The sequence below is a fragment of the Streptomyces sp. SAS_270 genome, from assembly GCF_052543295.1.
Genome location: NZ_JBMNDS010000021.1, coordinates 56,878 through 113,289, shown reverse-complemented (window position 1 = coordinate 113,289; position 56,412 = coordinate 56,878). Strand labels below are relative to the sequence as shown.

The following is a 56,412-nucleotide window of genomic DNA, read 5'->3' as shown; positions in this document are numbered from 1 at the left end:
TTCTTTGGGACCCCGATGTGCGGGGGCCCCGGCGCGCTTTGTACGGTCCCGGGATGCGCGATTCCTCTCCGCTTTCCCGCCGTGCTGCCCTGGGCCTCGCGGCGGCCGTGCCGCTGGCGGCCGCCACTGCCGCCGCCGTCCCCGCGTCCGCCGCGACCGCCGCAACCGTCGTCGGTGGTGAGCGACTCGGCCGTCCCGGCGTCCAGGTGAGCGGTGCCTCGGGCCTGCCCAGGAAGCTCACGGCGCGCTCCTGGCTCGTCGCGGACCACGAGAGCGGCGAGATCCTCGCCTCGTACGACGCGCACACGCGTCTGGCGCCCGCCTCCACGCTGAAGATGCTGTTCGCGGACACGGTGCTGAAGAAGTTCGACCGCGCCGAGCGGTACACGGTGACCGACGCCGACCTGGCCGACATCCCCGCGGGCTCCAGCCTCGTCGGCGTCAAGCCCGGACTCACGTACACCGTCGAGCAGTTGTGGCTCGGTGTCTTCCTGCGCTCGGGCAACGACGCGGTGCACGTGCTCAGTCACATGTACGGCGGCGTCGCCGAGACGGTGGCCGCGATGCAGGCCAAGGCGGGCGACCTCCAGGCGCTGGACACCCATGTGGTCAGCCCCGACGGCTTCGACCACAAGGGGCAGTTGTCCTCGGCGTACGACCTGACCCTCTTCGCCCGGCACGGCCTCGGCGACGCCGACTTCCGCTCCTACTGCGCGACGAAGACCGCCGACTTCCCGGCGGGCGGCAAGAAGACCTTCCAGATCCAGAACACCGACCGCCTGCTGACGGGCGCGTGGGGCGTGCGGACGTACGACGGTCTGATCGGCGTGAAGAACGGCTACACCAGCCACGCGGGCAACACCTTCACCGGCGCGGCGACCCGCGGCGGCCGCACACTCCTCGTCACCGTCATGCATCCCAGGAGTGGCGGCAGCGGTGTCTACGAGGAGACGGCCGTGCTGCTCGACTGGGGGTTCAAGTGGGCCGGGCGCGCCAAGTCCGTGGGCACGCTGGTCGATCCGGTCAGCGAGGGCGGCGCCGCCGCGACGCCGACGCGGAAGGCGGTCAAGGGTGCCGCAGGTGCTCCGGCCCCGGCCGGTCAGGCGCACTCGGCGTGGGGCATGGTCGGCGGGGCGGGCGGAGCCGTCGCGCTGCTCGCGGGCGGGGCTTTCGCGCTGCGCCGGCGGCGGCGCGCGGTGGCGGACGACGACTCCGACGCGTCCGGCCGGCACCGGGCCTGAGGGCTTGCGGGTCGCAGGCCCGAAGGTCTGCGGGCCGAAGAGGCCAAGTGTGGTGGCAGCCGTTCCGCGGTCCGGTGCTTACCTCGCGGTTTCCCGCGAGGTCCGCCCCCTGCCGGGCCGTGGAACGGCTGCCGCCTCCCCCCTAGGAGTGGTCCTTGGGCGTACCGAAGCCTTGTGCTCCAAGTGTGAAGCTTTGATGGAGGAGTGTTGAGCATATGCCTGTTACCGGGCGGAACGGTACGGAGGTTCAGCTTCCGTTTGTGTAGGTTGAGCCGTTGACCACCTCTTGGTCCGGCGTTGATCCCACGTTGATGTCGCATACGACCCCGAACGGGTCGCGCCGGCGGCCGGGCTCAGCCGCGGCCCACGTAGGGCATCGCCGTCGCCAGCACCGTCGCGAACTGCACGTTCGCCTCCAGAGGCAGCTCCGCCATGTGCCGCACCGTGCGCGCCACGTCCGCGACGTCCATCACGGGTTCCGGCACCATCTCGCCGTTGGCCTGCAGGGCGCCGGTCTCCATGCGCCGGGTCATGTCGGTCGCCGCGTTGCCGATGTCGATCTGACCGCAGGCGATCCGGTACGGACGCCCGTCCAGGGACAGCGACTTGGTCAGGCCCGTCAGCGCGTGCTTGGTCGCCGTGTACGCGATCGAGTGCGGGCGGGGCGTGTGGGCCGAGATGGAGCCGTTGTTGATGATCCGGCCGCCCTGCGGGTCCTGCTCCTTCATCTGCCGGTACGCGGCCTGCGCGCACAGGAACGCGCCGTTCAGGTTGGTGTTCACCACGTGCTGCCAGGCGTCGTACGGCAGCTCCTCGACCGGCACGCCGCCGGGCCCGAACGTGCCCGCGTTGTTGAAGAGCAGGTCGAGCCGCCCGAAGCGCTCGCGAACGGCGGCGAACAGGGCCGCCACGTCTTCGGGACGGGACACGTCGGTGCGTACGGCGAGGGCGGCGCCCGCGGGCGCCTCAAGGGTCCCGGGTGCCTCAAGGGCCTCGGGTGCCTCAAGCGCGAGGGCGGCCGTCTCCTCCAGGGTCTCGGTCCGGCGGCCCGCGAGCGCCACCGACCAGCCGGTGCGCAGGAGTTCCACGGCCACCGCACGGCCGATACCGGAGCCCGCCCCGGTCACCACGGCGATCTTCGTCTGCATGGCATTCATGGGCCAGCAGCGTACGGCGGGACTCCGTCATGCGGAACTGGTTGTCCACCATACGGAGTCCTGCCGGATGGGTCAGTCGACCTCGCCGGGGTAGCGGACGCCGATCCGGTCCCGTACGGCGTCGAGGGTGCGCATCACGGCGAGGGTGCCGTCGAGCGGGACGAGGGGGGACTCGGTCTCGCCGGCGCGCAGGGCCCGCATGACCTCGGCGGCCTCGTGCTTGAGGCTGGTGCGGGGGCCGTGGGCCGGGTCGGCGAGGACCTTCTCGGGCTCGTGGCCGTCGCGGTGCAGCACGAAGTGGTCCGGGTGGAAGAAGCCGAACGGGATGTCGATGCGGCCCGCGGAGCCGGTGACCGAGGCGGAGGTGGCGGTGCCGCCGGTCAGGGAGCAGTGCACCGAAGCGAGAGCGCCGCTCTCCCAGGAGAGCAGTGCTCCGGTCTGGAGATCGACACCCTCCTCCGAGAGCACCGCTCTCGCGACGACGTCCGACGGCTCCCCGAGCAACAGTTGTGCGAACGACACCGGATAGACACCGAGATCGAGCAGCGCACCGCCACCCTGCGCGGGATCACGCAGCCGGTGGGAGGGCGGGAAGGGCCCCGCAAGCCCGAAGTCGGCCTGGACGGTGCGCACCTCGCCGATCACACCGTCGTCGATCATCGCCTTCAGCCGCAGGATCAGCGGATTGCAGTACATCCACATGGCCTCCATCAGGAAGCGACCGTTGCTGCGAGCGAGCCCGACCAGCTCCTGCGCCTCGCCCACGTTCAGCGTGAACGCCTTCTCGCACAGCACATGGCGCCCCGCCTCCAGGCACATCCCGGCCGCGGCCCGGTGTGCCGCGTGCGGAGTGGCGACGTACACCACGTCGACGTCCGCGTCCTCGGCCAGCGACGCCCAGTCCCCGTACGCCCGCGATATCCCGAACCGCTCGGCGAACGCCTTCGCCGACGCCTGGGTCCGCGAGGCCACCGCCACCACCTCGGCGTCCGGCAGGTCCACCAGATCCGCCGTGAACGCCGCGGCGATCCCGCCCGTCGCCAGAATGCCCCACCGCACGCGTCCGTCGCCCGTCATCCCGGCCCCTCGTCGCTCTCTGACCCCTGCGAGTCCTGTGAGTCCTGTGGTCTGTGACCCCGACCACCCCTAAACGGGTGTTCGAGCTGAGAGCATAGGTCGCGGAACGAAGGAAGAGGGAGGGGCACATGCCCGAGCGTGGCCGTACCACGCGGGACGAGAGCGGCCCGGGGGGACACATACCGAACGCGACCGTCGCCGACACACGCGCGACGATCGCCGATCCGGCACCGGACCCGGGCGCCCTGCGCCGCACCGGACTCCTCGTCACCCTCGTCCTCGGCGGACTCGCCGCCACGCCTCCGCTGGCCATCGACATGTACCTCCCGTCACTGCCGGAGGTCACCAGGTCCCTGCACGCCCCGGCCGCGACCGTGCAGCTCACGCTCACCGCGTGCCTCGCGGGCATGGCGCTGGGGCAGCTCGTCGTCGGCCCGATGAGCGACCGGTGGGGCCGCAAGCGCCCGCTGATGGCGGGCCTGCTCGTCTACATCCTCGCCACCGCCCTGTGCGCGCTCGCGCCCACCGTCGAACTCCTCGTCGCCTTCCGGCTCGCCCAGGGACTCGCGGGCGCCGCCGGGATCGTGATCGCGCGGGCCGTCGTACGCGATCTCTACGACGGCATCGCGATGGCCCGGTTCTTCTCCACCCTCATGCTGATCTCCGGGGTCGCCCCCATCGTCGCGCCTCTCATCGGCGGCCAGATCCTGCGCGTCACCGACTGGCGGGGCGTCTTCGTCGTCCTCACCGTGGTCGGCATCGCGCTCACCGCCGTCGTCTGGACGAAGCTCCCCGAGACCCTCCCGCCCGGCGAACGGCACAGCGGGGGCGTCGGCGAGGCGCTGCGCGCCATGCGCGGACTGCTCGCCGACCGCGTCTTCGCCGGCTACATGCTCGCGGGCGGCTTCACCTTCGCCGCGCTGTTCGCGTACATCTCCGCGTCGCCGTTCGTGATCCAGGAGATCTACGGCGCCTCCCCGCAGACCTTCAGCCTGCTCTTCGGCGTCAACTCCGTCGGCCTGGTCATCGCCGGCCAGGTCAACGGCAAGCTCCTGGTCGGCCGCGTCAGCCTGGAAAGGGTCCTGGCCGTCGGCATCGCGGCGGTCACCCTCGCCGCGACCGCGCTGCTCCTGATGGCCACCGGCGCCCTCGGCGACGTCGGCCTCGCCCCCGTCGCCGCCGCCCTGTTCGTGCTGATGTCCGCGATGGGTCTCGCCCTGCCCAACACCCAGGCCCTCGCCCTGATGCGCGTACGGCACGCCGCCGGATCCGCCTCCGCCCTGCTCGGCACGTCCTCCTTCCTCATCGGCGCGATCGCCTCGCCGCTGGTCGGCGTCGCCGGGGAGCACACCGCAGTACCGATGGCCGTCGTCCAACTGGCCGCGGTACTGGTGGCAGCGGCCTGCTTCGTGGGACTGTGCCGTCCCTGGCGGAGCGGAGGCACGCCGGAGGCACCGGAAGGAAAGGCGGCGGACAGCTGAGCGCACCGCGACTGCGCATCGACACCCCGGAGAGGGCCGGGCTCGACGCGGAGGAACTGCACCATCTCGTACGCGATGTCCGCGGCCTCACCCTGGGAGCGGACCCCTGGGCGCCCGGTGTCGTACTCGTCGCCGGACGCGGTCCGGTGATCGCCGCCGAGCAGGCCGCCGGGTGGGCGGTGCGCTACGCGTCCTACGACGAGAAGACCGACTCCGGCCTCGAACTGCCGCCTGAGGCCCGCGTGCCGATGAGCGTGCACACGCCCTTCGACCTGGCCTCCCTCACCAAGCTGTTCACCGCGGTCGCGGCCATGCAGCAGCTGGAGCGCGGCACCCTCGGCGTCGACGCGCGCGTGGGGGCGTATCTGCCGGAGTTCCGCGGCGCCCGCGAACACGGCATCACCGTACGGCAGCTGCTCACGCACACCTCCGGGCTGCGCCCCGAACTCCCGCTGTACGACTGCCCGGACGCCGCCGCCCGGCTCACGCTGCTGCGCGCCGAGGCACCGTCCTCGCCGCCGGGCCAGTACCTCTACTCCGACCTCAACCTGCTCCTCCTCCAGTTCGTCCTGGAGCGCATCACCGGGCGCGGCCTCGACGTGCTCGTGCGCGACGGGATCACCCGGCCGCTCGGGATGACCGCGACCTGCTTCGGGCCGTGCCCGGGCGCGGCCGCCACCGAGGACCAGCGGCGGCCGTGGGCGAAGGCCGAGCGGGGCATGCTGCGCGGGGTCGTCCACGACGAGAACGCGTGGGCGCTCGGGGGAGTGGCCGGGCACGCGGGGCTCTTCTCCACGGCGCGCGACCTCGCCGTCTTCTGCCGCACGCTCCTGGCGGGCGGTTCCTACGGGCCCGCCCGCATCCTCGGCCCCGACTTCGTCGAGTTGATGCTCACCCCGCCGGGGCTGGGCTTCGCCCTCGACCAGCCGTGGTTCATGGGCGCGCTCGGCCACCGGGGTGCCGCCGGGCACACCGGGTTCACCGGTACGTCCCTCGTTCTCGACCCCGCGACGGACACGTTTCTGGTGCTGCTGGCGAACACCGTTCATCCCCGGCGCCGGCCTGCGGACAACGTGCCGCGGGCGGCGGCCGCCGACCGCTTGGCGCGGGCGGTGCGGGCGAGTCCGTCGGGGGTGTGAGGGTTTCGCCCCCTCCGCCCCTTCCCTGCCCGTTGTTCTGGGGGCTGCGCCCCCTTTCCCCCTGCTGTCGCGCTTCGCGCTCGTCCTCAAACGCCGGACGGGCCAAGACCCCCGCCCCTCGCCCGTAGAATCACCGGGTGAACGTCGCCTCTCCCGCCGAGACCCTCCGTGCCGCCCTCGCCGGGCTCCTCGACGGCCTTCCGCCGAAGGCGGCGACGCAGGCGGTCGACCGGCTGATCGCGAGCTACCGGGGGACCACCCCGACCCACACTCCCGTCCTGCGTGACCGCTCCGACGTGGTGGCGTACGCGGCCTACCGGATGCCGGCGACCTTCGAGGCGGTCCGCGCGGCGCTGGACGCGTTCGCGGACACGGTGCCGCAGTGGACGCCGGCGAGCCACGTGGACGTCGGCGGCGGCACCGGCTCGGCAACCTGGGCGGTGAACGCGACCTGGGACGGCACGCGCCCGGTGACCGTGCTGGACTGGGCGGAACCGGCGCTCGCGCTGGGCCGCGAGATCGCCGCGGCGAACCCGGAGCTGACGACCGCCGAGTGGCACCGCTCTCGTATCGGAGCGGCGCTCACCATCGAGAGCACTGATCTCGTCACCATCTCCTACGTCCTCGGTGAGCTGACCGTCGCGGACCGCGCCGCGGCCGTCGCCGCCGCCGCGAGTGCCGCCCAGGCCGTCGTGGTCATCGAGCCCGGTACCCCCGACGGCTACGCCCGGGTGATCGAGGCCCGCGACCGGCTGATCGGCGCTGGGTTCCACATCGCGGCCCCCTGCCCGCACAGCGCCGCCTGCCCCATCGTCCCCGGCGAGGACTGGTGCCACTTCTCCGCCCGGGTCAGCCGCTCCTCCCTGCACCGGAAGGTCAAGGGCGGCTCCCTGGCGTACGAGGACGAGAAGTTCAGCTATGTCGCCGCCACCCGCTTCCCGGTGACCCCGGCCCCCTCCCGCGTCGTCCGCAGGCCGCAGATCCGCAAGGGTCAGGTGCTCCTGGACCTGTGCGGCCCGGACGAGTCGCTCCACCGTGCCACGGTGACCAAGCGTCAGGGCCCGCTGTACAAGGCGGCCCGCGACGCCGACTGGGGCGACGCCTGGCCGCCGGAGGCATAGCCGGCCCGAGCCCTACTCCGTCCGCAGCGCCGTCGCCGTCCGGGTGCGGGCCGCCCACCCCGCCGGCAGCAGCGCGCCGGCCACCGCGATCAGCGGTCCGCCGCAGCCGAGCAGGACGAGTTCCGGGACGCCGTAGACATCGAGGGCCGAGGCGGGCAGTTCGAGGCCCGCGCTGTGTCCCATGGCGGGCACCACCAGGTCGTGCAGGGCGAGGCCGACGGGCACCCCGACCGCGCCGCCGAGCACCCCGACCCCCAGTACCGAGGCGATGACCATCGCGATCGTCTGCCGCGGTGTCATGCCGAGCGCCTTGTGGATGCCCAGGTCGCGGACGCGTTCGCGGGTGTCCAGGACCACCGAGTTGAGGACACCGAGGCCGGCGACCGCGACGAGCATCAGGGTGAGGATCGAGGTCAGCGCGTTCAGGATGACGATCACGCTGCTCCGGTCGTCCGAACCGCCGGCGACCGCGCTCGCGCCCGTCGCCTTCAACGCGGTGTTCAGCGCGCGGGCGTAGGCCTGCGCGTCCGTGCCCGGCCGTACGTCGATGTGGTACTCGACGGGCCGCAGCCCCGGGTCGGCAGCCTTGAGCGTGGCCGCGTCGGTGAGCAGGGTCCGGCCCTGTTGTTCGGTGCTGAAGACCTCCCCGACGATCCGGACCCGGACTGTCCGGCCATGGTCGCGCAGGGCGACGCTGTCCCCGATCCGGGTGCCGGTGGCGGTCAGGAAGGGCGTCGGTACGACGGCCTCGCCCGCGCCCTCGAACCAGCGCCCGGAGATCATCCGGTAGCCGCCCCAGGAGGCGTCGCCGGTGAAGGCGGAGACCTCGAAGGAGCCGGATGTCCCGGTGACCGCCACATCGGCGGTGCCGACGCCGAAGTACCTGCGGGTGCCGGCCCGGTCGTCGATCGCCTTCGTCACGGCGGCCGGGTCGGCCACCTCGTCCGGCCGGGAGGCCACGCCTCCGCGGATACGCCCCGGCCCCTCCTGCACCGCCTGCACGGTGACGTCGGAGGTGTCGTGGTCGCGGGCGGCCTGCACCTCGGTCAGCGAGGAGGCCAGGCCCACGGCGAAGGTCACGGCGACCGCGCCGAACGTGACCGCCGCGGCCGTCGCCGCAGCCCGGGCCGGCCGGGCGAACGGCCTGGCCAGGCCGAGGCCGACCGGGCGGGGGAGCGGCAGCCGCGCGGCGAGACGCGCTGCCCGGAGTCCGCGGCCCGGGCGCGCGGCGCGGCCGACGGCGAGCGCGTCGACCGCCCGCAGCCGCCCGGCCCGCAGGGCGCCCGCCCACGCGGTCACCGCCACCAGGCCCAGCATCCCGGAGGCCACGACCGCGTCGATCCACGGGGCCACGGCCGAACTCGTCGAGCCGTACGCCGTCGCCGTCTCCTCCAGCACCGGCACGGCGAGGAGGTTGCCGCCGACGACACCCAGGGCCGTACCGGCCGCCGCGGGGATCAGCGCCTGGCCGACGTAGGCCCGGACGACCTGGCCCGGAGTGAACCCGAGCGACTTGAGGACGCCGATCCGGCGCGTCCCGGCGCCGACCGCCCCGGCGACCACGTTGCCGACGACCAGGACCGCCATGGCCAGGCCCAGCACGCCGAACGTGGCGAGGAACGGCACGAACAGCGACGACTCGCGGTCGGCCTCTTTCTTGGTGGCGAGCCACGAACGCGCCCCGGCCACCGCCCCCTTGGGCATGCCCGCCGTCACCGCGGCCCGGTCCGCGGCGACCTGCGCAGCGGTCCCGGCGGCGCGGAAGCGGTACAGCATCTGGTAGCCGTCGGGCCTGCTCAGCTGCGCGGGGACCACCCAGGCGTCGGCGCTGCGGCTCACCGAGCGGGCCGTGCCGACCACGGTCAGCGTCGGCGCACCCGGCAGATCGGTGAACCGGACCCGTGTGCCCTGCGGCGCGGAGAGACCGTCGTCGGCGGACAGCACGATCTCGCCGGGGCGCGCGGCCCACCGTCCCGCGGTCAGCGTGACGGTGTCGACGGGGCCGCCGTGCCCGGTCCGTCCGACGAGCGTGAGCGGCCGAAGGTCCTGGCCGTCCAGGCGCGGTGTGGCCGACGCCGTCGGGAAGGGTCCGGCCGCCGCGGTGACACCGGCGGCGTCGGCGGAGGCCGCGAGCTGGGCGGTGGTGGCCCTCGCGGCGGCGTACTGCACGCTCAGGTGCGCGCCGTGCTGTCGGCGGAACGCCTTGTCGAAGGGCGCGCTGGAGGCCTCCAGCAGTGCTGCGCCCATGACGGACGCGGTCACCGCCATCATCGTGGCCAGCACGATCACGACGGTCTGCACCCGGCGCCGGCCCACCCCCGAACGCACCACCCGGCCCAGCGCGCTCATCGGGCCACCCCCGCGGAGGTGTCCGCGGTGATCCGGCCGTCGACGAGCTCGACCGTGCGGGTCGTGCAGGACCGGGCCAGGGCGAGGTCGTGGGTGACCAGGACGATGGTCTGGCCGTCGGCGTTCAGCTCCGCGAGCAGCGCGCGGACGGAGTCGCCGGAGGCTGTGTCGAGCGCGCCGGTCGGCTCGTCGGCCAGCAGCAGCGCCGGACGGTTCATCAACGCCCTGGCCACGGCGACGCGTTGACGCTCACCGCCGGAGAGCCGCCCCGGGTAGGCGCGGGCGTGCCGGTGGATGCCGAGGACTTCGAGCAGCTCCGCCGTCCGCCGGTTGGCTTCGGCGCGCGGGGTGCCGGACAGCTGCGCGGGCAGGGCGACGTTGTCGGCGACGGTCAGGTCGTCGAGCAGGTTGAAGAACTGGAAGACCATGCCGATCCTGGCCCGCCGGTAGCGCGCGGAGGCCGCCTCGCCGAGTGCGTCGACGCGTACGCCGTCCACGGTGACCGTTCCCGCGTCCGGGCGGTCGAGGCCCGCGATCAGGTTGAGCAGGGTGGACTTGCCGCTGCCGGACGGGCCGAGGACCGCGACGGCCTCCCCGGCCCGCACGGTCAGTGACGCGTTGGCGAGCGCGGGCGTCCCCTCGGCCTGGCCGTCGTACCTGCGGCTCACCGCGCGCAGCTCGATCAAGGGCGTGGTCATGGCGCCTCCGTGAGGTTCTGGGTTCCGGCCGGCCGACGGGCCGGATGTCCGGTGCCCTGGACGCTAGGGAGAGCGGCGGTGCCGGCGCGTCGCTCGGCGGGGCCAACTCCCGTACCCCACGCGGATGAAGGCCCGCGAGGTCATACCTGAGATGTACGTGCCGGGTGTACGCCGACGGTCTGCGCGGAGGATGTCGCGGTGCCGGTCCGGTGGGGAGAATGGGCCGGTGACGAACGCGCTCGCGAGGGACCGGATACGGGGCTGGGCCCGGCCCCTGCTGCGTACGACAGGACCGCTGCCCCGACCCACCCGGGGCGAGTTGGTCTTCGATGCGGCCCTGGCACTGGTCATCGCGGTCGGTTCCGCCCAGTACGCCCTGGACGACGCGAGCGTCAAGGTGCCCTTGGGCGTACCGATGCCGCCGGACCCGCCCGGCGTGGCGGACCCGACCCATGTGCAGACCGGGGGAGGCGGCTGGACCTTCCTCGTCCTCACCCTCGTGATCGTCACCACCGGGTCCCTGATGGTCCGCCGCCGCTACCCCCTCACCGTGCTGTGGATCGTGACCGCCGCGATCCTCCTGACACCGAACGACGTTCCCCGGCTCACGTTCTACGCGTCGATGGTCGCCGGATACAGCGCCGCGGCCTACGGCCCGTACCGGGTGCCCACGCTGGTGAGCCTGCCGGTCGCAGTGCTCCTGATCACCGGCGCGCGGGACTCCTCGCTGCCCACGGTCCCCACCCAGTACACCCCGCTCCTGATCCTCGTCCCGCTCGTGTTCGCCGCGAGCGGGCTGCGCACCTGGAAGCTCAGGACCGCCGAGGGCCGCGCCCGGCTGGCCGCGCTCGAACACGGGCGTGCCGACGAGTTGCGCCGCGCCGTGGAGTACGAACGGGCCAGGATCGCCCGGGAGTTGCACGACGTGGTGACCCACAATGTCAGCGTGATGGTCATCCAGGCGGGGGCAGCCCGCAAAGTGATGACGGTGGATCAGGAACAGGCCCACGAAGCCCTGTTGGCGGTCGAGTCCGGTGGCCGGGCCGCCCTGGCCGAACTGCGCCATGTCATGGGGCTGTTGACGATGGATGCCGAGGATGACGGCGGTACGCAGGACGCGGAGCCGGCCGCCGCGGACCTGACTCCGCAGCCCGGGCTCGACCGGCTGGCGGCCCTGGTGGCGCGGATCAGGGAGACGGGCATGGCGATCGAGTTCACGGTGACGGGGCAGCCGCGCCCGCTGCCCGCCGGGATCGAACTGGCCGCGTACCGGGTGGTCCAGGAGGCGCTGACCAACGCCGTCAAGCACGCGGGCGGCGCGTCCACCGCGGTGACCGTCGCCTACACCGCCGACCGGCTCGACGTGGAGGTCGCCGACACCGGCGGCAGCCCGGACCCGGCCGCCGTCCCCGGCAGCGGACGCGGGCTGATCGGCCTGCGCGAACGGCTCGCGGTCTACGACGGCACGCTGCACACCGGTCACCGCCCCACCGGCGGCTGGCGGGTCAGAGCCCTGATTCCCCTGGAGAGGACACCATGACGTTGCCGCCGGCCGCCGCGACCGGGCCCCTGCGTGTGGTCGTCGCCGACGATCAGGCCCTCGTCCGCACCGGCTTCCGGATGATCCTCGCCGCCGACGGCATCGACGTGGTCGCCGAGGTCGCCAACGGCTTCGAAGCCATCGACGCCGTACGGCGCACGCGTCCGGACGTGGTCCTGATGGACATCCGGATGCCGGAGCTGGACGGCCTGGAGGCCACGCGGCGGATCCTCGGAACGCCGGGGGTGGGCAGGGCAACGGGGGACCGGGCACCAGAGGCCGGGCCGCGCGACAGCGCCCCGCGCATCATCATCCTCACCACCTTCGACCTCGACCGCTTCGTCTACGCCGCGCTGTCCGCCGGGGCCGGCGGATTCCTGCTCAAGGACGTCACCCCCGAGCACCTGGTGGCCGCCGTGCGCATGGTGCGGGCCGGAGACGCGCTGCTGGCGCCGGCCATCACCCGCCGACTCGTGGCCCGGTACGCGCACCGGGGCGCCGAGCACGCAGCGCTGCACCGTGACCTCGCGGCGCTGACCCCGCGCGAGCTGGAGGTGCTGCGCCTGGTGGCCCAGGGCCTGAGCAACGCCGAACTGGCCGCCCACCTCCACCTCTCCGCTGCGACGGTCAAGACCCATGTGGCCCGCATCTTCGCCAAACTGGGATTGCGCGACCGCGTCCAGGCGGTGATCGCCGCGTACGAGTCGGGCCTGGTGAACGCGGGCGGCCCCGGCCCCCAGGACCCACAGAACCCCAACCCGCTCTAGACCCGCAGCTCCTGCGTGCAGCACTTCACGCTGCCGCCGCCCTTGAGGAGTTCGCTCAGGTCGATGCCGATCGGTTCGAAGCCGCGTTCACGGAGCGGAGCGAAGAGGCCGATCGCGGCCTGGGGCAGCAGGACGTGGAGCCCGTCCGACACGGCGTTCAGGCCCAGCGCCGCCGCCTCCTCGGCGCCCGCGAGGAGCGCTTCGGGAAACAGCCGGCGCAGCACCTCCCGGCTGCCCGGCGAGAACGCGTCGGGGTGGTACATGACCTCGTCCGTCGCGTCGTCGAGGACCGCGAGCGCCGTGTCCAGGTGGTAGTAGCGCGGGTCGACGAGGTCCAGCCCGATCACCGGCCGCCCGAAGAACTCCTGGGCCTCGCCGTGCGAGAGGGGACTGGCCCGGAAGCCGCGCCCCGCCAGCACATAGGAGGCGGTGACGGCGAAGTCGCCCTCGCCCTCGTTGATGTGGACCGGTTCGTGGACCTGCCTCCAGCCGTGCGCCCTGAACCACTCCAGGTGAGCGGCGGCCTCCGGCTCGCGCTCGCGATAGGCGAAGCGGGCGCCCAGCACGCGGCCGTCGATCACTGTCGCCCCGTTCGCCGCGAAGACCATGTCCGGCAGGCCCGGGCGCGGGGCGAGTTCCTCGACCGTGTGGCCGAGGGAGCGGTAGCGGTCGCGGAGCTCCTCCCACTGGGCGACGGCGAGCGGTACGTCGACCGGCTTGCCGGGGTCCATCCACGGGTTGATGGCATACGTGACCTCGAAGTGCGCCGGTGGGCACATCAGATAGCGCCGGGGGGTGGCGGCGCGGCGGAGAGGGGGCAAGGTGGGCTCCTCACGTGACCGCAGGGGTGGTTGGAGCCCATGGTGAGACCTGGGACGCCGGGCGCGCGTGCACCGGATGGGTTGTTTTCGCCCCATCCGCCCCTTCCCGTCCCGTCCTCATGGGGGCTTCGCCCCCTCTCCCCCCTGTCGCGCTTCGCGCTCGTCCTCAAACGCCGGACGGGCTGTACTGCATATCGCGAGACGCTCCGTCTCACTCCCCTGGTAACTTCCCCTCATGGCCAAGAAACCCGCCCCCGACTCCACCCGCCGCAGCGAGAAGTCCCGTCGGGCGATCTACGCCGCCGCCCTCGCCCTCGTGAGCGAGACCGGCTACGCGAAGACCACGATCGAGGGGATCGCGGCCCGGGCCGGCGTCGGCAAGCAGACCATCTACCGCTGGTGGTCGTCGAAGGCGGACGTACTCCTCGAGGCCTTCCTCGACCTCGGCGAGCAGGCGGCCGAGCGCGCCGGGCAGTCCGGCCAGGAGACGTACGGCATCCCGGACACCGGCGACCTCGCGGCGGACCTCAAGCAGGTGCTGCGCGCCACCGTCGACGAACTCCTCGACCCCGCCTTCGAGGCGCCCGCCCGCGCCCTGACCGCCGAGGGCTTCGTCAACGAGGAGGTCGGCCGCGAGTTCGTGGCCAAGCTCCTCGAACCCCAGCTCCAGCTGTACGTACAGCGGCTGCGCTCCGCGCAGGAGACCGGCGCCGTACGCCCCGACGTGGACCCGCGCATCGCGCTGGAACTCTTCGTCTCCCCGCTCGCCCAGCGCTGGCTCCAGCACACGGGCCCCATCACCCACGCCTACACGGACACCCTCGTCGACTACGCCCTCTACGGCCTCGCCCCGCGCTGAAAGCCGGTGCGCGCCCGCCGGAACCGCTTCGGGATCTTCATCGGGTGGCGGGCGAGCCTGCCCGGCGCGTCCGTGATGATCCCGTCGCAGCCCAGCGCCAGGGCACGGTCCCGCTGCGCCGGGTTGATCACGGTGTGCGCCCACACCCGGGGCACACCGGAGTTCACGGCCCGCAGGAGGTCGCTGTCGCGCGCCTTGTAGTCGACGTCGAGCAGGTCGACGAAGGACGCCCAGCGCTCGGGCCGGTCGGTGCGCATCTGGTCCGCCGAGCGCCACAGCTGGGAGACCAGGCCCAGCCGGTGGGCGCGCAGGGCCACCTCCGGCAGGTTGGAGTTGACGAAGACCGAGCGGGTCAGGCCCCGGGTGCGGATCAGCCCGGCGAGCGTGCGCAGACTCGCCGGGTCCTTCGCCTCCAGCATCAGTACGATCCGCCCGCCGAACCGGTCGAGGACCTCGGCCACCGTCGGCGGCCGCTCCGCGCGCCAGCCGCTGCGCAGGGAGGCCTTGGGGCGCAGCCGCACCCCCTGCCAGTCCCACAGGTTCAGCCCCCGCACCGGACCGCCCATGGAGGTGGTGCGGTTCAGGGTCGCGTCGTGCATGACCACCATGTGCCCGTCGCGCAGCATGCGGGTGTCGAAGTCGAGCACCTGGGCCGTACCGCGCTCATAGGCGGTCATCAGGCCCGACATGCTGTTCTCGGGGACTTCCCGGGCGCCGCCGCGGTGGGCGACCTCGACGACGCGGGGGAGGGCGTCCACCGTCAGCGGGCCGGTGCCCCACTCCAGCGGGGAGAGCGCGCCGCCCTGTCCCGTGAGGGCCAATGACGTGAGACCGGCGATACCCGTGAGCGCAGTCCATGTGACCATGACGACCACGGTAGGGGGATAAATACCATAAAAGTATGCAATGACACTCCATCCGGGTCCTGCGCACGCCTCGTCCCCCCTACCCCGGATGTGGGCTCTGGCCACCCGGGGCGCAGGATGGTGGGACCATGGGGCAAGCAGTCCGCACTACGGTGAGGCGAGGGGATAGATGAGCGCAGAGTTCGGCAACCGCTCCGGCGCGCAGGGCAGGATCTCCCAGTGGCTGCGTGGCCGCCGCCGCACCGAGACCACCGACGACAGCGGCCGAGAGGCCCTGCTGCTCGCCGCCGCCGCCGCGGGACTGCCGCTCGCGCAGGCCGCGTTCCCCTCCGGCTACCGCTGTTCCTGTGACCGCGTCGGCTGTCCCACACCCGCCCGGCACCCCGTCTCCTTCGCCTGGCAGACGCAGTCCACCACCGACCGCGGGCAGATCGAGCGCTGGGCCCGGCATCAGCCGCAGGCCAACTTCATCACCGCGACGGGCATGGTCCACGATGTCCTGGACGTCCCCCTGGAAGCCGGCCGCGAAGCCCTGGAACGCCTCCTCGCCGCCGGCATCGAGGTGGGCCCCGTCGCCGAGAGCGGCGACGGACGCCTCCTCTTCTTCACCCTCACCCGCGGTACGCCCGAGGACGAGGACGAGTGGTGGCCCTGCGAGCTGGACTGCCACCCCGAGACGATGGACGAGCACCCCGGGCTGCGCTGGCACTGCCGCGGCTCCTATGTGCTCGTACCCCCGGCCCGCCTCCCGGGCGACCTGAGCGTCGACTGGGTACGCGGCCTGGAACACGAACTTCCCGACCCGCTCACCCTCCTCGAAGTCCTGACGGACGCCTGCGCGCGCTACGCCAGGGACGACTCGGAGCAGTTGGCCGCCTGGCCCCACCGCGGCTGAACCGCGGGGGTTCCACGGCTATTCGCCCTTGGCGCCCGTCAGTCCCTGAACCCGGCTCAGGAACTCCACCTTGTGGTCGGACGCGCCCTTCGCAGGGTCAAGGACAGCCTGGTTGGAGACGAACTCCAGCGTCAGGGACTGCTTGACCTCACCGGTGAGCAGGGCCCGGATGTTCTGGTCGGAGATCTTCAGGTCGACGCCCTGCGCGGCCGTCTGCTTCTCGAAGTGACGGGTGCTGAAGAACACCAGCGCCCCGCCGTCCTTGGTGCGCAGCCCGACCGGGGCGTAGCCGCCGGAGGTCAGCGGCTCGTCGACGTACTGCCTGACGAGTCCGGGCCTGTTCGTGTTCTTCTTGCGCAGCGCGCGCCAGTCCGAGGTGTGTGTACCGGGTGCGAAGTCGCTGCCGCCGTCCTGCAGGTAGTTCGCGTACGACTTGCTCAACTGCTCGGGCGCCACGGCGAGTTCGGCGTCGTCCGACGTGACCGGCTGGGCCCAGCCGTCCTTGTCCTTCGTGAACTCCGGTACGTCGTCGGCGGCGAGGATCGTCAGGTACGAGGCCTGCCACAGTCCGTCGGCGCCTGAGCGGGTGAAGACCAGCAGCCAACGGGAGCCCGCGGAACCCTTGTTGGCGTCGGCGTCGGCGACGAACCAGCGCGGCCAGCCGGCCTTCTCGGGTATGACGAACTTCGCGTCGGTCAGCTTCAGCGGGGCGTGGGCCGTGTTGCCGCCCGGGCTGTTTGTGTGCCCGGCCTTCAGCTTCGCGCCGTCGATGTCGGCGAGGGGACCGGTCACCCGGTCCGCGTCCAGGGACTCGTCGTACGCCTTGTCGGCCTTGTTGTACGCGGCGGTGAAGTCCTTCAGCGCGCGGGCGGCATCGGCCCGGGTCGCCGCGGGCACCACCTCCCGCTCCCCGTGCACCACGACACACCCGCTCGCCGTCAAGGACAGTGCGGCCAGCGCACCCGCCGTCGACACCAACCGGTTGAGATCACGAAGCCTTGGTGGCCTGCGATCCCCGTGATCCCTGCGCTCCCTGCTCATCAGGTCCCTTCACCTTCCCCTTCCCGGAGGCGAACCCTACCGGGGCGAAGAAGATCGCGAGCGTCGGGACCAGGTACAGCGCCCACACCGTGACCTGGAGGACGGTCGGGTCGGGCTGGAAGTTGAAGACACCCTTGAGCAGCGTGCCGTACCAACTCGACGGATCGACGGTGCTGCTGATGTCGAAGGCCAGGTTCCTGATGCCGGGGATCCAGTTGGCCTCCTGGAGGTCGTGGACGCCGTACGCGAGCACGCCCGCCGCGACCACCACCAGCATGCCGCCGGTCCAGGTGAAGAACTTGGCCAGGTTGATCTTCAGGGCGCCGCGGTAGAAGAGCCAGCCGAGCACGACCGCGGTGGCCAGGCCCAGGGCGACGCCGATCAGCGGGCGGGGCGTGCCGTCGCTCGCCGCGTGCACCGACGCCCACACGAACAGCGCGGTCTCCAGGCCCTCACGGCCGACCGCCAGGAACGCGGTCGCCACCAGCGCGCCCGTGCCCATCGCGAGGGCCGCGTCCAGCTTGCCGTGCAGCTCCTTCTTCAGGTGCCGGGCCGTACGCCGCATCCAGAAGACCATCCACGTCACCAGGCCCACGGCGACGATCGACAGCGAACCGCCGAGCGCCTCCTGCGCCTCGAACGTCATCTCCTGGGAGCCGAACTCCAGCGCGCAGCCGAAGCCGAGGGCCAGCGCGATCGCGACACCGATGCCGATCCAGATCGGCTTCAGGGCGTCCCGGCGGCCGGTCTTCACCAGGTACGCGATCAGGATGCAGACGACGAGGCTGGCTTCCAGGCCCTCGCGCAGGCCGATCAGGTAGTTGCCGAACACGGGCTACGCCTCCTTGGAGAACAGCGCGCGGCCCCACCAGTCGTCCTTGTCGCGGACGCCGGGCGGAACGGCGAAGACCGCCGAACTCACGTGCTGGATGTACTCGTTGAGGGCGTCGGTACGCGACAGGTTGCGCTGCACCGGAATGAACCCCTTGCGCACGTCACGCTGGTAGGCGAGGAAGAACAGGCCCGCCTCCAGCCGGCCGAGGCCGTCGGTGCCGTCGGTGAAGGAGTAGCCGCGGCGCAGGATCGTCACCCCGTGGTTGGACTCGGGGTGCGCGAGCCGGACGTGCGCGTCGGGCTTCATCGCCTTCAGGAACGGCTTGTCGTGCTCCTTGGCCTTGCCCACCGGGGCACCCTCGCCCTTGTCGCGGCCGAAGATGTCCTCCTGCTCCTGCAGCGGGGTGCGGTCCCAGGTCTCGATGTGCATCCGGATGCGGCGGGCGACCAGGTACGAACCCCCGGTCATCCAGGCCGACTTGTCCTCGATGTCCTGGCCGTCCACCCACACGAACTTCTTCAGCCGGTCCGGCTCCGTGCCCGCGATGTTGCGGGTGCCGTCCTTGAACCCCATCAGGTTGCGCGGGGTCTGCGCGTCCGGAGTCGTGGACGAGGTCTTCCCGAAGCCGAGCTGCGACCAGCGGATGGCGACCTTGCCGAAGCCGATGCGGGCGAGGTTGCGGATCGCGTGCACCGCGACCTGCGGGTCGTCCGCGCACGCCTGGACGCACAGGTCGCCGTTGCTGCGCGCCTTCTCCAGCGCCTCGCCCGGGAACTTCGGCAGATCGACCAGGGCCTCAGGGCGCCGGTCCGCCAGGTCGAACTTCTCGAACAGGGACGGTCCGAAGCCGATCGTCAGCGTGAGGCGCGACGGCTTGAGGCCCAGTGCCTCACCGGTGTCGTCCGGCGGCGCCTCGGCCAGACCGCCGTAGGCGCCCTCGCCGACCGCGTGCCCCGCGGTCATCCGCCGGGCGGCCTCGGTCCAGTCCTTCAGCATCTGCACGAACTCGGCGCGGTCGTCCGTCTGCACGTCGAACGCGGCGAAGTGCAGCCGGTCCTGCACCGGCGTGGCGATGCCCGCCTGGTGCGTGCCGTGGAAGGCGACCGCGGCACCGGTGTCGGCACCGGCCGGGTCCACGTCGTCGCCGGCGCGCGTCATCGCGACCGCGCCTCCGGCAGCGGCGGCGCCGAGCGCGAGGCCCGCACCGCCCCAGCCGATCAGCGAGCGCCGGGAGGGCTGCTTGCCGGCCGCTTCCGCGGTGGTGGCATCCTGGGTGTCGGTGGTGTCCGTCATGGTGTCGTCCCCTACTTCACGACGGCGGCGGCGAGCTTGGACAGGGGCTCCGCGAGCGCGTTGACCGCGTCCGAGAGCTCCTTGCGCTGCTCCTTGGTGACCTTGTCGTACGACACGAAGTCGTAGGAGGTCTTGTCCGTGCGGTACTTGTCGAGCAGCGTGTTCAGCGTGGTGAACTGCTTGTCCAGCTCGGTGGTCAGCGCCTTGTCGTTCTCCTGCGCGACCGGCTTCAGCAGGTCGTAGGCCTTCTGCGCGCCCTCGACGTTCGCCTTGAAGTCCACCAGGTCGGTGTGCGAGAAGGTCTCCTCCTCACCGGTGACCTTGCCGGTGGCGACCTCGTCGAGGAGCTCCTTGGCGCCGTTGGCCATGGAGGTCGGGGTGATCTCGGCCTTGCCGACCCGCTCCTGCCAGTTCTTGAGGTCGCTGACCAGCTGGTCGCCGATGGCCTTCTGCTCGGCGCCGAGCTTCTTGTCCTTCCAGAGGGCCTTCTCCAGCACGTGCCAGCCGGTCCACTTCTGGCCGGCCTCCACGTCGGCCTCGCGGAGGTCGACCTTCGGGTCGATGGTGCCGAAGGACTCGGCGACCGGCTCGGTGCGCTCCCAGCCGATGCGCGAAGTGGCGTAGGCCTTCTTCGCGGCCTCCAGGTCGCCGGCCTTGACCGACTTCACGAAGGCCTCGACCTTGGGCAGCGTCTCGTCGGCCTGCTCCTGTGCGTACTCGCGGTAGGCGGCGACGGCCTTGTCCAGGCGCGGGTCCCGCTTGGCGACCTTGCCGCCGCCGGTGACGGTGAGCTTCTGCCGTACGCCGTGGCCCTTCATGCCCGGGCGGCAGGCGATCTCGTACGCGCCCGCCTTCACCTCGGCGGTCAGCGTGTACTTCGTCCCGGGGCCGATGTTCTCCTTCTCGGAGACGATCCGGTCGTCCGGGAAGAGGATCTCGACCTCGGTGGCCTTCGAGCCCGTGTTCTCGATCTTCAGCGTGACCTGGCCGGCCGGGACCGACTTGCTGGAGGTGGTGCACTTGGAGTCGGCGGCGGTCACCTGAATCGCGTCGCCGTCCTTCGCGGTGCTCTTCTCGGTGCAGCCCGTGACGGCGGTCAGGGCTGCCGCGGTGGCGACGGCGGTGACGACGGAGAGTCGGACGGCTCGCATGCAAGCTCCAAGAAGAAGGCGGACTCTGCGCGCGGAATGGCCCGCGCTCATGTGGTGAGGCTGGCCTAACTTATCTGAGGCTTGCCTGAGTGATACCCACGCATACGGTGATTCAGCTCTCATGGACGGTGTACAGGCACGGCCTGATCACGGCGGCCAAAAACAGACCCCATGAAATGGTCAAGTGGAGGTCAAGAGCCCTGTTCCGGCCTAGCTGTCCCGCGCCCGCGACATGACCGGCGCACGGGATCGCCACTCGGGCGCGCGCCCTTCCTGCTGTGCGCCCCCTGGTGTGCGGAGTAATGCGCTGGAGGGCGGACCGCCCCGTCCCGGACACTGTCCGTCATGGGCATGAAGAGGGAATTGCTCGCGGGGGACGGCCTGGTCCTTGAGGTCTCCGACCGCCCCGGACCGCCGCCGCTGCGCTTCGAGACGGCAGGCGGGGGTCGCCTGTTGCTGCGGCAGGGGGGCCGGCCGGTGCTGCTGGGCCGGATGCGGGGCGAGAGCTGCTGCCGGGACCTCTTTCTGCACCGACTCGGCGACTTCCGCTCACCACTGCCGCCGCTGCGGTCCGCGGCCATGCGCTCACCGGTCGGCTGGCTGCACCGGTACACGCGCCTGCTGGAGGACGCCGAGGAGGGCCCGCTGGACGAGGGGCGCTGGCACCTTGCGCGGCGGACCGTCTTCGAGCCGGGCATCTGGACCGAGGATCTCGTACGGGACTGGCCGGGCGCCCGGCTCGAACTGCTCTGCGGAGGCGGCTGGCACGGCATCGTCCCCCTGCGCCCGTTCTCCGCCCCCGACGCCCCGCGCGTGAAGGCGTACCGCAAGCACGCGCGCGACGGCACCCTGGCGCCCGTACTCCTGTGGTGGGTGTCCTTCCTCGACGGATGGCTGATCCTCGACGGCCACGACCGGGCGGTGGCGGCCCTGGCGGAAGGCGGGAATCCGGCCTGTGTGGTGCTGGCCCGGGCGATGCCGGACGAGAAGTGGCGACGGCTGGCCGAGCAGATGACTTCCGGTCACGAGCAGCACATGGCGCGGCTGGCCGCCCTCCCGGACACCCCGGGCATCGCGCGTCAACGGACCGCTCTGGAGCGGGGGTTCGGTGACGCCGTCGCCGAGGTCTCCTACGACCACGACGCCACTCGCACCTGGCCCCTCCCCGGCGCCCCCGTGACCTGGGACGCGCTCGCGGCCGAGGTGATGTTTGAATGCCGGAGTGACTGACTACGACGTGCTGCGGGTCTTCTGCGGACCCGGTGGCGGATACGGCAACGAACTCGGCGTCGTCCGCGAGGGATCCGTACTCCCGGACCGCGACGACCGGCAGGCCCTCGCGGCCAAACTCGGGTTCAGCGAGACCGTGTTCGTCGACGACCCCGAGCGCGGCGTCATCGACATCTACACCCCCAGCGTCCGGCTGCCGTTCGCCGGATACCCCTGCGTCGGCGCGGCCTGGCTGCTCGACGTCCCCGAACTCGTCACGCTCGCCGGGGTGGTCGGTGCCCGCCTGGACGGCGAGTTCAGCTGGATCGAGGCCCGCCCGGAGTGGCCGGAGCCGCGCACCCTGCGCCAGTACGCCACGGCCGCCGAGGTCGACGCCCTGACCGTGCCGCCCGCCGGGGAGTGGATCTACGCCTGGGCCTGGGAGGACGAGGCCGCGGGCCGCGTCCGTGCCCGCGGCTTCCCCGGCCGGGGTGACGGCGTCGAGGAGGACGAGGCGACAGGCGCGGCGGCCCTGCAGCTGACGGCGCAACTGGGCCGTGCGCTCAACATCATCCAGGGCAGGGGCTCACAGCTGCTCACGGCGCCGCAGCCGGAGGGGTGGGTGGAGGTCGGGGGGCGGGTTTTCCTGGAGCGTTAGAGGGGGCGGTCGCAGCCCGTCCGGCGTTTGAGGACGAGGCCGTTCAGGCCGATACGGGGGTCTGGGGGCGGAGCCCCCAGGAGGGGGCTCACGCAGACAGCGGGAACTCTTCCCCCAACGCCCCGAACACCGCGGTGTTCAGCAAGAAAGCGCGCCGGCACTCGGCGACCACCCGCTGCTTCTCCAGGTCGTCCACACCCAGCCGGTCCAGCGCCTCGCGATAACCCCGCTTGAACGCGGCCGGGTTGGCGATCCCCTCGAAGACGTAGAACCGCACCCCGTCGCCCTTGCGCGCGAAGCCCCACGTCCGCTCGGCCCTGCCGCGGATGATCTGCCCACCGGAGAGGTCCCCGAGATAACGGGTGTAGTGGTGGGCCACATAGCCCCCGGGCCAGGTCCGGGCGCACTCGGCGACCCGGGCCGCGTACGCCTGGGTGGCCGGCAGCGCGGCGAGCGTCCCGCGCCACTCCGCGCCCCGCAGATGCGCGAGGTCACGCTCCAGCGCGGGGAGCCGCAGCAGCTCCGGCCGGATGAAGGGCCCCGCCACGGAGTCGCCGGCCAGCTCCCGCCCGCCGTCCTCCAGAGCCCGGTACACGAACCACAGCTGCTCGGTGTAGCGCGCGTACGCGTCCACTCCCAGCCGGCCGCCCAGCAGGTCGCCCATGAACGTCGACGTCTCCGCCTCGGTGTGCTGCTGGTGGGAGGCGGTGCGGATGAGGGTCGAGAAGGGCGTGCCCGACGCGTTCATGGTGGACCTCCGGGGCCTGAGCCGACCGCTTCCCGACATCCTGTCGGTAAAAACGTACCCCGGATCCCGACCGCGGCCACCTGGACGGGCCGACGAAAAAGCCCGCCCCGGGACGGGGGCGGGCTTTCTGTTTCCGGGATTCCGGGTTCCTGGGGCGCTACGGCAGTGTGAGGACCTCGGCCCCGCTCTCGGTGACGACCAGAGTGTGCTCGAACTGGGCCGTCCGCTTCCGGTCCTTCGTCACGACCGTCCAGCCGTCGTCCCACATGTCGTAGTCGTGGGTGCCGAGCGTGAGCATGGGCTCGATCGTGAACGTCATCCCGGGCTGGATGACGGTGGTCGCGTGCGGGCTGTCGTAGTGCGGAACGATCAGCCCGGAGTGGAACGAGGAGTTGATCCCGTGCCCGGTGAAGTCCCGCACCACGCCGTAGCCGAACCGCTTCGCGTACGACTCGATGACGCGGCCGATGATGTTGATCTGGCGGCCCGGCCTGACGGCCTTGATGGCGCGCGCGAGCGACTCGCGGGTGCGCTCGACGAGCAGCCTCGACTCCTCGTCGACGTCGCCGACCAGGTACGTCGCGTTGTTGTCGCCGTGCACGCCGCCGATGTACGCCGTCACGTCGAGGTTGATGATGTCGCCGTCCCGCAGCACCGTGGAGTCCGGGATGCCGTGGCAGATCACCTCGTTGACGGAGGTGCACAGCGACTTGGGGAAGCCGCGGTAACCGAGCGTCGACGGGTAGGCGCCGTGGTCGCACATGTACGCGTGCGCGACCCGGTCCAGCTCATCCGTGGTGACGCCGGGCGCGATCAGCTTCGCGGCCTCGGCCATCGCCTGCGCGGCGATGCGCCCCGCGATCCGCATCGCCTCGATCGTCTCCGGGGTCTGCACCTCGGGGCCGGTGTACGGCGTGGGGGCGGGCTTGCCCACGTACTCGGGGCGCCTGATGTTTCCCGGCACGGGACGGGTGGGAGAGAGCTCCCCTGGTACGAGCAGCGACTGGCCAGACATGCCAGCGAGTCTAACCAGCGGCCATGGGGGACCATGTCCGTGGCGAAAGGAGCCGTACATGGCCCTCTTCAAGAAGCGGACCGTCGGGAAGCCCGGCGAGTGGTACTACTGCCTGGAGCACAAGAAGGTCGAAGAAGGCCCCGAGTGCCCGGGCAAGGACCGCTTCGGGCCCTACGCCTCCCGCGCGGAGGCCGAACACGCGATGGAGACCGCCCGGGAGCGGAACCTCGAATGGGAGAACGACCCCAAGTGGCACGACGCCACGGCACAGAGCCCGGACGACGAGGGCTGAGGCGACGGTGACGGCGGCGGCCGGAGGCTACGCGGCCTCGGCCGCCGCCTGGTCCTCGGCCCGCCGCAGCTCCCGCATCCGCAGCGCGTGCTCGTTCGTGCGGACGTCGTAGGTCATCAGCTTCGGCAGGCAGAGCGCGAGGAGCCCCACCGCGCCCACGCAGAGCGCGCCGCCCGCCCAGATCGAGGTGCGCACGTTCGTCCACGCCGCCATGCCGCCGGCCCGAACCTGACCGAGCTGGGGCCCCACCGAGTACGACAGCAGCTCGATCCCGGCCAGCCGGCCGCGCAGCTCGTCCGGGATCGTCTGGTTCCACATCGCGCTGCGGAAGATCCCGCTGACCATGTCGAAGCCGCCGCCGACCACGAGGAAGAGCAGCACCAGCCATACGTCGTCCACGACCCCCGCGGCCACCATGGCGAGCCCCCACAGCGCCGCCGCGAGAGCCACCACCCGCCCGTGCCGCTGGACGCGCGAGGTCCACCCGCTGGTCAGCGTCACCAGCAGCGCCCCGGCCGGCAACGCCGCGTACATCAGTCCGAGTGACCACTCGGCGTCCAACTCGTCGGCGAGGAACGGCAGTACGGCGAGCGGCATCGCGAAGAACATCGCCGCGAGGTCGATCGCGTACGTCCCGAGAAGCTCCTTGCGGCTCCACGCGTACCGGGCGCCCTCCGCTATGGACCGCAGCGACGGCTTCGCGGCCTCGTGCGAGGCGGGTGCCGCGGCGAGCCCGACGATCAGTACGACCGACACCGCGAAGGTGGCCAGGTCGGCGGCGTAGGCCCAGCCGAGTCCGGCGTACGCCACGACGACGCCCGCCAGCGCCGGACCGGTGACCCCGCCGACGGTCCACCGCAGGGAGTTGAGGGAGGCCGCGGCCGGCAGGTGCTCGTGCGCCACGATCCGCGGGACGAGCGAGTCCAGCGCGGGCCGCTGGATCGACTCGAGCGCGGACGCCAGCGCGGCCACCCCGTACAACGGCCACACCGACGGGTGCGGCAGCAGCGTGTTGACCAGGAGCACGGCGCTCAGGACACCCTGCCCGGCCTCGGTGAGAAGGATCAGCTTCCGCTTGTCCAGGGCATCGGCGAGCGCCCCGCCGTACAACCCGAACACGATCAGCGGCACCAGCTCCACGGCCCCGATCGCGCCCACGGCCGCCACCGACCCGGTCAGCTCCTTCATCTGCACCGGCAGCGCGACGAACGTGAGGAAACTGCCGAAGCCGGTGATCAGCCCCGCCACCCACAGCCGCCGGAAATCGGCGGACGCCCGCCACGGCGCGAGATCGGGCAGCAGACCGCGCAGCCGGGCGGCGGGAGCAGGGGAGGGCGCGTCGTCACTCACGAGGGGCCATGCTCAGCGGCAACGCCCCCCGAGAGCAACCGCTTTAATCGCGAGCCGGGCCGAGGCGCCCCTGTGACAGGGGAGTCGCTACCACCGCGCCGGCGGCGGCCCCGTCAGCCGGTCCGCCAGCCGCGCCATCCGGTCGCGAAACCGCAGGCGGCCCCGCCCCTCCGGCACGGAGTTCTCCCCGGCGCCCGCACTCACCAGATGCTGCACCGTGTCGAGGTCCAGATCGGTCCCCGCGGGCACCGCCAGCGCCTCGTGCGCCATGGCGTCCAGCTCACGGTCCCCGGAGTCGAGCGCGAGCACCGTCGCCCCGGCCCGCCGGGCGTCGTGCACCCGCTCCAGCAGCGCGGCACCAGGTGCCCCGGGCGAGACGACCAGCAGCGTCTCCCCCCGCCGCGCCGCCTCGATCCGGCCGAGGCCCACGGCCAGGTGCGCGGGGTCGGAGTCCCGCGCCCGGTGCCGCACCAGCGTCGGCGTCAGCTCCGGCGTACCGGACCAGGCCGCCTCGTCCACCAGGTGTGCGGCCAGGTGCCACGGCTCGTACTCCGGCGTGCCCACGAGCAGCAGCCCGCCGCCGTACGTCACCACGGACCCGCGCAGCGCGCCCGCGAACCGCCGGGTGGCCCCCAACCACTCGGTCCCGGCGAGCACTTCACGCAGCAGCGCGACCCGTACGGCGTCCATGCGCACGCATCCTGCCGCAACCGGCCACTTGTGACCCGGAGTTCACCACGAATTCGCCCAAGTGGGGCAGGACCCGGTCCATGGCAGAGGCAAACACGGCAACCATCCCCTTCCGCGCGGGCCGTGAGGGCTACGCGAGCTTCCGGATCCCCGCTGTCGTCGTCACGCACACCGGCGCCCTGCTCGCGTTCTGCGAGGGCAGGGTCGACTCGGCCCGCGACTACGGGAACATCGACATCGTCCTGAAGCGGTCCACGGACGGCGGCCGCACCTGGGGCCCGCTCCAGGCCGCCGCCAGGAACGGCGACAACCTCGCCGGCAACCCAGCCCCCGTCGTCCTCGACACCGGCCGCGTCCTGCTGGTGCACGTCCGCTCCGCCGCCACCGCCTCCGAGGACCTCCTGCTGCGCGGCAAGGTGAAGGACGCCGACGGGCGCCGGGTCTGGGTGCAGCACAGCGACGACGACGGCGTCACCTGGTCGAACCCCAAGGAGATCACCAAGCAGGTGAAGAAGCCAGGCTGGCGCTGGTACGCGACCACCCCCGGCCACGCCCTCCAGCTCACCACCGGCCGCGTCGTCGTCCCCGGAAACCACACGCTCCCGCCCACCGGCACCGACAACGGCACCGAGCCGCAGTACAACAGCGGCCACTGCCTGCTCAGCGACGACCGCGGTGAAACCTGGTCCCTCGGCTACCTCGACGAGAACACCAACGGATACGTCAACGTCAACGAGACCACGGCCGCCGAACTCCCCGACGGCCGCGTCTACTTCAACACCCGCACCGACTCGCCCTCGCCCGGCACCCGCGCCGACGCGTACTCGACGGACGGCGGCCGCACCCTCGTCAAGCCCTTCCGCCCCCAGGCAGGCCTTGCCGGTCCCGTCGTCCAGGGCAGCGTCCTCCAACTCCGCGACCCCGACCTGCTCCTCTACTCCGGCCCCGCCGACCCCGCCACCCGCGCCCTGATGACCGTCCGCGCCTCCACCGACTCCGGCATCACCTGGCGCACCGCGCACACGGTCGACGGGCTGCCCGCCGCCTACTCCGACCTCGTCCGCGTCGACGCCACGACCGTCGGTCTCCTGCACGAGAGCGGCGACTTCGGCGCGTACGAGACGATCGCCTTCCGCCGCATCCCCGTGACCGCCCTCACCTGACCGCCACCGGCCGCATCCACGCACGTAAGGTCGGCCCATGACCTCTACCGACAGTGCACAGCAGCCCGCCGCAGACGCCCCCGCGAAGGCTCCGGCCAAGGACCCGTGGGACCTTCCGGACGTGTCCGGTCTCGTCGTCGGTGTGCTCGGCGGCACCGGCCCGCAGGGCAAGGGCCTCGCCTACCGGCTCGCCAAGGCCGGCCAGAAGGTGATCATCGGCTCCCGCGCCGCGGACCGCGCGCAGGCGGCCGCCGACGAGCTCGGCCACGGTGTCGAGGGCGCCGACAACGCCGAGACCGCCCGGCGCAGCGACATCGTGATCGTCGCCGTACCGTGGGACGGACACGGCAAGACGCTGGAGTCGCTGCGCGAGGAGCTGGCCGGAAAGCTCGTCGTCGACTGCGTCAACCCGCTCGGCTTCGACAAGAAGGGCGCCTACGCGCTCAAGCCCGAGGAGGGCAGCGCCGCCGAACAGGCCGCCGCCCTGCTGCCCGACTCGCGGGTGGCCGCCGCCTTCCACCACCTCTCCGCCGTCCTCCTGCAGGACCCGGAGATCGTGGAGATCGACACGGATGTCATGGTCCTCGGCGAGGAGCGGGCCGACGTGGAGCTCGTGCAGGCGCTGGCCGGCCGCATCCCCGGTATGCGCGGCGTGTTCGCCGGACGGCTGCGCAATGCCCACCAGGTCGAGTCGCTGGTCGCGAACCTGATCTCCGTCAACCGCCGCTACAAGGCGCACGCGGGCCTGCGCGTCACGGACGTCTGAGCGCATGGGGGACACTGGATGCCACCAGCAGTGTCCCCCGACAGGAGAACCGGTTCCATGCCCCGTCTCGCCCTCTATGCCCTCGTGGTCTGCGCGCTGTCCGTGGCCGCGGCCGTCGTCTCCTTCGCGCAGGGCAGCTGGCTGGGGATCGTGTGGGTGCTGCTGGCGGGGCTGTCGTCCAACATGTGCTGGTACTACGCGCGGCGCGGCAAGGCGCGGGGCTGAGCGGGCTCCGTCAGGGGCTGACCTGGCAGAACTCGTTCGTGCCCTGCCAGAAGCGGTACATCTCCTGGCCGCAGTACGACTCGTAGTCCGTGATCCCGAGGCTGCTCAGGATCGAGTCGATCACGTCGAAGAACTCGCGGTTCACCGACGGGACCCACAGCAGCGCGAACACGAACAGCAGACCGAACGGGGCGAACGGCTCCACCTGGCGCTTCACGTTGTACGACAGCCAGGGCTCGATCACGCCGTAGCCGTCCAGCCCCGGCACCGGCAGGAAGTTCAGGATCGCGGCCGTGACCTGGAGCAGGGCGAGGAAGGCCAGCGCGAAGCGGAAGTCGCGCGGCACCCCGTCCAGCGCGTCCAGCCAGAACGGCGCCGTGCACGCGACCGCGAACAGGACGTTCGTCAGCGGGCCCGCCGCCGAGATCAGGCTGTGCTTCCAGCGGCCCTGGATACGGCCCCGCTCGATGAACACCGCGCCACCCGGCAGACCGATCCCGCCCATGATCACGAAGATCACCGGCAGCACGATGCTGAGCAGGGCGTGCGTGTACTTGAGCGGGTTGAGCGTCAGATAACCCTTCGCGCCGATCGAGATGTCACCGCTGTGCAGTGCCGTACGAGCGTGCGCGTACTCGTGCAGACACAGCGAGACGATCCACGCGGCCGTGACGAACAGGAACACCGCCACGCCGGGCTGCTCGGCGAACCCCGTCCAGGTCGCCCAGCCCGTCACCGCCGTGACGGCAACGATCCCGACGAAGACGGGGCTGATCCTCCGGTCGCTGCGGCGGGATGCGGCGGTGGTCATGAAGAGGGCTCCTGGTGTGGGCTGCGAGTGTGCGGGTCGACCGTACCGGTGGTGTGGGGGGAACGTCCTACGGAGGGCGGGAGGTTCCTGGCAGCCGATATTCATGCACGTCCGAAACCCCGGAGCGGCGCCGGGTCCTCCCCGTAGACAATGGACCCGTGCGCTACCGCATCCTCGGCACCACCCAAGCACTCCGCCCCGACGGCACGGCCGTCCCGCTCGGCGGGGCGCGGCTGCGCGCCCTGCTGACCGTGCTCGCTCTGCGGCCCGGGCGCCTGGTGCCCGCGGCCGTCCTGGTCGACGAGGTGTGGCGCGGCGAGCCGCCCTCCGACGCGACCGGCGCGCTGCAGGCCCTGGTGGGGCGGCTGCGCAGGGCGCTCGGGCCGGACGCGATCGGGTCCGTGGACGGCGGCTACCGGCTCGCCGCGTCCGCCGACGACATCGACCTGCACCGCTTCGAGCGGCTCGCGGGGGAGGGCGCCCGCGCGCTCGCCGACGGCGACCCCGCCAAGGCGGCCGTGGTCCTCGACGACGCCCTCGCCCTGTGGCACGGGCCGCCCCTCGCCGACCTGCCCGACCGCACCGCCGAGTCGGCCCGCTGGGAGACGCGCCGTCTCGACGCGCGCCGCGCCCGCCTCACCGCGGCCCTCGCCCTCGGCCGCGCCGAGCAGGCCCTGCCCGAACTCACCGCCCTCTGCGACGGCCATCCCCTCGACGAACCCCTCCAGGCCCTGCGCATGCGCGCGTTGCGCGACCTGGGCCGTCCGGCGGAGGCACTGGCCGCCTACGAGGACGTACGCCGCCTGCTGGCGGACCGCCTGGGATCCGATCCGGGCCCCGAACTGCGGGCGCTGCACGGGGAGTTGCTGAGCCCGGACACCGGGTCGGACGCACCGCCGTCCGCGTACCCCGAGGTGGACGGACAGCAACCGTACGAGGCCTCGAGCGCCGACGGACGCTTCGCCGCCGACGCGAACGAAGCGGCCACCGGCTCCGCCGTCCTCTCCCGGACCCGCACCGGCTCCCCGACTCCGCCCACGCCCCCCGGCAACCTCCGCGCCCGCCTGACCTCCTTCGTCGGCCGGGACGCCGACATCGAGGCCATCCGGGGCGATCTCGCGGCGGCGCGGCTCGTGACGTTGCTCGGGCCCGGCGGGGCCGGGAAGACACGGTTGTCGCAGGAGGCGGCGGAGGCCGTGGCGTACGCGGCGCGGGACGGGGTGTGGCTGGCCGAGCTCGCGCCGGTCGACGATCCGAAGGCCGTGCCCGAGACCGTGCTCACCGCCGTCGGGGCGCGCGAGACGGTGCTGCGCGGCGCCGGCGCGGAGGAGATGCGCGCCGTCGCCGACCGGCACGACGACCCCCTCGTGCGGCTCGCCGAGCACTGCGCCAGGCGCCGCATGCTGCTGATCCTCGACAACTGCGAGCATGTCGTGGACGCCGCCGCGCACCTCGTCGAGGCGCTGCTGGAGCGCTGCCCGGAGCTGACGGTGCTGGCGACGAGCCGCGAACCCCTCGGCGTACCGGGGGAGTTGCTGCGACCCGTGGAACCGCTGCCCGAACCGTTCGCCCTGCGGCTGCTCGCCGACCGGGGCGCCGCCGCCCGGCCCGGCTTCCGGATCGACACCGACGACGAGACCGCGGCGGCGGCCGCCGAGATCTGCCGCCGCCTCGACGGACTGCCGCTCGCCATCGAGCTGGCCGCCGCCCGGCTCAGGATGTTGACGCTCCGCCAGATCGCCGACCGGCTCGACGACCGGTTCCGGCTGCTGACATCGGGCAGCCGTACGGTCCTGCCGCGCCAGCAGACCCTGCGGGCCGTCGTCGACTGGTCCTGGGACCTGCTCGATCAGGACGAACGCGGCACGCTGGGACGGCTGTCCGTGTTCGCGGGCGGCTGCGACCTCGCCGCCGCCGAAGCCGTCTGCGGACCCGCCGCCCTGGAGGCGCTCGGCTCCCTCGTCGACAAGTCCCTTGTCGTCGCGGCCCCTTCGGGCGACGGAGCGATGCGCTACCGCCTCCTGGAGACCGTCGCCGAGTACGCGGGCGAACGCCTCGACGAGTCGGGGCAGCGGGCGGCCGCCGAACGCGCCCACCTCACGTACTACCGCGAACTCGCCCGCACCACCGACCCGTTGCTGCGCGGCCCCGACCAACGCGCGGCCGTGGAACGGCTGGAACTGGAGTCGGAGAACGTACGCGCCGCCCTCCAGCGCGCGGTCGCCGCGCGCGACGAGCAGGAGGCGCTCTGCCTCGTCCTCTCACTGGCCTGGTACTGGCAGATCCGCGATCTGCGCATCGCCGCCCGCCACTGGTCCCAAGAGGTCATGGCCCTCTTCCCCGACCCCTTCGCCGAGCCCGTACGGCAGGCCGCCCCGCTCTACGAGACCTGCACCGACTCCCCGCCGCCGATGCGCCCCGAGGTCCTCGACGAGGCCCGGCGCGGCGTGCACCTCGTCCATCTCGCCTGCATGGACATGGATCTGGACGCCTGGCAGGGCCCGCAGGGCCAGGCGAAGCTGCGCGTCATCAGCGAGACCTACAGCCCGGGTCTCCCGCAGACCTGCCGCAGCCCCGGCAACCTCTGGTTCTACGCCGTGATGCTGACCGGAGACATGGAACGGATGCGCGCCGTCATCGACGAGAACGTCCGCACCTGCCGCGAACTCGGCTACCAGTGGGAGCTGGCCCTCTGCCTCCAGACCCGCGCCAACATGCTGGCCAACCGGGCCTCCTGGGCGGGCGACGCGGCCCGCGACGCCGACGAGGCGCTGGAGGTCTTCACCCGCCTCCAGGACGCCTGGGGCTGCGCCGAGGCCCTCTCCGCGCGCGGCGAGGCCCATGAGCGCCGGGGCGAGTACCCGCTCGCCGCCGCGGACTACGCGGAGGCGATCACGTACGCCGAACGGCTCGGCGCCCGAGCCCAGATGGCGGTGCTCAGCGCCCGGCTCGGCGGCGTGCTCATCGAGTCGGGGGAAGCCGAGCGCGGCGAGCGGATGCTGCGCGAGGTCCTGGAGCGTGGCGACGGAACCGTCAACGAGGCGATGCCCGCCTCCCGTCTGTTCCTCGCGATGTGGCTGGGCCGCACCGGCCGGCTCGACGAGGCGCGCGAGCAGATGCGGCTGCTGCGCGAGAACTTCGAGGCCGTCACCTTCGTCGTGTTCGACGGGTTCGTGCTGGGCGTGGAGGCCTGGCTGGACGCGATGGCCGGGCAGTACGGGCCCGCCCTGGACAAGGCGCGGCAGGCGATGTCGCGGGCCACCGACTCCCTGTCGCAGGTGATCGCCCCGCAGTTGGTCGCCGCACACCTGACCACCGCCGCCATCGCCCTCACCGGGCTGGACGACGGCCACCGTGTCCGGGACGCGGCCGTGCTGCTCGGCGCCGCCGACCACCTGTTGCCGCCGGGCCACTTCGTGGGTCCGATGGAGGACGAGGTGCGCGCCCGCGCGGAGGCGGGCGTGCGGGCACTGTTGGACGACGCGGCGTATCGGGCGGCGTACGCGGAGGGCGGCGGGCTCTCCGCTGAGGAGGCCGCCGCCCTCATCTGACGCGGACCGGGGGGCTGTTGCGTGGTGACCGTCAGGTCTTGGTGGTGAACTTGCGGATGGCGATCGGTGCCATGACCGCGGTGAGGACGGCCGCCCAGATCAGGGTCACCAGCACGTCATGGGCGATCGGCTGGCCGCCGTTCATCAGGCCGCGGGCGGCGTCCGCCAGCGACGAGAGCGGGTTGTAGTCGGTGAATGCCTGGAGCCAGCCGGGCATGGTGTCGGTCGGGGCGAAGATGGACGAACCGAACTGCAGAGGGAACAGCACGAGGAACCCCATTGCCTGGATGGACTGGGCGTTCTTCATCACCACGCCCATGGTCAGGAAGATCCACATGATGCCGAAGCCGAAGACGACCGCGAGTCCGACGGCGGCGAACAGCCCGGCGACGCTCGACACGGAAAGGCCGAGGATGAAGCCCACCGTGAGCAGCACGGCCGTGGCGACCAGCATGCGGCACAGCTCCACCGTGATCTTGGCGATCAGGACCGAGGAGCGGGCGATCGGCAGGGACCGGAAGCGGTCCATCACGCCCGTCTGGAAGTCCTGACTGAAGCCGGTGCCGACTCCCATGGCGATGTTCATGCCCATCATCGCCATCAGGCCGGGGACCACGTAGTTGACGTACTCCTCCTGGTTGCCCTTGCCCGCGATCGAGCCGCCGAAGACGAAGACGAACAGCAGGCAGAAGACGATCGGCATCAGGATCGCGTCGAACATCGACTCCGGGTCCTGGCGGATCCACAGCAGGTTGCGGCGGACCAGGGCGCCGATGTGGCGCAGGTTGCCGCGGAGCCCGATCCGGCCGTCGTGCTGGTCGCCGGACAACTGCTGGCCGGGCTGGGGCTGTTGGGGCTTGGTGAGGGTGGCGGTGCTCATACGGCGACCTCCGCGAGTTCGGGGGACGCGTCCTGCGGGGCACCGGCCTTGTGGCCGGTGAGGGACAGGAACACCTCGTCCAGGCTGGGCAGTTCGGTGGTGATGCCGGCGAGCGTGATGCCGCGGGCGGTGAGTGCGCCGACCACCGCGGTCAGTTGCTCGTCGCTGAGGATCTGGACGACGACGGAGCCGGTCTCGACCTCCACGGTCGCGTTGCCGGGGCCGGTGAGGCCGAAGTCGTCGAGCGCCGCCGCCGTCGGGCGCAGCTGCAACGGATCCGCGGGGCGGATGCGCAGGGTGCGTCCGCCGACCCGGGCCTTGAGCTCGTCGACACGGCCGTTGGCGATGACCTTGCCGTGGTCGATGACCGTCAGCTCGTTGGCGAGCTGCTCGGCCTCCTCCATGTACTGGGTCGTGAGCAGCACGGTGGCGCCGTCGGCCACCATGCGCTTGACCTCCTGCCACACCTCGTTGCGGGTGCGCGGGTCCAGGCCGGTCGTCGGCTCGTCCAGGTACAGGACGGCCGGGTTGCCGATCATGGACGCGGCGAGGTCGAGACGGCGGCGCATACCGCCGGAGTAGGTGGATGCCGGGCGCCTGGCCGCATCGGTGAGCGAGAAGCGCTCCAGCAGCTCGTCGGCGCGGCGGCGGGCGTCCTTGCGGGGCAGGTCGAGGAGGCGCCCGATCAGGTAGAGGTTCTCCCAGCCGGGGAGCTTCTCGTCGACCGAGGCGTACTGGCCGGTGAGCCCTATGACGCGGCGCAGCTGGCGGGGCTGCTTCAGCACGTCGTACCCGGCGACCGTCGCATGGCCGGAGTCGGGGGTGATCAGGGTGGACAGAATGCGTACGAGGGTGGTCTTGCCGGCGCCATTGGGACCGAGCACACCGAGGACGGTGCCCTCATGGACGTCCAGGTCGACGCCGTCCAGCGCCTTGGTCTCGCCGTAGTGCTTGACCAGCCCCCGAACGGTGACGGCGCTCTTCGCGCCGCTACTGGGGTTCTTGTCGATTCGCGTCATGCCGATGACGGTCCCAGGCCCCACCGACAAACCACCGACAGTTCACCGACAGCAGTCCGGGCCTGCTGACAGATCACCGACAGCCGTCGGCAGGGGGCCAGGCTCTTGAAACACGCACACACCGCAACCACCCATTGAGCAACCCCGACGGCGAGCAATTGGGTCCGCGAGAGCGGCGCCGGTTTAGGCGCAAAAAAAGGGACAGCCCGCCGATGGGGGAAGTTCGGCGGGCTGTCCTGGTGCCACAGTGGTCTTCAGCGGCCTTCAGCGGCCGCCTTCGGTGTTCCTCAGTGGACGGAGTGCTCCTCCTGGGGGAACGTTCCGCCGACGACGTCCTCGGCGAAGGCGCGCGCCGCGTCGCCCATGACCGACCGCAGGTTGGCGTACTGCTTCACGAACTTCGGCATCCTGCCGCCGGTCAGCCCGAGCATGTCGGTCCAGACGAGGACCTGTGCGTCCGTCTCCGGACCCGCGCCGATGCCGACCGTGGGGATGTGCAGGGTGCGGGTGACCTCGGCGGCGAGCTCCGCCGGGACGAGCTCCAGGACGACGGCGAAGGCGCCCGCGTCCTGGACGGCCTTGGCATCGCGCAGCAGCTGCTGGGCGGCTTCCTCGCCGCGGCCCTGGACGCGGTAGCCCATGGAGTTCACGGACTGCGGGGTCAGGCCGATGTGCGCCATGACCGGGATGCCGGACTCGACCAGCAGCTCGATCTGGCGGTGCGAGCGCTCGCCGCCCTCCAGCTTCACCGCGCCCACCCCGGCCTCCTTGACCAGGCGGGTGGCGGAGCGCAGGGCCTGCACCGGGCCTTCCTGGTAGGAGCCGAAGGGCAGGTCGCCCACGATGAGGGCGCGCGAGGTGCCGCGTACGACCGCGGCCGAGAGCATGGTCATCTCGTCGAGGGTGACGGGCACGGTGGTCTCGTATCCGAGGTGGCAGTTGCCCGCCGAGTCGCCGACCAGCATGACCGGGATGCCGGCCTCGTCGAAGACGGACGCGGTCATCGCGTCGTACGCGGTGAGCATGGGCCACTTCTCGCCGCGCTCCTTGGCGGCGGTGATGTCGCGGACCGTGATACGGCGGGTGCTCTTGCCTCCGTACAGCGCTTTGCTGCTGTCGGTGGTCTTGAGGACACCCTCCGCAGGCTGCTTCGTGGCAGCCGAAAGCTGCGTCATCGCAACGGCTCCTTCAGTCATCTCGAGGCACCCTGACGGCGTCCCCGGATCACCTCCATGGTGGCACTTCGTGTCACGCGCGGCTAGAGCGGGTCGAGCGACGCAGGTCATAGTCGAGCGCCGGTCCACCGGGACGGGGCAGCCTGAGCGCGTTCGTAAGGTTTCCGTAAAGCATTTTCGATACGAGACGGTGCCGTATCGAAATTCGCTAGGCTGACCTTCATGACAACTTCCGCTGCCCCCGCCGAACGGCGAGTGCCCGAGGCGGTCCACCGGCGCCGCTGGGCCATCCTCGGCGTCCTCATGCTCAGCCTGCTGATCGTGGTGCTCGACAACTCGATCCTGAACGTCGCGATCAAGACGATCTCGACCCCGGCGCCCGTCGGCCTCGGCGCCACCCAGGGCGAGCTGGAGTGGGCCATCAACGCCTACACGCTCGTCTTCGCCGGCCTGCTCTTCACCGCGGGCCTGCTCGGCGACCGGCTCGGCCGCAAGAAGGTGCTGCTCGCCGGTCTCGCCGCCTTCGGCATCGGCTCGGCGCTCGCCGCCGAGTCCGGCTCGCCGGTCCAGCTCATCGTGTTCCGCGCGGTGATGGGCTTCGGGGCCGCCTTCGTGATGCCCGCCACCCTCGCCGTCCTGATGAACGTCTTCGAGCGCGAGGAGCAGCCCAAGGCCATCGGCATCTGGGCCGGCGGCGTCGGCCTCGCCATCGCGATCGGCCCGATCACCGGCGGCGTCCTCCTCGACCACTTCTGGTGGGGCTCGGTCTTCCTCATCAACGTGCCGATCGTGCTGCTCGCGCTCGGCCTGATGTTCTGGCTCGTCCCCGACTCCCGCGACCCGAACCCCGGCCGTCTCGACCCGGTCGGCGTCGTCCTGTCGGTCATCGGCCTCGTCCTTCTCGTCTACGGCATCATCAAGGGCGGCCAGCTCGCCGACTTCACCGACGCGACGGTCCTCGCGACGATCGCGGCCGGCCTCGCGGTGCTCGCCCTCTTCGTCGTGTACGAGAAGCGCAGCGACCACCCGTCCATCGACGTCTCGTACTTCAAGAACAAGGTCTTCTCGGCCGCCATCTCCGCCATAGCGCTGGTCTTCTTCGCGCTGATGGGCGTGACCTTCTTCTCGGTCTTCTACACCCAGAGCGTGCGGGGCTACTCGCCGCTGCAGACCGGTCTGCTGATGCTGCCGCTCGCCGCCGCCCAGATCATCTTCGCGCCGCGGGCCCGGCTGGTGGTCGAGCGCTTCGGCAACCGCGCCACGTGCACGGCGGGCATGCTGATCATCGCCGCGATGCTCGCCGCGTTCGCCACGCTGGAGACCGACACGCCGATCTGGCTCCTGGAGGTCATCTTCTTCTTCATGGGCACCGGTATGGCGCACATCATGACCCCGACCAGCGTCGTCATCATGCAGGCCCTGCCGCGTGAGAAGGCGGGCTCCGCGTCCGCGCTCAGCAACACCTTCCGCCAGGTCGGCGGCGCGCTCGGCATCGCGGTCCTCGGCTCGGTGCTCTCCACCACGTACCGCAACGGCATCGAGGACAAGCTCTCCCTGGTTCCCCCGGGCCTGCGCCACACCGCGGGCGAGTCCATCGAGGCGACCCTCGGCATCGCCGCCAGGTCCGGCGCCAACGGCAAGGCCCTCGTCGGCTCGGCCAACGACGCCTTCCTGCACGCCATGCACGTCACGGCCCTGGGCGGCGCGGCCGTCGCGGTCGTCGGTGCCGTGGTGGTCGCCCTGTTCCTGCCGGGCCGCACGCCGGCCCCTCAGGAGGGCAAGGAGGAGACGGAGTTGGTGACAGCGGACCACTGAGCGGACCCAGGCGGAAGGCGGGCACCCGAGGCGCCGGGTGCCCGCACACGCAGTGCACCAGCGAGAATCACGGGGGAGCAGTACAGGGCTACGAAGAAACGGAGTCGACGTGAGCCTCGCCAACAGCCGTCCCCGGCAAGAGGGCCCCGCTCGGGGCCGCCCCCGCAGCGAGGCGGTGGAACACTCCATCCTCGAAGGCGTGATGAAGCTCCTGGAGGAGGGCGTGCCGCTCTCGGAGCTGTCCATCGAGCGCGTCGCGCGCACCGCCGGCGTCGGCAAGGCGACCATCTACCGACGCTGGCGCGGCAAGGAGGAGCTCTTCGTCGACGTCCTGCGCGCCGCCGAGCCCCCGGATCCGGAACTGCCGGGCACCTCCATGCGCGACGACCTCATCGTCCTGCTGGAGTCGCTGCGCCAACGCGGCCTGGTCACCCGCTCGTCGGCGATCCTGCACAACGTCTACGCCCAGATGAAGAGCAGCCCGAAGATCTGGGCCGCGTACCACGCCACGGTGATCGACCCGAGGCGCCGGATGGGCACCGACGTACTGCGCCGCGGCCAGTTGAACGGTGAACTCCGCGACGACGTCGACATCGACCTGCTCAACGACCTCTTCGTCGGCCCCCTGCTCGTGCGCTCCGTCATGCGCCCCGACGCCGAACTCCCCGAGGATCTCGCCCAACAGGTGGTCGACCGGCTCCTCGAAGGGCTGCGCCCACCCGCGCCGTAGCCCACGCGGCGCGCCGGGGCCGAATGTGCGCGTTTCGTCACAGAGGCCGCGCGATACGCCCGCATTCGGAACTTCGAACGCCGTGTTGGTCGTCCTCGTGCCCGTACGGCCGTCAGGAGACGGCAGGATCGACACCGATCATCCCCTAGGGTCGTAACCGAGGGGCAGACGGTGTGCACGGCAGGTTGTGAGGCGACGGTATGGCGCAGGCGTATGTGGCGGAGACGGACAACGGCGGCTCGGGGGCCGAGCGTCGAGGTTCCCGGCTTCGGCGCCTGTTCGACGGCTGGAGAGGCGATCGCGGCATCTGGCGCCGCGGTCTGATCCTGGCCGCGCTCGCGATCGTCCTCGCGCTGGTGATGCTGCTGCACTCACGCATCCCCAACAGGATCGGCAACCTCGGCAGTCTGACGGAGACGTTCCTGCCCTGGCTGGGCATTTTCGTCCCGATCCTGCTGATCCTGGCGTTCGTACGGAAGTCGGTGACCGCCCTGATCGCGGTGCTGCTGCCCGTGACGGTCTGGCTGAACCTCTTCGGCGGCCTGCTCACCGACAAGACCGGCAGCGGCGGCGACCTGACCGTCGCCACGCACAACGTCAACGCGGACAACCCGGACCCGTCCGGCACGGCCCGCGACGTGGCCGCGTCCGGCGCCGACGTGCTGGCCCTCGAAGAGCTCACGCAGACCGCCGTCCCGGTGTACGAGAAGGCGCTCGCGGCCACGTACAAGTACCACTCCGTGCAGGGCACCGTCGGACTGTGGAGCAAGTACCCGCTGAGCGGTGCGAAGCCGGTGGGCATCAAGCTGGGCTGGACGCGCGCGATGCGGGCGACGGTGAGCGCACCCGCCGGACAGGTCGCGGTCTACGTCGCCCACCTGCCCTCCGTGCGCGTGAAGCTGGAGGCCGGGTTCACCGCGCGGCAGCGCGACAAGAGCGCCAACGCGCTCGGCGAGGCGATCGCCGACGAGAAGCTGAGCCGGAAGATCCTGCTGGGCGACCTCAACGGCACCATGAACGACCGCGCGCTCAACGGCGTCACGTCCCAGATGCGCTCCACGCAGGGCGCGGCGGGCAGCGGGTTCGGGTTCAGCTGGCCGGCGTCGTTCCCGATGGCCCGGATCGATCAGATCATGGTCCAGGGCGTCGACCCCGTGACCTCGTGGACCCTGCCGGAGACGGGCAGCGACCACCTGCCGGTCGCCGCACGGGTGAAGCTCGCCGCCGGCGACTCCTGACCGGTGTGACCAGCGCCTCCCGACCGCGGTGACCAGCGGTTCCTGACCGCTGCGCGCAGCCGATCCGACTCTCCTGGATCACGCACCCTCAACCTCCTGGAATACTGGGCCCGAGAGACTTTGTTCCGCAGATGAACTTTCCTCTGCGGAACCCCGCTCGTCCCCCTCGAAAGGCCCCTCTTCATGCCCCTGGCCCTGCTCGCCCTCGCCGTGGGCGCCTTCGGCATCGGCACCACCGAGTTCGTGATGATGGGCCTGCTGCCCGAAGTCGCGGACGACCTCCACATATCGATCCCCGTCGCGGGACACCTGGTCTCGGCGTACGCGCTGGGCGTGGTGATCGGCGCCCCGCTGCTCGCCGCGGCCACCGCCCGGATGTCCCGCCGCAAGGTCCTGATCGCCCTGATGGGCCTGTTCGTCGCGGGCAACGCCCTCTCGGCGTTCGCCCCCGACTACCACTGGCTGCTCGCCGCCCGCTTCCTGAGCGGGCTGCCGCACGGCGCGTTCTTCGGCGTCGGCGCGGTCGTCGCCACCGGCCTTGTGACCCCCGAGCGCAAGGCCCGCTCCGTCTCGCTGATGTTCCTCGGCCTCACCGTCGCCAACATCGCGGGCGTGCCGGTCGCCACCCTCATGGGGCAGCACCTCGGCTGGCGGGCCACGTTCCTGGGCGTCAGCGCGATCGGCCTGGCCGCCATCGCCTCCCTCGCCCTGCTGATCCCGCACGACCACGCCCACGCGCCGAAGGCCGGCCTGCGCGGTGAGCTGGCCGCGCTGCGCTCCCTCCCCGTCTGGCTCGCCCTCGGTACGACGGTGGCGGGGTTCGGGGCCCTGTTCTCCGCGTACAGCTACATCACGCCGATGCTCACGGACTCCGCCGGGTACGCCGACGGCAGCGTGACCCTGCTCCTCGCGCTCTTCGGGGTGGGCGCGACGGCCGGCAACCTGCTGGGCGGCCGCCTCGCGGACCACTCCCTGCGTGGCACCCTCTTCAGCGGACTCGCGTCCCTCGTCGCCGTCCTCGCGCTCTTCCCGGTCCTCATGTCCACGCAGTGGAGTGCGGCGGTCGGTGTGACGCTCCTCGGCATGGCCGCGTTCGTCACGGGATCCCCGCTCCAGCTGATGGTCATGGAGAAGGCCTCCGCCGCCCCCTCCCTGGCGTCCTCCGCCAACCAGGCCGCGTTCAACCTCGCCAACGCGGGGGGTGCCTGGATCGGGGGACTCGCCCTCGCGGCGGGCTTCGGCGCGACGTCCCCCGCCGTGGCGGGCGCTGCCCTCGCGGTCCTCGGCCTCGCGGTCGCCGCGACCGCCTACGCCGTCGACCGCCGCCGCGCCCTCGGCACCACGTCCACCCCGGGCCGCCTCATCGCCACCCACGTCCCCACCCACCAGGAGTCGGCCCACGCCTGAGCCGGGCGCCCCTCCGGGGCGGGTGGGCAAACCCCTCTCACCCCTGGTTTGAACGCTCACCCGGGGTGGGTGGGCAAACCCCGGGTACCCCTTGTTTCCTTGTCACCCGGTGTGGGTGTCGGCCGGGGGTGGGTCACGCAGCCCGGCGTTTACGGGGTGCCGCTGCGCCCACCCGTGCCGCCCCTGGCGGCACGATTGCCCGCAGTAACGCGGCTTCGCCGGCCCCCCGGCGTCACACGCACCCCCGCTGCGTGGGTGGGCAGCCGCCCCCAGCTCCACGCCCGCCCGCAGTAACGCGGCTTCGCCGTCCCCCGGCACCCCACGCACCCGCCGCTGCTGGGTGGGCAGCCGCCCCTAGCTCCACGCCCGCCCGCAGTGGCGAGGCTTCGCCGGCTCCCAGCGCCACACACACCCCCGCTGCGTGGGTGGGTAGCCCGCCCCTAGCTCCACGCCCGCCCGCAGTGGCGAGGCTTCGCCGGCCCTCGGTGTCATGCGCACCCGCCGCTGCTGGGTGGGCAGTCGCCCTAGCCTCACGCGCGCCCGCAGTGACGAGGCTTCGCCGGCCACCCGGCGCCACACGCACCCCCGCAGCGCGGGTGGGCAGCCGCCCTGAACCGCACGATTGCCCGCAGCGACGCGGCTTCGCCGGCCATCCGCCGCCCCACGCACCCGCAGCGAAGCGGCATCCGCGCGCCCCCACGCACCCGCAGCGAAGCGGCATCCGCGCGCCCCCACGCACCCGCAGTCGCGTACGCACGGACCCGACCCACAACACACCGCACCGCGAACGGCGCCCGAGGCGTCAGGCGCCGCCTGCCTCCCGCCACCGGTTCGTGATCGGCAGTCGGCGGTCCTTGCCGAAGCCCTTGGCGGAGATCTTGGTGCCCGGCGGGTACTGGCGTCGCTTGTACTCGGCCGTGTCGACCATCCGGAGCGTCTTCACGACGAGTTCCCGATCGAACCCGGCCGCAACGATGGTGTCGGCCCCCTCGTCCCGGTCGACGTACCGCTCAAGGATGGCGTCCAGGACGGGGTAGTCCGGAAGAGAGTCCGTATCGACCTGGTCGGGACGAAGCTCCGCACTGGGCGGCTTCGTGATCGAGTTCTCCGGAATCGGCGGCGTCTGCCCCCGCTCCGCCGCCGCCCGGTTCCGCCACTCCGCGAGCCGGAAGATCGACGTCTTGTACACGTCCTTGATGGGCCCGTACGCCCCCACCGAGTCGCCGTACAGCGTCGAATACCCCACCGCCAGCTCGGACTTGTTCCCCGGAGCCAGCACGATGTGCCCCTCCTGGTTGGAGATCGCCATCAGCATGGTGCCCCGCAGACGGGACTGCAGGTTCTCCTCCGCCAGCCCCGTCAGCCCGAGCGACGACATATATGCGTCGAACATCGGCTCGATCGCCACGGTCCGGAAGTTCAGCCCCGTCCGCCGCGCCAACTCCGCCGCGTCGCCCTTGGAGTGGTCCGACGAGTACTTCGACGGCATCGAGACGCCGTACACGTTCTGCGCGCCCAGCGCATCGCACGCGATCGCGGCGACGAGCGCGGAGTCGATCCCGCCCGACAGCCCGATGAGAACGGACCTGAAACCATTCTTCGCCGCATACGCCCGCAGCCCGACCACCAGCGCCGAGTACATCTCCTCGTCGTCGTCGAGCCGCTCCGCGTACCCGCCCGCGAGCTCGGCCTCGTACGCGGGCAGCGGTTCCTCGGACAGGACGAGGCGCTCGATGCGCAGCCCGTCGTCGACGACACCCTCCACCGGCGACGTGGCGGCAGCCGGAAGATCCAGGTCCAGGACCACGCAGCCCTCGGCGAACTGCGGTGCCCGCGCGACGACTTCACCGTCGCGGTCGACGACGATGGAGTCCCCGTCGAAGACCAGCTCGTCCTGCCCGCCGATCATGGCGAGGTAGGCGGTGGTGCACCCGGCCTCCTGAGCCCGCTTGCGGACCAGCTCCAGCCGGGTGTCGTCCTTGTTGCGCTCGTAGGGCGAGGCGTTGATGGAGATCAGCAGCCCGGCCCCGGCGGACCGGGCGGCCGGTACGCGGCCGCCGTCCTGCCAGAGGTCCTCGCAGATGGCGAGGGCCACGTCCACCCCGTGCACCCGCACGACCGGCATGGTGTCGCCGGGCACGAAGTACCGGAACTCGTCGAACACGCCGTAGTTCGGCAGGTGGTGCTTGGCGAAGGTCAGCGCGACCCGCCCCCCGTGCAGCACGGCGGCGGCGTTCCGCGGGGAGCCGGCCGGCTGCCCGTACTTCGGCTGCGCGGTCTCGGACCGGTCGAGGTAGCCGACGATCACCGGCAGCTCCCCGAAGCCCTCGTCGGCGAGCCGCGCGGCCAGGTCGCGCAGGGCCGTGCGGGAGGCCTCGACGAAGGACGACCGCAGGGCCAGGTCCTCGACGGGGTACCCGGTCAGCACCATCTCGGGGAACGCCACCAGGTGCGCTCCCTGCTCGGCGGAGTGCCGGGTCCAGCGGACGATCGCCTCGGCGTTCTGGGCGAGATCGCCGACGGTCGAGTCGATCTGATTCAGGGCGAGGCGTAGTTGAGGCACGCGGCCCAGTGTAATCGTCAGTGCGACACAATGGGCGTGGGGCGCCCCACGTCGACGCGCCCCACCCCCGAAATCAGCGGCTGCGGTACCCGAGCACCGTCATCATCCCGGCCTCCGAGTGGTACACGTTGTGGCAGTGGACCATCCACAGCCCCGGATTGTCGGCGTCGAAGTCGACGGTCAGCGTCCCGTTCGGCAGCACGACGGCGGTGTCCTTGCGCGGCCCGCCCACCACGTTCGCCAGGGCGAAGGTGTGCCCGTGCAGATGGACGGGATGCCACATCGAGGTCGAGTTGGCGAAGACGAGCCGCACGCGTTCCCCGGCTCGCACGGGATGCCGCTGATCCGCACGGTAGGGCTTCTTGTCGAAGGCCCAGTCGTACTTCGCCATCCCGCCGGTGAGCTGGAGCCGCACCGTGCGGTCAGGCTCCTTCTCCTTCAGTGCCACCGACTCGTCCGCCTTCAGCTTGTCGGCGGTCAGCAGTCGTCCGTCCAGCTCCCTCGGACGCCCGGCGGCGGAGGGCGCCGAGCCGCCGCCGGTGCGCAGCAGCGCATGTGTCGACGCCTTCTTGCCCTCGGCGAGCGCGGTCAGCGGGAAGACGCCGTCGCCGGCGGTGACCAGGACGTCGTAGCGCTCGCCCATGCCCAGCAGCAGGGCGTCGGTCTTCGCGTGGCGCACGGGGAAGCCGTCGGTGTGCGTCACCGTCATCTCGTGCCCGCCGAGGGCGACCCGGAAGGCCGTGTCGCCGCCCGCGTTGATGATCCGGATCCGGACGCGGTCGCCGGGTCGGGCCCGGAAGACCGAAGGCGCCGCCGCCGTACGCCCGTTGACCAGGTAGTACGGATACGCGACATCCCCGGCGTCGTTGCCCAGCAACTCGCTGTCGGCGCCCGTCATCATGCGCGAGGGCCCGGAGGAACCGGACGGCTTCGGCGACGCGTCCATCCGCATCGCCATGCCGGACATGTCGTGCCCGGAGTGGTCCATGCCGGCGCCGTCGCCCATCCCGTCGCCCATCCCGCCGCGCAGCTCCGCCAGCACGGCGTCCGGCGTGGATCCGTCCACCCCGTCGACCCAGTCGTCGAGGACGACGACCCACTCCTTGTCGTACGAAAGAGGCTCCTTGGGGTCCTCGACGATCAGCGGCGCGTACAGGCCGCGGTCCTGCTGGGTGCCCGAGTGCGGATGGAACCAGTACGTGCCCGCGTGCGGAACGGCGAAGCGGTACGTGAGGTCCGCCCCCGGCTTGACCGCGCGCTGGGTGAGACCGGGTACCCCGTCCATGTCGTTGCGCAGCGCGATGCCGTGCCAGTGCAGGGAGGTGGCCTCGGGGAGATGGTTGGCGAGCGTGAGGGCGAGGGTGTCGCCGGCGGTGACGCGGACCTCCTTGCCGGGCAGCTCGCCGCCGTACGCCCAGGACCTGACCGTAGGGCCGCCCAGGTCGAGGGAGGCCGGGGCGGCGGTGAGCCGGACCTCGCGGAGGGGGCCGGAGCCGCGCTTCTTCTCGGCGGCGGCGACCTCGCTGCCCGCCGGGTCGACGTACCCCTTCGGGGCGGCGGGGGAGCCGCTGCCGTTCCCGCTGTTTCCGTCGTGGCCCGCGTGGCCGGAGCCGGAGCAGGCGGCCAGGATTCCCGTGCCGGCGGCGGCGATCGACGCACCGAGAACGGTGCGGCGCGTGTGAGTGCGCATGACTGAGTGACACCTCGTCGTGGTGGTGTTGCGTGCGGATGGGCGCTTCCGCCGCTCGTGGTGCACCGCGCGACATCTTGAGGTTCCCACCTCGCGACGCGGAGGTTCCCCCTCCGTACGGGCAGCCCTGAGCGGCCGGTGCGCCGGCCTAGATGCGCAGCACCGACAGACGGGACAGCAGGGTTCTCGGCGGGGGTGGGGCGGGCCACAGGGCGCGCAGCACCCGCGACAGCACGGCGGGGTGGACGGCGGCCGGGCCCGGGCGGCCCAGGGCCGTCGCGAGCAGCAGGAGGAAGAGGGTGAAGCCGCCGAGCAGGACGGCGAGGCAGACGGAGAGCGGGTCCATGCCGCTCATCGGCGGCATTTCGGTGGTCAGCGCGTCGAGGCGCACGACGGCCTCGGTCATGTCCTCCGGGCCGGGTGTCGCGTCCATGGCGTGCGAGGCGTACGACATGTGCCCCGCGCCGGTGTCCTGCCCGTGCCCCGACGGATGCCCCAGCGTGTGCATAGTGAGGATCCCGAAGAGCAGCGCGGCGAACAGCAGCAACCGCTGCCCGTACCGCCCCCTGCCGCTCGTCGCCATGCCCGCACCTTACCCCCACCCGGTATAAGGGGAGCTGAAACACGTACGCCCGCCCCTCGTCTCCGAGGGGCGGGCGCAGAGCTGTCGTCAGACGGTCAAGCCGTCAGTGGCGACGGTAGGACTCGACGTATCCGGTGGTGGGCGAGCCCACGCCGGTGACGTCGTCGTAGCCCTTCACGGCCTTCAGCGAGGCGTCCTTGCCGAGGCTGCGGACGGAGGTGAGCAGGCCACCTGTCGCGTCGTAGCCGTTGGCGAAGTCCACGCGTGCCACGGCGAGTTCGGTACCCGTGGGGGTGTCCGTCACGTCGTGGTAGAGCTTCGACCCGTACTTCGAGTAGATCGACGGGTTGGCGAAGCCGATCGGCTTGCCGCCGCGGGCCTCCTGCGCCAGGGCCTGGACGGCCGCGATCACCGGGGAGGCCAGCGAGGTGCCGCCGATCCGGTACTCGTCGTACGCCTGGGTCCCGTCCGGCAGGGTCTGCGTCTGGCCGACCTTGAAACCGGTGTTCGGGTCCGCGATCGCCGCGATGTCCGGGACGACCCGGTTACCGGCCGCGTTGTTCAGCTTGGCGAGCGCGTCCGGCACGACGCCCTTCTGGTAGTACGGCGCCGGCACGGTCTTGCTGGTGCCACCGCCCGCACCCGAGGTGTAGGCGCCCGGGAAGTCGGTCCAGCTCTTGCCGTCCGCGGACAGCGAGGCCTTCTCGGTTCCCCAGCCGGTCTCCCACAGGTACTTGTCGCCCTTGCCGACGGCCAGCGAGGTACCGCCGACCGCGGTCACCCACGCCGAGTTGGCCGGGGTGTCGACCTGCTTCACACCGGTGTTGGCGACCTCGTCGCCGTTGTCACCGGAGGAGAAGTAGAAGCCGATGCCCTCGACCGCGCCGAACTGGAAGACCTGGTCGTAGGCGGCCGCGAGGTCCGGCGTCTGGTTCGCCTCGATGTCGCCCCACGAGTTGGAGACGATGTCGGCGAGGTGCCCGTCGACGATCTTGTTGAGCGAGTCGAGCAGATCGTCGTCGTAGCAGGACGCGGCGCCGACGTAGGTGATGTCCGCGCCGGGCGCGACCGCGTGCACGGCCTCGACGTCGAGGGTCTCCTCGCCGTACCAGCCCGCGGCCCCGCACTCCTCGGTCTTCGTGTACTTCTTCGGCAGGACCTGCCGCAGCTGGCTGCTGCTGTAGGCCGCGTCACCGTGCTTCTTGGCGTAGGTGGCCGCGTCGAAGGCGATGGTCGGCGAGGCGTACGCGTCGGTGATGGCGACCCGCACACCCTTGCCGGTGCGCTTGCCGGCGCCGTAGGCGGCACGCAGCTGCTTGCCGGTGTAACCCTTGACCGCGTACGGGATCTTCTGGCCGTACGCGCTCGGCAGGGTGCTCGCGGTGTTCGAGCCGTAGTACGACGAGAACGGCCCGGAGTTGCGGAACACCGCGTCCGGCGGCGGCAGCTGGTCCTTGTGGTTCGCCTTGTGCGGGGCGTTGTCCAGACCGGTGACGGTCAGGACGGCGCCGTTCAGGGCCGCGGGGGCCGAGGCCGTCTTCGACGGCGCACGGTAGGTCTTGCCACTCTTGGCGTAGTTGTGCAGCTGGGTGCCGAACGCCTTCTCGGCGGCGGCCACGTCACCGGTCACGGAGACGTAGTGCTGCGTGGTGCCGGTGACCGTCAGACCCGCCGACTTCAGCCACGACTTCACCGCGGCGACCTGCGCCTTGGTGGCCCCGAAACGCTGCTGCGACTTCTTGGCGCTGAGGTACTTGCCGTACGAGGCCGAAGACGGGTCGGACACGGCCTTGGCGTACGCGGCCAGACCGGCGGCGTTGCGTCCGGCGAAGTAAACCCGGGCGGAGACCTGGGAGCCGTTGGAGGTGGCCCCCTTGTCCGCCTTCGCCGTGGCCCACGCGGGCCTGGTGCCCGCGAGCGTGTCACGGCTGGGGCTGTCCGCGGCCTGAGCCGCGGGTATTCCGACCGCCAGCGCACCGGCGAGCAGTGGCAGTGTCGCTGCCATGCTCACTCCGGCGCGTATTGCGGTGCGACTGGATCTCATAGAACCCCCTGCGATGCGGTTCTTCGCATGTGTGGTCGTTCGTGATCGGTGAACCGCTGTGCCGAAAGAGGACACAGGGGATGGATCACGCTCGGGGTCACTCTGGCGATGAACCGTTCATGCCAGGGGATGGAAAAGGTCAAGGAAACCTCAAGTGGCCGCGAAAAAGGGGTTTTTGGGGTGATATGGAGAGGGTCTTGCTCCAGATCGAGGGTTATCCCTATGTCCCGCAAAAACCTGCCGTCAAGGGAACCCCGTCTTCTGTAAGCGCATCGCGACCCCACGGCGTATAGGGGGTGTGAAGCAGCTGGAGTTCGAGGAGTTCTACCGGTGCGGCCGGGACGTCTGCCTGCGGGCGGTCCTCGCCGCGGTGGGCGACCGGCAGCTGGCCGAGGACCTGGTCGCCGAGGCGTTCGCCCGGGCCTGGGCGTCATGGCCCAGAGTGCGCGGCCACCCCGCCCCGCGGGCCTGGGTGGTGCGCACGGCGCTCAACACCCGCGTCTCGTGGTGGCGTCGGCGCCGCCACGAGGTCGCCCTCGAGGGCCGCGACGCCGAGACCCCGGGGCCGGACCCCGCCGGCCTCGACCCCACGCTGCTGGCCCTGCTGCGCGGGCTGCCGCGGCGGCAGCGGGAGGTGATCGCCCTGCGGGTCTTCCTCGACCTCGACACCGCGACCACCGCGCGGACGCTCGGGATCGCCCCGGGCACCGTCACCGCCCATCTGTCGCGGGCAGTCGCCACGTTGCGCGGCCACCTCGTCACCCTCGACCACCCGGAGGTGGGATCGTGAACACGCATGACGACGACCTGGACGTACTGGAGACCTTGCGGCAGTCCCTGGACGACGTCACCCTGGCGACGCCCGTGGAGGAGATCGTGGCCCGCGGCCGCGCGCGCAGGCGACAGCGCCGACGCGTCGCCCTCGCCGCGGTGGGCGTCGCGGCGGCGGCCGGCCTCGCGCTGGGCGTGCCCGGGTACGGCCACCCGTCGACCGCACCGCCCTCGGCAGGGGGCACGGAGGCCGCCGCGTTCGTCGTCAGGAAGCAGGCGGACGGCACCGTCGAGGTGACCTGGAGCAAAGAGCAGTACTTCAAGGACCCGGCCGGGCTCCAACGGGCTTTGCGCGAGGCCGGGTTCCCCGTACTCGTGAGGACCGGGGTGTTCTGCAAGGGGCCGGACGACCACACGAAGGTCGACGCCAGCGGAGTGGGCGTCGGCGTCGACAAGGTTGTGCGGGGCGAGGAGCGCGCGGGCAAGGGTGAGCGTGCCTCCGGCAAGGACGGCACCACCGTCTTCGTCTACGACCCCGCGGCCATGCCCGACCGCACCCAGCTGTTCATCGGCTATCTGACCGGGGCGCAGCGCGCCGCAGCCGGACGGGTCGGCTCGGTGGAGCGCCTGGTCCCGACCGACGTGACGCTGAAGTGCGGTACGGACTGGCGGAACTGACGAACCGTCGGCGGAGGGGTGATCGGGTCCGGGGCACTGCCACGGACCCCATCAACCCTCGCCGGCCAGGCCCTACTGGTCCGCCGTCGCGCCGCGCGCCTTCAACATGCCGGCCATCAGCTCGATCTCCGACTGCTGCGCGTCGACCATGCCCTGCGCGAGCTTCTTCTCCACGCCGACCGTGCACTTCTCCACGCAGCCCTCGGCCATGTGGATGCCGCCCTGGTGGTGGGAGGTCATCAGCTGCAGGTAGAGGATCTCGGCCTGCTTGCCGCTCAGCGTGTTCAGCTTCTTCAGCTGGGTGTTGGTCGCCATGCCGGGCATCAGCGCGCCGTCCTTGCCGGAGGCCATGTCGCCCATGCCCATCCACGTCATCGGCGCGGCCGACGACACCTTCGGCAGATCCCACAGATCGAGCCAGCCGAGCAGCATGCCGCGCTGGTTGGACTGCGTCTGTGCGATGTCGTACGCGAGCCGCCGCACCTCCTCGTTCTTGGTGCGGTCGCGCACGATGTACGACATCTCGACGGCCTGCTGGTGATGGACCGCCATGTCCCGGGCGAAGCCCGCGTCCGCGGAGTTCGCGGACGGCGCGTCCGTGTCCGAGCCGCCGTCCTCCGCGACCGCGTAGGTGATGGCACCGGCCGCGACGAGCACCGCCGCCGAGGTTCCCGCGATCCAGCCGACCTGCTTCATCTGACGCATCCGGCTCACTGCGCGAGACCGTTGGTGCAGGCGGCCCCCGGCTCCGGGGTCTGCTTGCCCTGGACGTACGCCTCGAAGAACTTGTCGACGTTCGGGTCGCTCGCGCTCGTGACCGTGCGCTGGTGCGCCCAGGCACTCATCATGATCGGGTCCTTCTGGTCGGCGACCGGGCTCATCAGCGTGTACGGGGTCTTCCTGACCTTCGCCGCGAGGGCCTTCACGTCGGCGTCCGAGGCCTTGCTGTTGTACGTCACCCAGACCGCGCCGTGCTCCAGGGAGTGCACGGCGTTCATGTTCTTGATCGCCTTGGTGTAGACGTCGCCGTTGCAGTTCATCCAGACCGGGTTGTGGTTGCCGCCGACCGGGGGCTCCATCGGGTAGTCCACGGTCTTGGTGACATGCGTACGGCCCAGCGTGCCCTTCCAGGTCTTCACGCCGTCCTTGCCGGTGACGAAGTGGCCCGACGCCTTCGAGTCGCTCGAAGCGCTGTCCTTGTCGGACTGCGACTGCACGAGCACGACACCGCCGACGACCAGGCCCACGACCACCACCACGCTGGCGCCGATGGTGAGGATCCGGTTGCGGCGCTCACGTGAGGCCTCGGCGCGGCGCATCTCCTCTATGCGCGCCTTGCGCTCGGCGGACGTGCTGTTCTTGGCGGAACCCATGGCGAGTCCTTATGGGGGAAGGGGCGACGGACGAATCGGGTTCGCTGATCGTAGTGGGACAGGAGGGACGGTACGTAGCGAGGGCGCGGGAATGGCCGAAGCGGCGGCTTTCGTCCCGATAAACGGATGTGCCACGCCGCCGCGCCGCGAAGGCCGCCACCCCGCGCGGGCGACCCCGAGGCGGTCGTATGCAGAGACAGTGGGGGCCGGGGATTACCCGAACGCGGGTGAGCAGGCAGTATGGGCCCCAGAGCAGTACACCTGCCGTACGCGAGGCGTTCAGACCGAGGTCGGCCGGCCGATCATGGTCGGCAACACGCATGAAATGGTGTTGTGGTGGGATGCTCGGGTGCCCCGACCGTCCCCGAGGCGTGGGAGCAGGCGGCCTGACCAGCAAGGATGGGTGGAAGCGGAAGATGGACAAGCAGCAGGAGTTCGTGCTCCGGACACTGGAGGAGCGCGACATCCGGTTCGTACGCCTGTGGTTCACGGACGTGCTCGGCTTCCTCAAGTCGGTCGCCGTGGCCCCGGCGGAGCTGGAACAGGCCTTCGACGAGGGCATCGGCTTCGACGGCTCGGCCATCGAGGGTTTCGCCCGGGTGTACGAGTCCGACATGATCGCCAAGCCGGACCCGTCGACCTTCCAGGTGCTGCCGTGGCGCGCGGAGGCCCCCGGCACGGCCCGGATGTTCTGCGACATCCTGATGCCGGACGGCTCCCCGTCCTTCGCGGACCCGCGCTATGTCCTCAAGCGCGCCCTCGCGAAGACCTCCGACCTGGGCTTCACCTTCTACACCCACCCGGAGATCGAGTTCTTCCTGCTGAAGAACCGCCCGCTGGACGGCTCGCGGCCGACGCCCGCCGACAACTCCGGCTACTTCGACCACACCCCGCAGAACGTCGGGCAGGACTTCCGGCGCCAGGCCATCACCATGCTGGAGTCGATGGGCATCTCGGTCGAGTTCAGCCACCACGAGGGCGCCCCGGGCCAGCAGGAGATCGACCTGCGCTACGCCGACGCCCTCTCGACGGCCGACAACATCATGACCTTCCGCCTGATCATGAAGCAGGTCGCGCTGGAACAGGGCGTGCAGGCCACCTTCATGCCGAAGCCGTTCTCGGAGTACCCCGGCTCCGGCATGCACACCCACCTCTCCCTCTTCGAGGGCGACCGCAACGCGTTCTACGAGTCCGGCTCGGAGTACCAGCTCTCCAAGGTCGGCCGCTCCTTCATCGCGGGCCTGCTCAAGCACGCCGCGGAGATCTCCGCCGTCACCAACCAGTGGGTCAACTCCTACAAGCGCATCTGGGGCGGCTCGGAGCGCACGGCCGGCGCCGGCGGCGAGGCCCCCTCGTACATCTGCTGGGGCCACAACAACCGCTCCGCACTCGTCCGCGTCCCGATGTACAAGCCCGGCAAGACGGGCTCCGCGCGCGTCGAGGTCCGCTCCCTGGACTCGGGCGCGAACCCGTACCTGGCGTACGCGCTCCTCCTCGCCGCCGGCCTCAAGGGCATCGAGGAGGGCTACGAGCTCCCGCCGGGCGCCGACGACGACGTCTGGGCCCTCTCCGACGCCGAGCGCCGCGCCATGGGCATCGAGCCCCTCCCGCAGAACCTCGGCGAGGCCCTCACCCTGATGGAACGCAGCGAACTCGTCGCCGAGACACTCGGCGAGCACGTCTTCGACTTCTTCCTGCGCAACAAGCGCCAGGAGTGGGAGGAGTACCGCAGCGAGGTCACGGCCTTCGAGCTGCGGAAGAACCTGCCGGTGCTGTAGGGGCAGGTCGGCGGGGTGTCCCGTCCGGAACGGAACGCGGGGCCGGTGGTCTTTGACCGTCGGCCCCGCGGTGTGTCGGGGGTGCCCGGTGTGTCAGCGGTTGAAGGACCAGCCCAGGTACAGGACGCTGTTCGCCGTCAGGCCGAGGCCGGTCGGGGAGAACGACTTGGAGCCGGTCGCCGTGGTGCCCGTGGCGCCGCCGGGCAGCACCCAGAGGCCGCCCTCGTGGGTGTTGGCCGCCGCGTCGCCGATGCCGAGGACGCCGATCAGCGCGTCGGCACGGCCGTCACCGTTGACGTCGGTGGCCTTGGTGCCCGACCCGAAGGAACCGACGTAGGCCGCGGAGCCCGGCACGCCCGGCGTGTTCTGGGTGAACGCGGTGGCACCCGTGCCGGTGAGCCCGCCGGGGCCGCCGCGCAGGACGGTCACCTTGCCCGCGTCGCCGAGGTTGCTGTGGTTCTCGCCGGGGCTGCCGGCGATCACGTCCCCGTAGCCGTCCGCGTTGACGTCGCCGACCGCGACCTGCTTGCCGAAGTAGTCGGAGCCCACGTCGGAGTTGGTGTCGGGCACGCCGGGCGTGTCCTGGCTGAAGTGCACGGGCTTGCGGGTCGGGTCCTGCCCGTTCGTGCCGCCGTACACGACGAGGAACTCGCCCTTGTAGCCGAGGGCGAAGGGCTGCGGGACGACCACGTCGTCCCGGCCGTCGCGGTCGAGGTCGCCGACGGCCAGGCGCTCTCCCTCACGGTGGTTGATCGGGTTGCCGGCAGGGTCCTTGAAATAGCCGACGTCCTTGAGGCCACCGGTGCCGCCGCGCAGTATGTGGATCTTGTTCGTCGACTCCAGGGTGCCGGTGTCCCAGGACACCAGCAGATCGCCGACGCCGTCACCGGTCACATCGCCGGTGGCCAGCATGGTGTCGGTGTACTGCGCCGGCTGGATGCCGGTGGCGACGCCGAGCGGGGTGTCGGACGCGGGCGAGCCGGTGCGGGTGAACGGGCCCAGCAGCAGCGTTCCGGCCTCGCCGCCACGGCCGTAGGCGACGGCCAGGTCGCGCTTGCCGTCGCCGTTGAAGTCGCCGGACGCGAGGTCGTGGCCGGCCAGCAGCCCCTTGACGGCGGGGGTGCCGAGCTTGACGTTCGCCGCGCCGTGCTGGGTCAGGCCGTTCGGGCCGCCCCAGATCAGGGTGACCTGACCGCCGTTGTCCCAGGTGGTGCCGCCGGAGGTGTAGTCCTCGCCGTCGGCCGACACGGCCAGATCGGCGTAGCCGTCACCGTCGAAGTCGCCGGTGGTGGTGGCCCTGCCGAACCAGTCGGTGGACTCGGCGGTGCCCGGGACACCGGCGGTGGCCTGGGTGATCAGCTTGCGGTGGCTGCTGCTGAGGCCGCTCGCGGAGCCGTACAGGACGAGCGCCGCGCCGCTCTTGTTGAGCGTCGAGGTGGAGCGGAAGGGCAGGTTGACGACGACATCGCGGTACCCGTCGCCGTTGAAGTCGTCCACGAGTGGCTTCGCGGGGGCGGCCGTGGCCGCCTGGGCCGTACCGAAGGCGAGGCCGCCCGCGGCCAGCGTGGCCGTGGCGGCGCAGGCGAGTACGCGCCGGAGAGGTATGTGCACTGCAGGGTCTCCCGTAGTGGTTCGCCGGGGTTGGCGGGGAGATGACCTTTACCCGCGCCCTTTGGTTGTACGGAACCGGGCAGTCCGTCTGTGCTTGTGCGGCCGGTCAGGGCAGGAACGCCGGGGAGACCGCCGCGGTGCTGATGCGCCGCGCCGCCCCCGTGCCGTCCGCCGCGACCTCGTACAGGTCCGCCCCGTAGTCGCCGGGCAGGGCGTAGACGAGGGTGTGGTCGTCCCGCCAGACCGCCTGGTCGTCGACGCTGCGGGACTCCGCCGACGGGGTCTCGCGCAGCGTGCGCAGATCGAGGACGTACAGCCGCCAGGGCGCGTCCTTCGACAGGCCCTTCACGCGCTTCTTGAAGGCGACGCGGGTGCCGTCGGGCGAGAGGGAGGGGCACTCGACGTTCGTGTGGAGGGTGGTGACGGTACGGGCGCGCAGGTCGCCCCGGACCAGGTAGGTGCTGCCCCCGGTCGCCAGCGTCGCGTAGAACGTGCGGTCGTCGGCGGCGAAGGTGACCCCCCAGAAGTTGGCGTCCGCCGCGCGGTAGGTCCGGCCGTCCTTCACGATGCGGTACGCCTCCAGGGACGGGGTCAGCCGGCCCGTGCGCGTGTCGACGATCGCCGCCCGCGTCGAGAAGTTGGTGCCCGCGTACGAGTCGCCGCCCACGAACGCCGTCCACGCGGCGAAGCGGCCGCTCGGGGAGACGCGGGCGCGGGAGGGGATGCCGGGCACGTCGTAGTGCGCCCGTTCCTTCAGGTGCGCGTCGAGGATCACGGCCCGGTAGGTGTCCTGCACCGCGCCGTGCACCGCCTGGAGGCACACCCCGGTGCCCGAGGCGGCGTGGAAGCGCAGGCACTTGACCTTCGACGCCGTGCGCTCGCCCGCCGGGTCCGTCGCCGGGACCGTCGTCAGCTCGTCGCGGTGCGGGCCCCACGCCATGTTCCGGAACACCATCCGTCCGCCGCCGGTCAGCGCGACCGTGCCCGCGGTGATCCGGGGGCCGCCCGGCTGCGCCTTGTTCCTGCGGTCGGCGCGGGCGGATGCGTGCAGGACGGAGGCGGTGGCGACGGCGGCGAGCACGACCACGGCCGCGACGAGCAGGAGGACGCGGTTGCGGGCCGTCATGGCGGTGGTGCCGGTCATGCGGAGACCTTCGCGATCGGAGCGGGACGAGCGGGGCGGAGCAGGAACGAGACCGCGGCGCAGCCCGCGAGCGCGGCCGCCGCGACGGTGAGCGCGCTGCGGTCGCCCCACAGCGTCCACGCGGCACCGAACCCGATCGAGCACACGAACCGCGCCAGCGCCTGCCCCGTCTGCACCAGGGCGAGCCCGGAGGACCGCAGCTCCTCGGGAACGCTGTCCGACGCGGCGGCCATCAGCACACCGTCGGTCGCCGCGTAGAAGCCGCCGTGCAGCACGAGGACGGCGTACGGCAGCGCGCTCCCGTGCCACGAGGACAGCAGCAGGCCGTACGCGAGGAGCAGGGCGCCGTGGCCCGCCAGGAAGACGTGCCAGCGGCCGATCCGGTCGGCCAGCCGCCCCAGCGGGACCGCCAGCAGCAGGAACGCGGCCGCCGTGCCGAGCGGGAGCAGCGCGAACCAGCGGTCGGGGACGTCCAGGCGCCGTTGCAGCAGCAGGTAGACGAAGGAGTCGCTGACCGTGGCGAGGCCCAGCAGCAGGGCGCAGAGGGCGATACGGCGCAGGTCGCGACGGTGCAGCAGGGCGAGGGCGGCGCGGAGAGTGGGACGCGGTGCTGCGGCCTCGACGGAGGTGCTCGCGTCCTTCTCGACGGAGGTGCTCGCGTCCTTCGCGGCCGAACGCCCCGGCACGAACAGCACCAGTACCAGCACCCCGACCACGGCCACGCAGAAGCTGACCGTGAACACGGCGTCGTACCCGTCCACCGTCGCCCGCAGGATCAGGAAGGCGGCCAGCGGGCCGAGGAGCGCGCCCGCCGTGTCCATGGCGCGGTGCACGCCGAAGGCGCGCCCGCGCGTCTCGGGCGTGCTCGACAGGGAGATCAACGCGTCGCGCGGGGCGGTGCGCAGGCCCTTGCCGGTGCGGTCGGCGGCCAGGACCAGCCCGATCGGGGTGAGGGTGTGGGCCACCAGCAGCAGCGGCTTGCAGGCCGCCGACAGGGCGTATCCGGCTCCCGCCACCCACTTGTGGCGGCCGCCCCCGCGGTCGGCCAGATGCCCGCCGACCAGGCGCACCAGCGCCGAGAAGCCGTTGTAGACGCCGTCGAGG

Annotated in this window: 49 protein-coding genes (1 of these 49 only partly in view); 22 read left to right on the top strand and 27 right to left on the bottom strand. The window is 71.7% G+C overall.

Annotated features, from left to right (window positions below):
* Positions 1–53: 53 nt before the first annotated feature.
* Entirely contained in the window at positions 54–1,241 is a 1,188-nt protein-coding gene (locus ACN6LB_RS17025; protein ID WP_445026628.1) for a D-alanyl-D-alanine carboxypeptidase family protein, read from the top strand.
* A 353-nt stretch (positions 1,242–1,594) separates the two neighbouring features.
* Here ACN6LB_RS17025 and ACN6LB_RS17020 read toward each other — a convergent pair whose 3' ends face one another.
* Positions 1,595–2,398 carry an SDR family oxidoreductase gene (locus ACN6LB_RS17020; protein ID WP_445026626.1) on the bottom strand — a complete coding sequence of 268 codons (804 nt, stop codon included), beginning with the start codon at positions 2,396–2,398 and terminating at the stop codon, positions 1,595–1,597.
* 72 nt (positions 2,399–2,470) lie between these two features.
* Entirely contained in the window at positions 2,471–3,475 is a 1,005-nt protein-coding gene (locus ACN6LB_RS17015; RefSeq protein WP_445026624.1) for a Gfo/Idh/MocA family protein, read from the bottom strand.
* 128 nt (positions 3,476–3,603) lie between these two features.
* Here ACN6LB_RS17015 and ACN6LB_RS17010 point away from each other — a divergent pair, with 128 nt between their 5' ends.
* From ACN6LB_RS17010 to ACN6LB_RS17000, 3 genes are all read left to right on the top strand, one after another.
* Positions 3,604–4,956 carry a multidrug effflux MFS transporter gene (locus ACN6LB_RS17010; protein WP_445026622.1) on the top strand — a complete coding sequence of 451 codons (1,353 nt, stop codon included), beginning with the start codon at positions 3,604–3,606 and terminating at the stop codon, positions 4,954–4,956.
* Complete coding sequence (locus ACN6LB_RS17005) at positions 4,893–6,095, top strand: serine hydrolase domain-containing protein (RefSeq protein ID WP_445026620.1); 1,203 nt, start codon at positions 4,893–4,895, stop codon at positions 6,093–6,095. Before ACN6LB_RS17010 ends, ACN6LB_RS17005 begins: the two co-directional genes overlap by 64 nt.
* 137 nt (positions 6,096–6,232) lie before the next feature.
* Entirely contained in the window at positions 6,233–7,216 is a 984-nt protein-coding gene (locus ACN6LB_RS17000; RefSeq protein WP_445026619.1) for a small ribosomal subunit Rsm22 family protein, read from the top strand.
* Between the two features lie 12 nt (positions 7,217–7,228).
* Here the strand turns inward: ACN6LB_RS17000 and ACN6LB_RS16995 are convergent, their stop codons facing one another.
* Positions 7,229–9,565 carry an FtsX-like permease family protein gene (locus ACN6LB_RS16995; protein ID WP_445026617.1) on the bottom strand — a complete coding sequence of 779 codons (2,337 nt, stop codon included), beginning with the start codon at positions 9,563–9,565 and terminating at the stop codon, positions 7,229–7,231.
* Positions 9,562–10,263, bottom strand: coding sequence for an ABC transporter ATP-binding protein (locus ACN6LB_RS16990; RefSeq protein WP_445026615.1), 702 nt, complete (start codon positions 10,261–10,263; stop codon positions 9,562–9,564). The genes ACN6LB_RS16995 and ACN6LB_RS16990 overlap by 4 nt, the downstream gene beginning before the upstream one ends.
* 190 nt (positions 10,264–10,453) lie before the next feature.
* Between ACN6LB_RS16990 and ACN6LB_RS16985 the strand changes: the two genes are divergently transcribed.
* Positions 10,454–11,803, top strand: coding sequence for a sensor histidine kinase (locus ACN6LB_RS16985; protein WP_445026612.1), 1,350 nt, complete (start codon positions 10,454–10,456; stop codon positions 11,801–11,803).
* Positions 11,800–12,570 (top strand): response regulator, encoded by a 771-nt coding sequence (locus tag ACN6LB_RS16980; RefSeq protein WP_445026610.1) that lies wholly within the window; start codon positions 11,800–11,802, stop codon positions 12,568–12,570. The genes ACN6LB_RS16985 and ACN6LB_RS16980 overlap by 4 nt, the downstream gene beginning before the upstream one ends.
* On the opposite strand, the gene ddaH is transcribed toward ACN6LB_RS16980, so the two are convergent.
* Complete coding sequence (ddaH, locus tag ACN6LB_RS16975; protein ID WP_445026608.1) at positions 12,567–13,391, bottom strand: dimethylargininase; 825 nt, start codon at positions 13,389–13,391, stop codon at positions 12,567–12,569. The genes ACN6LB_RS16980 and ddaH overlap by 4 nt on opposite strands.
* A 235-nt stretch (positions 13,392–13,626) precedes the next feature.
* Between ddaH and ACN6LB_RS16970 the strand changes: the two genes are divergently transcribed.
* A complete protein-coding gene (locus tag ACN6LB_RS16970) occupies positions 13,627–14,250 on the top strand; it encodes a TetR/AcrR family transcriptional regulator (RefSeq protein ID WP_445026607.1) in 624 nt (207 codons plus the stop codon).
* Here ACN6LB_RS16970 and ACN6LB_RS16965 read toward each other — a convergent pair.
* Positions 14,229–15,116, bottom strand: coding sequence for a glycerophosphodiester phosphodiesterase (locus tag ACN6LB_RS16965; protein ID WP_445026605.1), 888 nt, complete (start codon positions 15,114–15,116; stop codon positions 14,229–14,231). The genes ACN6LB_RS16970 and ACN6LB_RS16965 overlap by 22 nt on opposite strands.
* Before the next feature lie 169 nt (positions 15,117–15,285).
* On the opposite strand from ACN6LB_RS16965, the gene ACN6LB_RS16960 reads away from it, so the two are divergent.
* The gene (locus tag ACN6LB_RS16960; protein ID WP_445026603.1) at positions 15,286–16,011 is read left to right on the top strand and encodes a bifunctional DNA primase/polymerase; all 726 of its coding nucleotides are present in this window, start codon (positions 15,286–15,288) and stop codon (positions 16,009–16,011) included.
* Between the two features lie 18 nt (positions 16,012–16,029).
* On the opposite strand, the gene ACN6LB_RS16955 is transcribed toward ACN6LB_RS16960, so the two are convergent.
* The 4 genes from ACN6LB_RS16955 to efeO are packed head-to-tail and all read right to left on the bottom strand — an operon-like array spanning position 16,030 to position 20,331.
* Entirely contained in the window at positions 16,030–17,052 is a 1,023-nt protein-coding gene (locus tag ACN6LB_RS16955; RefSeq protein WP_445026601.1) for a hypothetical protein, read from the bottom strand.
* The gene (efeU, locus tag ACN6LB_RS16950; protein WP_356146629.1) at positions 17,000–17,884 is read right to left on the bottom strand and encodes an iron uptake transporter permease EfeU; all 885 of its coding nucleotides are present in this window, start codon (positions 17,882–17,884) and stop codon (positions 17,000–17,002) included. The genes ACN6LB_RS16955 and efeU overlap by 53 nt, the downstream gene beginning before the upstream one ends.
* 3 nt (positions 17,885–17,887) lie before the next feature.
* A complete protein-coding gene (gene efeB / locus ACN6LB_RS16945; RefSeq protein ID WP_445026599.1) occupies positions 17,888–19,180 on the bottom strand; it encodes an iron uptake transporter deferrochelatase/peroxidase subunit in 1,293 nt (430 codons plus the stop codon).
* A gap of 11 nt (positions 19,181–19,191) precedes the next feature.
* Positions 19,192–20,331, bottom strand: coding sequence for an iron uptake system protein EfeO (gene efeO / locus ACN6LB_RS16940; protein ID WP_445026597.1), 1,140 nt, complete (start codon positions 20,329–20,331; stop codon positions 19,192–19,194).
* Between the two features lie 345 nt (positions 20,332–20,676).
* On the opposite strand from efeO, the gene ACN6LB_RS16935 reads away from it, so the two are divergent.
* Together ACN6LB_RS16935 and ACN6LB_RS16930 are read left to right on the top strand one after the other, a co-directional pair.
* The gene (locus ACN6LB_RS16935; protein ID WP_445026595.1) at positions 20,677–21,561 is read left to right on the top strand and encodes a hypothetical protein; all 885 of its coding nucleotides are present in this window, start codon (positions 20,677–20,679) and stop codon (positions 21,559–21,561) included.
* A complete protein-coding gene (locus tag ACN6LB_RS16930) occupies positions 21,554–22,198 on the top strand; it encodes a PhzF family phenazine biosynthesis protein (protein WP_356146645.1) in 645 nt (214 codons plus the stop codon). The genes ACN6LB_RS16935 and ACN6LB_RS16930 overlap by 8 nt, the downstream gene beginning before the upstream one ends.
* A gap of 88 nt (positions 22,199–22,286) precedes the next feature.
* Here the strand turns inward: ACN6LB_RS16930 and ACN6LB_RS16925 are convergent, their stop codons facing one another.
* Entirely contained in the window at positions 22,287–22,946 is a 660-nt protein-coding gene (locus ACN6LB_RS16925; protein ID WP_445026593.1) for a biliverdin-producing heme oxygenase, read from the bottom strand.
* A gap of 157 nt (positions 22,947–23,103) precedes the next feature.
* The gene (map, locus tag ACN6LB_RS16920; protein WP_356146652.1) at positions 23,104–23,961 is read right to left on the bottom strand and encodes a type I methionyl aminopeptidase; all 858 of its coding nucleotides are present in this window, start codon (positions 23,959–23,961) and stop codon (positions 23,104–23,106) included.
* Between the two features lie 58 nt (positions 23,962–24,019).
* Here map and ACN6LB_RS16915 point away from each other — a divergent pair, with 58 nt between their 5' ends.
* Entirely contained in the window at positions 24,020–24,253 is a 234-nt protein-coding gene (locus ACN6LB_RS16915) for a hypothetical protein (protein WP_445026591.1), read from the top strand.
* Between the two features lie 27 nt (positions 24,254–24,280).
* On the opposite strand, the gene ACN6LB_RS16910 is transcribed toward ACN6LB_RS16915, so the two are convergent.
* Together ACN6LB_RS16910 and ACN6LB_RS16905 are read right to left on the bottom strand one after the other, a co-directional pair.
* Positions 24,281–25,603, bottom strand: coding sequence for an MFS transporter (locus ACN6LB_RS16910; protein ID WP_445026589.1), 1,323 nt, complete (start codon positions 25,601–25,603; stop codon positions 24,281–24,283).
* An 87-nt stretch (positions 25,604–25,690) separates the two neighbouring features.
* Positions 25,691–26,293, bottom strand: coding sequence for a hypothetical protein (locus ACN6LB_RS16905; protein WP_445026588.1), 603 nt, complete (start codon positions 26,291–26,293; stop codon positions 25,691–25,693).
* A gap of 80 nt (positions 26,294–26,373) precedes the next feature.
* Here ACN6LB_RS16905 and ACN6LB_RS16900 point away from each other — a divergent pair, with 80 nt between their 5' ends.
* The 3 genes from ACN6LB_RS16900 to ACN6LB_RS16890 are packed head-to-tail and all read left to right on the top strand — an operon-like array spanning position 26,374 to position 28,447.
* Positions 26,374–27,456, top strand: coding sequence for a sialidase family protein (locus ACN6LB_RS16900; protein ID WP_445026586.1), 1,083 nt, complete (start codon positions 26,374–26,376; stop codon positions 27,454–27,456).
* A gap of 37 nt (positions 27,457–27,493) precedes the next feature.
* Complete coding sequence (npdG, locus tag ACN6LB_RS16895; RefSeq protein WP_445026584.1) at positions 27,494–28,222, top strand: NADPH-dependent F420 reductase; 729 nt, start codon at positions 27,494–27,496, stop codon at positions 28,220–28,222.
* Positions 28,223–28,279: 57 nt separating this feature from the next.
* Positions 28,280–28,447: a hypothetical protein gene (locus ACN6LB_RS16890; protein WP_445026583.1), complete on the top strand. Its 168-nt coding sequence runs from the start codon at positions 28,280–28,282 to the stop codon at positions 28,445–28,447.
* A gap of 10 nt (positions 28,448–28,457) precedes the next feature.
* Here the strand turns inward: ACN6LB_RS16890 and ACN6LB_RS16885 are convergent, their stop codons facing one another.
* Complete coding sequence (locus ACN6LB_RS16885; protein ID WP_356145747.1) at positions 28,458–29,258, bottom strand: site-2 protease family protein; 801 nt, start codon at positions 29,256–29,258, stop codon at positions 28,458–28,460.
* A gap of 158 nt (positions 29,259–29,416) precedes the next feature.
* Here ACN6LB_RS16885 and ACN6LB_RS16880 point away from each other — a divergent pair, with 158 nt between their 5' ends.
* Positions 29,417–32,809: an AfsR/SARP family transcriptional regulator gene (locus ACN6LB_RS16880; protein ID WP_445026581.1), complete on the top strand. Its 3,393-nt coding sequence runs from the start codon at positions 29,417–29,419 to the stop codon at positions 32,807–32,809.
* 31 nt (positions 32,810–32,840) lie between these two features.
* On the opposite strand, the gene ACN6LB_RS16875 is transcribed toward ACN6LB_RS16880, so the two are convergent.
* The 3 genes from ACN6LB_RS16875 to panB form a co-directional block, all read right to left on the bottom strand.
* Positions 32,841–33,689, bottom strand: a complete 849-nt coding sequence (locus ACN6LB_RS16875) for an ABC transporter permease (RefSeq protein WP_445026579.1) — start codon at positions 33,687–33,689, stop codon at positions 32,841–32,843.
* Complete coding sequence (locus tag ACN6LB_RS16870; protein ID WP_356145756.1) at positions 33,686–34,708, bottom strand: ATP-binding cassette domain-containing protein; 1,023 nt, start codon at positions 34,706–34,708, stop codon at positions 33,686–33,688. Before ACN6LB_RS16870 ends, ACN6LB_RS16875 begins: the two co-directional genes overlap by 4 nt.
* 287 nt (positions 34,709–34,995) lie before the next feature.
* Complete coding sequence (gene panB, locus ACN6LB_RS16865; RefSeq protein ID WP_356145759.1) at positions 34,996–35,883, bottom strand: 3-methyl-2-oxobutanoate hydroxymethyltransferase; 888 nt, start codon at positions 35,881–35,883, stop codon at positions 34,996–34,998.
* A gap of 222 nt (positions 35,884–36,105) precedes the next feature.
* Between panB and ACN6LB_RS16860 the strand changes: the two genes are divergently transcribed.
* From ACN6LB_RS16860 to ACN6LB_RS16845, 4 genes are all read left to right on the top strand, one after another.
* Positions 36,106–37,698: a DHA2 family efflux MFS transporter permease subunit gene (locus ACN6LB_RS16860; protein ID WP_445026576.1), complete on the top strand. Its 1,593-nt coding sequence runs from the start codon at positions 36,106–36,108 to the stop codon at positions 37,696–37,698.
* Between the two features lie 109 nt (positions 37,699–37,807).
* Positions 37,808–38,428 (top strand): TetR/AcrR family transcriptional regulator, encoded by a 621-nt coding sequence (locus tag ACN6LB_RS16855; protein ID WP_445026574.1) that lies wholly within the window; start codon positions 37,808–37,810, stop codon positions 38,426–38,428.
* A gap of 200 nt (positions 38,429–38,628) precedes the next feature.
* Positions 38,629–39,666, top strand: coding sequence for an endonuclease/exonuclease/phosphatase family protein (locus tag ACN6LB_RS16850; protein WP_445026572.1), 1,038 nt, complete (start codon positions 38,629–38,631; stop codon positions 39,664–39,666).
* A gap of 183 nt (positions 39,667–39,849) precedes the next feature.
* Positions 39,850–41,073 carry an MFS transporter gene (locus tag ACN6LB_RS16845; protein WP_445026571.1) on the top strand — a complete coding sequence of 408 codons (1,224 nt, stop codon included), beginning with the start codon at positions 39,850–39,852 and terminating at the stop codon, positions 41,071–41,073.
* 802 nt (positions 41,074–41,875) lie between these two features.
* On the opposite strand, the gene ACN6LB_RS16840 is transcribed toward ACN6LB_RS16845, so the two are convergent.
* From ACN6LB_RS16840 to ACN6LB_RS16825, 4 genes are all read right to left on the bottom strand, one after another.
* Positions 41,876–43,636, bottom strand: a complete 1,761-nt coding sequence (locus tag ACN6LB_RS16840; protein WP_445026569.1) for an NAD+ synthase — start codon at positions 43,634–43,636, stop codon at positions 41,876–41,878.
* 73 nt (positions 43,637–43,709) lie between these two features.
* Entirely contained in the window at positions 43,710–45,326 is a 1,617-nt protein-coding gene (locus ACN6LB_RS16835) for a multicopper oxidase family protein (protein ID WP_445026568.1), read from the bottom strand.
* Positions 45,327–45,474: 148 nt separating this feature from the next.
* The gene (locus tag ACN6LB_RS16830; protein ID WP_445026566.1) at positions 45,475–45,909 is read right to left on the bottom strand and encodes a DUF6153 family protein; all 435 of its coding nucleotides are present in this window, start codon (positions 45,907–45,909) and stop codon (positions 45,475–45,477) included.
* A 103-nt stretch (positions 45,910–46,012) separates the two neighbouring features.
* Positions 46,013–47,914 (bottom strand): S53 family peptidase, encoded by a 1,902-nt coding sequence (locus tag ACN6LB_RS16825; protein WP_445026564.1) that lies wholly within the window; start codon positions 47,912–47,914, stop codon positions 46,013–46,015.
* Positions 47,915–48,251: 337 nt separating this feature from the next.
* On the opposite strand from ACN6LB_RS16825, the gene ACN6LB_RS16820 reads away from it, so the two are divergent.
* Both ACN6LB_RS16820 and ACN6LB_RS16815 read left to right on the top strand, forming a co-directional pair.
* Positions 48,252–48,743: a SigE family RNA polymerase sigma factor gene (locus ACN6LB_RS16820; RefSeq protein ID WP_445026562.1), complete on the top strand. Its 492-nt coding sequence runs from the start codon at positions 48,252–48,254 to the stop codon at positions 48,741–48,743.
* Positions 48,740–49,402: a hypothetical protein gene (locus ACN6LB_RS16815; RefSeq protein WP_445026560.1), complete on the top strand. Its 663-nt coding sequence runs from the start codon at positions 48,740–48,742 to the stop codon at positions 49,400–49,402. Before ACN6LB_RS16820 ends, ACN6LB_RS16815 begins: the two co-directional genes overlap by 4 nt.
* 72 nt (positions 49,403–49,474) lie before the next feature.
* Here ACN6LB_RS16815 and ACN6LB_RS16810 read toward each other — a convergent pair whose 3' ends face one another.
* Together ACN6LB_RS16810 and ACN6LB_RS16805 are read right to left on the bottom strand one after the other, a co-directional pair.
* Positions 49,475–50,098: a DUF305 domain-containing protein gene (locus ACN6LB_RS16810; protein ID WP_445026649.1), complete on the bottom strand. Its 624-nt coding sequence runs from the start codon at positions 50,096–50,098 to the stop codon at positions 49,475–49,477.
* Positions 50,099–50,112: 14 nt separating this feature from the next.
* The gene (locus ACN6LB_RS16805; protein WP_445026559.1) at positions 50,113–50,775 is read right to left on the bottom strand and encodes a DUF3105 domain-containing protein; all 663 of its coding nucleotides are present in this window, start codon (positions 50,773–50,775) and stop codon (positions 50,113–50,115) included.
* Positions 50,776–51,191: 416 nt separating this feature from the next.
* Between ACN6LB_RS16805 and glnA the strand changes: the two genes are divergently transcribed.
* Complete coding sequence (glnA, locus tag ACN6LB_RS16800; protein ID WP_356140022.1) at positions 51,192–52,553, top strand: type I glutamate--ammonia ligase; 1,362 nt, start codon at positions 51,192–51,194, stop codon at positions 52,551–52,553.
* 93 nt (positions 52,554–52,646) lie between these two features.
* On the opposite strand, the gene ACN6LB_RS16795 is transcribed toward glnA, so the two are convergent.
* The 3 genes from ACN6LB_RS16795 to ACN6LB_RS16785 all read right to left on the bottom strand — a co-directional run.
* On the bottom strand, positions 52,647–54,164 hold the full coding sequence (locus tag ACN6LB_RS16795; RefSeq protein ID WP_445026557.1) for an FG-GAP-like repeat-containing protein: 1,518 nt from the start codon (positions 54,162–54,164) through the stop codon (positions 52,647–52,649).
* 106 nt (positions 54,165–54,270) lie between these two features.
* Positions 54,271–55,290 carry a TolB family protein gene (locus tag ACN6LB_RS16790; RefSeq protein WP_445026648.1) on the bottom strand — a complete coding sequence of 340 codons (1,020 nt, stop codon included), beginning with the start codon at positions 55,288–55,290 and terminating at the stop codon, positions 54,271–54,273.
* A 14-nt stretch (positions 55,291–55,304) separates the two neighbouring features.
* On the bottom strand, positions 55,305–56,412 hold the 3' portion of the coding sequence (locus ACN6LB_RS16785; protein ID WP_445026555.1) for an MFS transporter. Its footprint extends 224 nt past the window's final position; 1,108 of the gene's 1,332 nt are visible here — the last part of the coding sequence; the start codon falls outside the window, past its right edge — the gene reads right to left on this strand; the stop codon is at positions 55,305–55,307.

Excerpts from the sequence above, each read along its gene's own strand:
- ACN6LB_RS16835 (WP_445026568.1), bottom strand. The coding sequence starts at position 45,326 with ATGCGCACTCACACGCGCCGCACCGTTCTCGGTGCGTCGATCGCCGCC.
- ACN6LB_RS16915 (WP_445026591.1), top strand. The coding sequence starts at position 24,020 with ATGGCCCTCTTCAAGAAGCGGACCGTCGGGAAGCCCGGCGAGTGGTAC.
- ACN6LB_RS16830 (WP_445026566.1), bottom strand. The coding sequence starts at position 45,909 with ATGGCGACGAGCGGCAGGGGGCGGTACGGGCAGCGGTTGCTGCTGTTC.
- ACN6LB_RS16860 (WP_445026576.1), top strand. The coding sequence starts at position 36,106 with ATGACAACTTCCGCTGCCCCCGCCGAACGGCGAGTGCCCGAGGCGGTC.
- ACN6LB_RS17020 (WP_445026626.1), bottom strand. The coding sequence starts at position 2,398 with ATGAATGCCATGCAGACGAAGATCGCCGTGGTGACCGGGGCGGGCTCC.
- ACN6LB_RS17015 (WP_445026624.1), bottom strand. The coding sequence starts at position 3,475 with ATGACGGGCGACGGACGCGTGCGGTGGGGCATTCTGGCGACGGGCGGG.
- ACN6LB_RS16985 (WP_445026612.1), top strand. The coding sequence starts at position 10,454 with ATGTCGCGGTGCCGGTCCGGTGGGGAGAATGGGCCGGTGACGAACGCG.
- ACN6LB_RS16990 (WP_445026615.1), bottom strand. The coding sequence starts at position 10,263 with ATGACCACGCCCTTGATCGAGCTGCGCGCGGTGAGCCGCAGGTACGAC.
- ACN6LB_RS16825 (WP_445026564.1), bottom strand. The coding sequence starts at position 47,914 with ATGGCAGCGACACTGCCACTGCTCGCCGGTGCGCTGGCGGTCGGAATA.
- ACN6LB_RS16850 (WP_445026572.1), top strand. The coding sequence starts at position 38,629 with ATGGCGCAGGCGTATGTGGCGGAGACGGACAACGGCGGCTCGGGGGCC.
- ACN6LB_RS16845 (WP_445026571.1), top strand. The coding sequence starts at position 39,850 with ATGCCCCTGGCCCTGCTCGCCCTCGCCGTGGGCGCCTTCGGCATCGGC.
- ACN6LB_RS16965 (WP_445026605.1), bottom strand. The coding sequence starts at position 15,116 with ATGGTCACATGGACTGCGCTCACGGGTATCGCCGGTCTCACGTCATTG.
- panB (WP_356145759.1), bottom strand. The coding sequence starts at position 35,883 with ATGACGCAGCTTTCGGCTGCCACGAAGCAGCCTGCGGAGGGTGTCCTC.
- ACN6LB_RS16900 (WP_445026586.1), top strand. The coding sequence starts at position 26,374 with ATGGCAGAGGCAAACACGGCAACCATCCCCTTCCGCGCGGGCCGTGAG.
- efeO (WP_445026597.1), bottom strand. The coding sequence starts at position 20,331 with ATGCGAGCCGTCCGACTCTCCGTCGTCACCGCCGTCGCCACCGCGGCA.
- ACN6LB_RS17025 (WP_445026628.1), top strand. The coding sequence starts at position 54 with ATGCGCGATTCCTCTCCGCTTTCCCGCCGTGCTGCCCTGGGCCTCGCG.
- ACN6LB_RS16995 (WP_445026617.1), bottom strand. The coding sequence starts at position 9,565 with ATGAGCGCGCTGGGCCGGGTGGTGCGTTCGGGGGTGGGCCGGCGCCGG.
- ACN6LB_RS16870 (WP_356145756.1), bottom strand. The coding sequence starts at position 34,708 with ATGACGCGAATCGACAAGAACCCCAGTAGCGGCGCGAAGAGCGCCGTC.
- ACN6LB_RS16925 (WP_445026593.1), bottom strand. The coding sequence starts at position 22,946 with ATGAACGCGTCGGGCACGCCCTTCTCGACCCTCATCCGCACCGCCTCC.
- ACN6LB_RS16905 (WP_445026588.1), bottom strand. The coding sequence starts at position 26,293 with ATGGACGCCGTACGGGTCGCGCTGCTGCGTGAAGTGCTCGCCGGGACC.
- ACN6LB_RS16805 (WP_445026559.1), bottom strand. The coding sequence starts at position 50,775 with ATGGGTTCCGCCAAGAACAGCACGTCCGCCGAGCGCAAGGCGCGCATA.
- ACN6LB_RS16790 (WP_445026648.1), bottom strand. The coding sequence starts at position 55,290 with ATGACGGCCCGCAACCGCGTCCTCCTGCTCGTCGCGGCCGTGGTCGTG.
- ACN6LB_RS16960 (WP_445026603.1), top strand. The coding sequence starts at position 15,286 with ATGAGCGCAGAGTTCGGCAACCGCTCCGGCGCGCAGGGCAGGATCTCC.
- ACN6LB_RS16885 (WP_356145747.1), bottom strand. The coding sequence starts at position 29,258 with ATGACCACCGCCGCATCCCGCCGCAGCGACCGGAGGATCAGCCCCGTC.
- ACN6LB_RS16875 (WP_445026579.1), bottom strand. The coding sequence starts at position 33,689 with ATGAGCACCGCCACCCTCACCAAGCCCCAACAGCCCCAGCCCGGCCAG.
- ACN6LB_RS16980 (WP_445026610.1), top strand. The coding sequence starts at position 11,800 with ATGACGTTGCCGCCGGCCGCCGCGACCGGGCCCCTGCGTGTGGTCGTC.
- map (WP_356146652.1), bottom strand. The coding sequence starts at position 23,961 with ATGTCTGGCCAGTCGCTGCTCGTACCAGGGGAGCTCTCTCCCACCCGT.
- npdG (WP_445026584.1), top strand. The coding sequence starts at position 27,494 with ATGACCTCTACCGACAGTGCACAGCAGCCCGCCGCAGACGCCCCCGCG.
- ACN6LB_RS16890 (WP_445026583.1), top strand. The coding sequence starts at position 28,280 with ATGCCCCGTCTCGCCCTCTATGCCCTCGTGGTCTGCGCGCTGTCCGTG.
- efeB (WP_445026599.1), bottom strand. The coding sequence starts at position 19,180 with ATGACGGACACCACCGACACCCAGGATGCCACCACCGCGGAAGCGGCC.
- ACN6LB_RS16970 (WP_445026607.1), top strand. The coding sequence starts at position 13,627 with ATGGCCAAGAAACCCGCCCCCGACTCCACCCGCCGCAGCGAGAAGTCC.
- ACN6LB_RS16810 (WP_445026649.1), bottom strand. The coding sequence starts at position 50,098 with ATGAAGCAGGTCGGCTGGATCGCGGGAACCTCGGCGGCGGTGCTCGTC.
- glnA (WP_356140022.1), top strand. The coding sequence starts at position 51,192 with ATGGACAAGCAGCAGGAGTTCGTGCTCCGGACACTGGAGGAGCGCGAC.
- ACN6LB_RS16955 (WP_445026601.1), bottom strand. The coding sequence starts at position 17,052 with ATGAGCAGGGAGCGCAGGGATCACGGGGATCGCAGGCCACCAAGGCTT.
- ACN6LB_RS17010 (WP_445026622.1), top strand. The coding sequence starts at position 3,604 with ATGCCCGAGCGTGGCCGTACCACGCGGGACGAGAGCGGCCCGGGGGGA.
- ACN6LB_RS16935 (WP_445026595.1), top strand. The coding sequence starts at position 20,677 with ATGGGCATGAAGAGGGAATTGCTCGCGGGGGACGGCCTGGTCCTTGAG.